This is a genomic window from Enterococcus sp. DIV2385, assembly GCF_051711925.1.
GTDB lineage: Bacteria > Bacillota > Bacilli > Lactobacillales > Enterococcaceae > Enterococcus > Enterococcus faecalis.
Window position 1 is genome coordinate 337843 of record NZ_JBIONV010000001.1, and the last position, 57459, is coordinate 395301.

Annotated in this window: 59 protein-coding genes, 1 tRNA gene and 1 other annotated feature (2 of these 61 cut by a window edge); of the genes, 44 read left to right on the plus strand and 16 right to left on the minus strand. The window is 38.1% G+C overall.

Annotated elements, in window-relative coordinates; translation table 11 throughout:
• Window positions 1-126: the 5' portion of a PaaI family thioesterase gene (locus tag IGM04_RS01705; RefSeq protein ID WP_002355318.1), read on the minus strand. It extends 255 nt beyond the left edge of the window; only the first 126 of its 381 coding nucleotides appear in the window; the start codon lies at window positions 124-126; the stop codon falls past the left edge of the window.
• 110 nt (window positions 127-236) lie between these two features.
• Between IGM04_RS01705 and menB the strand changes: the two genes are divergently transcribed.
• Genes menB through menC form a run of 6 tightly spaced genes read left to right on the plus strand, consistent with a single transcriptional unit; the run spans window position 237 to window position 7581 of the window.
• Window positions 237-1106 carry a 1,4-dihydroxy-2-naphthoyl-CoA synthase gene (menB, locus tag IGM04_RS01710; protein ID WP_002386093.1) on the plus strand — a complete coding sequence of 290 codons (870 nt, stop codon included), beginning with the start codon at window positions 237-239 and terminating at the stop codon, window positions 1104-1106.
• A 4-nt stretch (window positions 1107-1110) separates the two neighbouring features.
• Window positions 1111-2568, plus strand: coding sequence for an o-succinylbenzoate--CoA ligase (locus IGM04_RS01715; RefSeq protein WP_086317760.1), 1458 nt, complete (start codon window positions 1111-1113; stop codon window positions 2566-2568).
• Window positions 2565-3932, plus strand: a complete 1368-nt coding sequence (locus tag IGM04_RS01720; protein ID WP_086317617.1) for an isochorismate synthase — start codon at window positions 2565-2567, stop codon at window positions 3930-3932. The genes IGM04_RS01715 and IGM04_RS01720 overlap by 4 nt, the downstream gene beginning before the upstream one ends.
• Window positions 3932-5665: a 2-succinyl-5-enolpyruvyl-6-hydroxy-3-cyclohexene-1-carboxylic-acid synthase gene (menD, locus tag IGM04_RS01725; protein ID WP_086317618.1), complete on the plus strand. Its 1734-nt coding sequence runs from the start codon at window positions 3932-3934 to the stop codon at window positions 5663-5665. Before IGM04_RS01720 ends, menD begins: the two co-directional genes overlap by 1 nt.
• Window positions 5653-6477 (plus strand): 2-succinyl-6-hydroxy-2,4-cyclohexadiene-1-carboxylate synthase, encoded by an 825-nt coding sequence (gene menH / locus IGM04_RS01730; protein WP_010711979.1) that lies wholly within the window; start codon window positions 5653-5655, stop codon window positions 6475-6477. Before menD ends, menH begins: the two co-directional genes overlap by 13 nt.
• The gene (gene menC / locus IGM04_RS01735) at window positions 6478-7581 is read left to right on the plus strand and encodes an o-succinylbenzoate synthase (protein ID WP_086317619.1); all 1104 of its coding nucleotides are present in this window, start codon (window positions 6478-6480) and stop codon (window positions 7579-7581) included.
• A gap of 56 nt (window positions 7582-7637) precedes the next feature.
• Here menC and IGM04_RS01740 read toward each other — a convergent pair whose 3' ends face one another.
• On the minus strand, window positions 7638-8336 hold the full coding sequence (locus IGM04_RS01740) for a glucosamine-6-phosphate deaminase (RefSeq protein WP_002379076.1): 699 nt from the start codon (window positions 8334-8336) through the stop codon (window positions 7638-7640).
• Window positions 8337-8587: 251 nt separating this feature from the next.
• Complete coding sequence (locus IGM04_RS01745) at window positions 8588-10114, minus strand: AMP-binding protein (protein ID WP_002361196.1); 1527 nt, start codon at window positions 10112-10114, stop codon at window positions 8588-8590.
• Between the two features lie 220 nt (window positions 10115-10334).
• On the opposite strand from IGM04_RS01745, the gene IGM04_RS01750 reads away from it, so the two are divergent.
• Window positions 10335-10736, plus strand: a complete 402-nt coding sequence (locus IGM04_RS01750; protein ID WP_002355332.1) for an organic hydroperoxide resistance protein — start codon at window positions 10335-10337, stop codon at window positions 10734-10736.
• 43 nt (window positions 10737-10779) lie between these two features.
• On the opposite strand, the gene IGM04_RS01755 is transcribed toward IGM04_RS01750, so the two are convergent.
• On the minus strand, window positions 10780-11550 hold the full coding sequence (locus IGM04_RS01755; protein ID WP_225581367.1) for a sulfite exporter TauE/SafE family protein: 771 nt from the start codon (window positions 11548-11550) through the stop codon (window positions 10780-10782).
• A 169-nt stretch (window positions 11551-11719) separates the two neighbouring features.
• Here IGM04_RS01755 and IGM04_RS01760 point away from each other — a divergent pair, with 169 nt between their 5' ends.
• Genes IGM04_RS01760 through IGM04_RS01790 form a run of 7 tightly spaced genes read left to right on the plus strand, consistent with a single transcriptional unit; the run spans window position 11720 to window position 17045 of the window.
• Complete coding sequence (locus IGM04_RS01760) at window positions 11720-12523, plus strand: PTS mannose/fructose/sorbose/N-acetylgalactosamine transporter subunit IIC (RefSeq protein ID WP_086317620.1); 804 nt, start codon at window positions 11720-11722, stop codon at window positions 12521-12523.
• Complete coding sequence (locus tag IGM04_RS01765) at window positions 12516-13334, plus strand: PTS system mannose/fructose/sorbose family transporter subunit IID (protein WP_010777381.1); 819 nt, start codon at window positions 12516-12518, stop codon at window positions 13332-13334. The genes IGM04_RS01760 and IGM04_RS01765 overlap by 8 nt, the downstream gene beginning before the upstream one ends.
• A gap of 30 nt (window positions 13335-13364) precedes the next feature.
• Window positions 13365-13841, plus strand: a complete 477-nt coding sequence (locus IGM04_RS01770; RefSeq protein ID WP_002355337.1) for a PTS system mannose/fructose/N-acetylgalactosamine-transporter subunit IIB — start codon at window positions 13365-13367, stop codon at window positions 13839-13841.
• Window positions 13842-13857: 16 nt separating this feature from the next.
• The gene (locus tag IGM04_RS01775; RefSeq protein WP_086317621.1) at window positions 13858-14709 is read left to right on the plus strand and encodes a MurR/RpiR family transcriptional regulator; all 852 of its coding nucleotides are present in this window, start codon (window positions 13858-13860) and stop codon (window positions 14707-14709) included.
• A gap of 14 nt (window positions 14710-14723) precedes the next feature.
• Entirely contained in the window at window positions 14724-15614 is an 891-nt protein-coding gene (murQ, locus tag IGM04_RS01780; protein ID WP_002355340.1) for an N-acetylmuramic acid 6-phosphate etherase, read from the plus strand.
• A 12-nt stretch (window positions 15615-15626) separates the two neighbouring features.
• Window positions 15627-16616 carry a serine hydrolase domain-containing protein gene (locus IGM04_RS01785; RefSeq protein ID WP_086317622.1) on the plus strand — a complete coding sequence of 330 codons (990 nt, stop codon included), beginning with the start codon at window positions 15627-15629 and terminating at the stop codon, window positions 16614-16616.
• A gap of 9 nt (window positions 16617-16625) precedes the next feature.
• Window positions 16626-17045 carry a PTS sugar transporter subunit IIA gene (locus IGM04_RS01790; RefSeq protein WP_086317623.1) on the plus strand — a complete coding sequence of 140 codons (420 nt, stop codon included), beginning with the start codon at window positions 16626-16628 and terminating at the stop codon, window positions 17043-17045.
• Between the two features lie 178 nt (window positions 17046-17223).
• Here IGM04_RS01790 and IGM04_RS01795 read toward each other — a convergent pair whose 3' ends face one another.
• Window positions 17224-18033, minus strand: coding sequence for a DUF1189 domain-containing protein (locus IGM04_RS01795; protein ID WP_016632876.1), 810 nt, complete (start codon window positions 18031-18033; stop codon window positions 17224-17226).
• Window positions 18034-18226: 193 nt separating this feature from the next.
• Between IGM04_RS01795 and IGM04_RS01800 the strand changes: the two genes are divergently transcribed.
• The 6 genes from IGM04_RS01800 to IGM04_RS01825 all read left to right on the plus strand — a co-directional run bounded on the left by IGM04_RS01800 (window position 18227) and on the right by IGM04_RS01825 (window position 23386).
• A complete protein-coding gene (locus IGM04_RS01800; protein ID WP_002361201.1) occupies window positions 18227-18835 on the plus strand; it encodes a superoxide dismutase in 609 nt (202 codons plus the stop codon).
• Window positions 18836-18982: 147 nt separating this feature from the next.
• Window positions 18983-19963, plus strand: a complete 981-nt coding sequence (gene dapF, locus IGM04_RS01805) for a diaminopimelate epimerase (protein WP_086317624.1) — start codon at window positions 18983-18985, stop codon at window positions 19961-19963.
• A 149-nt stretch (window positions 19964-20112) separates the two neighbouring features.
• Complete coding sequence (locus IGM04_RS01810) at window positions 20113-21321, plus strand: LCP family glycopolymer transferase (protein WP_002390468.1); 1209 nt, start codon at window positions 20113-20115, stop codon at window positions 21319-21321.
• 130 nt (window positions 21322-21451) lie between these two features.
• A complete protein-coding gene (gene nagB, locus IGM04_RS01815) occupies window positions 21452-22153 on the plus strand; it encodes a glucosamine-6-phosphate deaminase (protein WP_002355352.1) in 702 nt (233 codons plus the stop codon).
• Between the two features lie 95 nt (window positions 22154-22248).
• A complete protein-coding gene (locus IGM04_RS01820) occupies window positions 22249-22950 on the plus strand; it encodes an MgtC/SapB family protein (RefSeq protein WP_002355354.1) in 702 nt (233 codons plus the stop codon).
• A 79-nt stretch (window positions 22951-23029) separates the two neighbouring features.
• Window positions 23030-23386 carry a cation:proton antiporter gene (locus IGM04_RS01825; protein ID WP_256924890.1) on the plus strand — a complete coding sequence of 119 codons (357 nt, stop codon included), beginning with the start codon at window positions 23030-23032 and terminating at the stop codon, window positions 23384-23386.
• Window positions 23387-23638: 252 nt separating this feature from the next.
• Here the strand turns inward: IGM04_RS01825 and nrdF are convergent, their stop codons facing one another.
• The 4 genes from nrdF to IGM04_RS01845 form a co-directional block, all read right to left on the minus strand.
• Window positions 23639-24604 carry a class 1b ribonucleoside-diphosphate reductase subunit beta gene (nrdF, locus tag IGM04_RS01830; protein ID WP_002355357.1) on the minus strand — a complete coding sequence of 322 codons (966 nt, stop codon included), beginning with the start codon at window positions 24602-24604 and terminating at the stop codon, window positions 23639-23641.
• 200 nt (window positions 24605-24804) lie between these two features.
• Window positions 24805-26964 carry a class 1b ribonucleoside-diphosphate reductase subunit alpha gene (nrdE, locus tag IGM04_RS01835; protein ID WP_086317626.1) on the minus strand — a complete coding sequence of 720 codons (2160 nt, stop codon included), beginning with the start codon at window positions 26962-26964 and terminating at the stop codon, window positions 24805-24807.
• Complete coding sequence (gene nrdI, locus IGM04_RS01840; protein ID WP_002355359.1) at window positions 26945-27322, minus strand: class Ib ribonucleoside-diphosphate reductase assembly flavoprotein NrdI; 378 nt, start codon at window positions 27320-27322, stop codon at window positions 26945-26947. Before nrdI ends, nrdE begins: the two co-directional genes overlap by 20 nt.
• 1 nt (window position 27323) lies before the next feature.
• A complete protein-coding gene (locus IGM04_RS01845; protein WP_002355360.1) occupies window positions 27324-27548 on the minus strand; it encodes a redoxin NrdH in 225 nt (74 codons plus the stop codon).
• Window positions 27549-28060: 512 nt separating this feature from the next.
• On the opposite strand from IGM04_RS01845, the gene IGM04_RS01850 reads away from it, so the two are divergent.
• The 12 genes from IGM04_RS01850 to IGM04_RS01905 all read left to right on the plus strand — a co-directional run bounded on the left by IGM04_RS01850 (window position 28061) and on the right by IGM04_RS01905 (window position 42791).
• Complete coding sequence (locus IGM04_RS01850) at window positions 28061-28534, plus strand: ferrous iron transport protein A (RefSeq protein WP_002387693.1); 474 nt, start codon at window positions 28061-28063, stop codon at window positions 28532-28534.
• The gene (gene feoB, locus IGM04_RS01855) at window positions 28531-30681 is read left to right on the plus strand and encodes a ferrous iron transport protein B (protein WP_086317627.1); all 2151 of its coding nucleotides are present in this window, start codon (window positions 28531-28533) and stop codon (window positions 30679-30681) included. The genes IGM04_RS01850 and feoB overlap by 4 nt, the downstream gene beginning before the upstream one ends.
• Before the next feature lie 6 nt (window positions 30682-30687).
• The gene (locus IGM04_RS01860; RefSeq protein WP_002355364.1) at window positions 30688-30825 is read left to right on the plus strand and encodes a hypothetical protein; all 138 of its coding nucleotides are present in this window, start codon (window positions 30688-30690) and stop codon (window positions 30823-30825) included.
• 81 nt (window positions 30826-30906) lie between these two features.
• Window positions 30907-30980: transfer RNA gene (locus tag IGM04_RS01865), tRNA-Lys, on the plus strand.
• Between the two features lie 278 nt (window positions 30981-31258).
• Window positions 31259-32134 carry an aldo/keto reductase gene (locus IGM04_RS01870; RefSeq protein ID WP_306297580.1) on the plus strand — a complete coding sequence of 292 codons (876 nt, stop codon included), beginning with the start codon at window positions 31259-31261 and terminating at the stop codon, window positions 32132-32134.
• Between the two features lie 22 nt (window positions 32135-32156).
• Entirely contained in the window at window positions 32157-32639 is a 483-nt protein-coding gene (locus IGM04_RS01875) for a VOC family protein (RefSeq protein ID WP_002355441.1), read from the plus strand.
• Between the two features lie 166 nt (window positions 32640-32805).
• A complete protein-coding gene (gene cls, locus IGM04_RS01880; protein ID WP_086317629.1) occupies window positions 32806-34251 on the plus strand; it encodes a cardiolipin synthase in 1446 nt (481 codons plus the stop codon).
• Between the two features lie 291 nt (window positions 34252-34542).
• Window positions 34543-34757, plus strand: a binding site (T-box leader).
• A gap of 191 nt (window positions 34758-34948) precedes the next feature.
• A complete protein-coding gene (gene tyrS / locus IGM04_RS01885; protein WP_002355444.1) occupies window positions 34949-36205 on the plus strand; it encodes a tyrosine--tRNA ligase in 1257 nt (418 codons plus the stop codon).
• Window positions 36206-36503: 298 nt separating this feature from the next.
• Window positions 36504-38366, plus strand: coding sequence for a tyrosine decarboxylase (gene tdc, locus IGM04_RS01890; protein ID WP_002355450.1), 1863 nt, complete (start codon window positions 36504-36506; stop codon window positions 38364-38366).
• A 202-nt stretch (window positions 38367-38568) separates the two neighbouring features.
• Window positions 38569-39987 carry a tyrosine-tyramine antiporter gene (tyrP, locus tag IGM04_RS01895; RefSeq protein ID WP_002355453.1) on the plus strand — a complete coding sequence of 473 codons (1419 nt, stop codon included), beginning with the start codon at window positions 38569-38571 and terminating at the stop codon, window positions 39985-39987.
• Between the two features lie 124 nt (window positions 39988-40111).
• Window positions 40112-41518 (plus strand): Na+/H+ antiporter NhaC, encoded by a 1407-nt coding sequence (nhaC, locus tag IGM04_RS01900; RefSeq protein WP_002363118.1) that lies wholly within the window; start codon window positions 40112-40114, stop codon window positions 41516-41518.
• Window positions 41519-41873: 355 nt separating this feature from the next.
• A complete protein-coding gene (locus IGM04_RS01905; protein WP_086317630.1) occupies window positions 41874-42791 on the plus strand; it encodes a hypothetical protein in 918 nt (305 codons plus the stop codon).
• Between the two features lie 50 nt (window positions 42792-42841).
• Here the strand turns inward: IGM04_RS01905 and IGM04_RS01910 are convergent, their stop codons facing one another.
• From IGM04_RS01910 to IGM04_RS01920, 3 genes are all read right to left on the minus strand, one after another.
• Complete coding sequence (locus IGM04_RS01910) at window positions 42842-43291, minus strand: YehR family lipoprotein (protein WP_086317631.1); 450 nt, start codon at window positions 43289-43291, stop codon at window positions 42842-42844.
• 138 nt (window positions 43292-43429) lie between these two features.
• Window positions 43430-43936: a phosphatidylglycerophosphatase A family protein gene (locus IGM04_RS01915; protein ID WP_002355457.1), complete on the minus strand. Its 507-nt coding sequence runs from the start codon at window positions 43934-43936 to the stop codon at window positions 43430-43432.
• 131 nt (window positions 43937-44067) lie between these two features.
• Window positions 44068-45021: an L-lactate dehydrogenase gene (locus IGM04_RS01920; RefSeq protein WP_086317632.1), complete on the minus strand. Its 954-nt coding sequence runs from the start codon at window positions 45019-45021 to the stop codon at window positions 44068-44070.
• A 167-nt stretch (window positions 45022-45188) separates the two neighbouring features.
• Between IGM04_RS01920 and IGM04_RS01925 the strand changes: the two genes are divergently transcribed.
• Both IGM04_RS01925 and IGM04_RS01930 read left to right on the plus strand, forming a co-directional pair.
• Complete coding sequence (locus IGM04_RS01925) at window positions 45189-45551, plus strand: DUF4809 family protein (protein ID WP_086317633.1); 363 nt, start codon at window positions 45189-45191, stop codon at window positions 45549-45551.
• Window positions 45552-45566: 15 nt separating this feature from the next.
• Window positions 45567-45977 carry a DUF4809 family protein gene (locus IGM04_RS01930; RefSeq protein ID WP_002370887.1) on the plus strand — a complete coding sequence of 137 codons (411 nt, stop codon included), beginning with the start codon at window positions 45567-45569 and terminating at the stop codon, window positions 45975-45977.
• A 46-nt stretch (window positions 45978-46023) separates the two neighbouring features.
• On the opposite strand, the gene IGM04_RS01935 is transcribed toward IGM04_RS01930, so the two are convergent.
• The gene (locus IGM04_RS01935) at window positions 46024-46851 is read right to left on the minus strand and encodes a LysR family transcriptional regulator (RefSeq protein ID WP_002355461.1); all 828 of its coding nucleotides are present in this window, start codon (window positions 46849-46851) and stop codon (window positions 46024-46026) included.
• Window positions 46852-46992: 141 nt separating this feature from the next.
• Here IGM04_RS01935 and IGM04_RS01940 point away from each other — a divergent pair, with 141 nt between their 5' ends.
• Window positions 46993-47961: a TDT family transporter gene (locus tag IGM04_RS01940; protein ID WP_002355462.1), complete on the plus strand. Its 969-nt coding sequence runs from the start codon at window positions 46993-46995 to the stop codon at window positions 47959-47961.
• 20 nt (window positions 47962-47981) lie between these two features.
• The gene (locus IGM04_RS01945) at window positions 47982-48941 is read left to right on the plus strand and encodes a GDP-mannose 4,6-dehydratase (protein ID WP_086317634.1); all 960 of its coding nucleotides are present in this window, start codon (window positions 47982-47984) and stop codon (window positions 48939-48941) included.
• Between the two features lie 13 nt (window positions 48942-48954).
• On the opposite strand, the gene IGM04_RS01950 is transcribed toward IGM04_RS01945, so the two are convergent.
• Window positions 48955-49302: a winged helix-turn-helix transcriptional regulator gene (locus IGM04_RS01950; RefSeq protein WP_002355464.1), complete on the minus strand. Its 348-nt coding sequence runs from the start codon at window positions 49300-49302 to the stop codon at window positions 48955-48957.
• 111 nt (window positions 49303-49413) lie between these two features.
• Between IGM04_RS01950 and IGM04_RS01955 the strand changes: the two genes are divergently transcribed.
• Window positions 49414-50031 carry a nitroreductase family protein gene (locus IGM04_RS01955; protein WP_002355466.1) on the plus strand — a complete coding sequence of 206 codons (618 nt, stop codon included), beginning with the start codon at window positions 49414-49416 and terminating at the stop codon, window positions 50029-50031.
• Between the two features lie 187 nt (window positions 50032-50218).
• Window positions 50219-51232, plus strand: coding sequence for a lipoate--protein ligase (locus IGM04_RS01960; RefSeq protein ID WP_086317635.1), 1014 nt, complete (start codon window positions 50219-50221; stop codon window positions 51230-51232).
• A 70-nt stretch (window positions 51233-51302) separates the two neighbouring features.
• Here IGM04_RS01960 and IGM04_RS01965 read toward each other — a convergent pair whose 3' ends face one another.
• Complete coding sequence (locus IGM04_RS01965) at window positions 51303-52157, minus strand: M48 family metallopeptidase (RefSeq protein WP_002382951.1); 855 nt, start codon at window positions 52155-52157, stop codon at window positions 51303-51305.
• A gap of 182 nt (window positions 52158-52339) precedes the next feature.
• Window positions 52340-52675 (minus strand): hypothetical protein, encoded by a 336-nt coding sequence (locus IGM04_RS01970; RefSeq protein ID WP_002355470.1) that lies wholly within the window; start codon window positions 52673-52675, stop codon window positions 52340-52342.
• A gap of 114 nt (window positions 52676-52789) precedes the next feature.
• Between IGM04_RS01970 and IGM04_RS01975 the strand changes: the two genes are divergently transcribed.
• The 6 genes from IGM04_RS01975 to IGM04_RS02000 form a co-directional block, all read left to right on the plus strand.
• Window positions 52790-53074, plus strand: a complete 285-nt coding sequence (locus tag IGM04_RS01975; RefSeq protein ID WP_002366136.1) for a hypothetical protein — start codon at window positions 52790-52792, stop codon at window positions 53072-53074.
• A gap of 4 nt (window positions 53075-53078) precedes the next feature.
• Window positions 53079-54014, plus strand: a complete 936-nt coding sequence (locus IGM04_RS01980; RefSeq protein WP_086317636.1) for a LacI family DNA-binding transcriptional regulator — start codon at window positions 53079-53081, stop codon at window positions 54012-54014.
• 170 nt (window positions 54015-54184) lie between these two features.
• Window positions 54185-54781, plus strand: a complete 597-nt coding sequence (locus IGM04_RS01985) for a nitroreductase family protein (protein ID WP_002355475.1) — start codon at window positions 54185-54187, stop codon at window positions 54779-54781.
• A 42-nt stretch (window positions 54782-54823) separates the two neighbouring features.
• On the plus strand, window positions 54824-55669 hold the full coding sequence (locus IGM04_RS01990) for a VOC family protein (RefSeq protein WP_002355476.1): 846 nt from the start codon (window positions 54824-54826) through the stop codon (window positions 55667-55669).
• Between the two features lie 120 nt (window positions 55670-55789).
• The gene (locus IGM04_RS01995; protein ID WP_086317637.1) at window positions 55790-56551 is read left to right on the plus strand and encodes a DeoR/GlpR family DNA-binding transcription regulator; all 762 of its coding nucleotides are present in this window, start codon (window positions 55790-55792) and stop codon (window positions 56549-56551) included.
• 12 nt (window positions 56552-56563) lie between these two features.
• A protein-coding gene (locus tag IGM04_RS02000; protein WP_086317638.1) for a M24 family metallopeptidase crosses the window boundary here: on the plus strand, window positions 56564-57459 show its 5' portion. It continues 505 nt past the right edge of the window; 896 of the gene's 1401 nt are visible here — the first part of the coding sequence; it begins with the start codon at window positions 56564-56566; its stop codon lies beyond the right edge, outside the window.

Below are 57459 nucleotides of genomic sequence, written 5' to 3' on the forward strand. Positions count from 1 at the left end.
GCCCCCGTGGACAAGGCCATAGGGTTGTTTATGCACGTCTTTTACCGTTAAAGTAAGCTGACATTTCTCAGCAGAAACCTGTTGAATCGTGATGCCTAAATACTCTAAAAGATGAATAGTAATCAGTCCTTTCTAATAAAAGAGAGAATAAAAGGTTTTTTATTTATTATACAGGAATGAAGAAAATTTGAAATAGCCATGTTTTTTCTTAAAATTCAAGCGACTTTTTCTCTAAAGTGCCGATTCTTGTGTATAATAGAAAAGATGAGATTAATGAAGGAGGTTTCCTAATGAGAAACTGGACAACAATTAAAGAATATGATGAAATTTTATTTGAGCAAGCAGGCAAAGTAGCAAAAATTACTATCAACCGCCCGCATGTTCACAACGCATTCACACCAAAAACAGTCATGGAAATGATTGATGCATTCAACATTAGTCGTGATAAAGAAGATGTCGGGGTTATTATTTTAACAGGCGCAGGTGACCAAGCATTCTGTTCTGGTGGCGATCAAAAAGTTCGAGGTAATGGTGGGTACGTTGGCGAAGACAACATTCCACGTTTAAATGTGTTAGATTTACAACGGTTAATCCGTGTCATTCCCAAACCAGTAATCGCAATGGTGAAAGGCTGGTCCATTGGCGGCGGCAATGTTTTACAATTAGTTTGTGATTTAACAATTGCGGCTGAAAATGCTAAGTTTGGGCAAACAGGACCAAATGTCGGTAGCTTTGATGGTGGATACGGCTCAGGTTACTTGGCGCGCGTTATCGGCCATAAAAAAGCGAAAGAAGTTTGGTTTATGTGTAAACAGTATTCTGCTCAAGAAGCTTTAGATATGGGCTGGATTAATACAGTTGTTCCATTGGATCAAGTAGAAGATGTGACAATGGGGTGGGCAGAAGAAATGTTAACCAAAAGCCCGATTGCTTTACGGATGATTAAAGCCTCTTTAAATGCCGATACAGATGGCTTGGCTGGTGTGCAACAATTAGCTGGTGATGCGACACTTCTTTACTATACAATGGCTGAAGCACAAGAAGGCCGAGATGCATTTAAAGAAAAACGGACACCAGATTTCGATCAATTCCCTAAATTCCCATAAACCAATGACTTGGTTAAATAAACAAGTACAAAAACGTCCCGATCATCCTGCTTTTTATTTTCAGGATGAATCTTGGACGTTTTTAGAAGTGCAACAAGAAGTCAGCCATTGGGTAGCCACATATCAACAGGTGCTTGCACCAGAAGAAAAACGTGTGGCTTTATTCAGTAAGAACAGCAAAGAGTTGTATTTTTCAATTCTAGCCTTATGGGAATTGGGGAAAGAGTTATTATTTTTAAATACGCATTTGACACTTGCTGAACTGACTTTTCAGTTAAAAGATGCGCAAGTTAAAACGATTATTGGTGCGCCTGAAACGCAGGCTTTGTTAGAGGAGATTTCTTTTGTCGACGTTCAGCCAATGGTTAAAAAACAGCATAGTCTTTCACATCAGGAGTTTCAACAGCCAAGTGACTTAGAGTCGGTGGCTTCTATTATGTATACATCTGGAACTACAGGACAGCCTAAAGGGGTCTTGCAACGGTTTAAAAATCATTTGGCCAGTGCTAGAGGCACTCAAGAAAATATGGGGATTACTGCTGAAGATTGTTGGTTGTGTGCAGTCCCATTATTTCACATTAGCGGATTGTCGATTGTTGTTCGACAACTCGTCTTAGGTTGTAGTATTCGCCTTTACGATAAATTTGATGAACAGCAAGTGACACAAGATTTACAAGAAGGCCGTGGAACCGTCATTTCAGTGGTTGCGACAATGTTGCAACAATTATTGTCTGTCTATCCTGAAGCTGGCTACAGAGCCAGCTTTAAAGGAATGCTATTAGGCGGCGGACCGATTGCTCCGGATAAATTAGCGCAGTGTGAGGAAAAAGGGATTCCAGTCATTCAATCTTACGGGATGACGGAAACGTGTTCGCAAGTTGTTGCCTTGAAATTTGAAGATGCGGCACTGAAAATCGGCTCTGCTGGACAACCGTTAAAAGATATGCAGATCAAAATTGTTGATGAACTAGGACAAGAACAGCCAGAAAAGCAAGTCGGGGAAATTTTACTTAAGGGACCAAACGTTGTTTCAGGTTACCTTAACCAGCGTCAACCTGAAAAATGGACAGCAGATGATTGGTTTAAAACAGGCGACATGGGCTATTTAGATGCACAAGGTTACCTGTATTTGGTTAGTCGTTTAAGTGAACTCATTATCTCTGGTGGTGAAAATATTTACCCCACTGAGGTTGAACAGGTGTTACAGGCGATAACAGGAATTAAAGCAGCGGCAGTTGTAGGAGAACCAGATGCGCAATGGGGAGCCGTCCCAGTTGCATATGTGATTAGTGACCAAGAAATCACCTTAGCGCAAATTCAAGACCAGTGTTCACGAAAACTGGCAAAATATAAACGACCGAAACGCATTTATTTTTGTCATTCTTTCCCGCAAACAGCAAGTGGAAAGATTGCCAAACATCGTTTCATGACAGAAGAAAGAGAGGCGTTTTTAATCAGATGAAATTGCCTGATGAATTACGACAAGCCTATCAGAAGAATGCCCGTCAGTTCAGTTGGGTTTTTCCATTAGAAACAGAACAAACAGCCTTGGCAATTTTTGCCGCTGGTGAAAAGGCATACCAAGGAGAACGTTTTTTTTGGCAAACGCCGAAAAAAGATTTTGCTTTGGTTGGCTTCGGATATGAAACTATCTTAAAAGGCGCAGAAACAGAAACGCAGCAATTGAACAACTTTTTAAAAAAAGAGGCGGCAACTCGTTTTCAAAATATGTCTATTTCTGGTACGGGGGCTCTTCTATTTGGCGGTTTGCCTTTTGATACAGAACAAACGCCTACTGAGGCCTGGGGAGAGTTAGGGGAAGGTTGGTTTTATCTACCAAGTATTCTATTTACTTTTTCAGGTTCACGTATTTATGGAACGCTGAACTTTTCAGGTTCTAGTGAACAAGAAGTCGAGGAACGTTGGTCGACTTTGGTGGCTCAGTTTGATCGCTTGTTAGCTACCTGTGAGGAGTTGCCAGCTGTAGCGGAAACAAAGATTGACAAGGAAGAAGTTGCCGTGACTGAATGGCTACAAGCTGTCAACGAAACCGTAGCAGTCTTAAGAGAAGATGGCCCTTTAAAAAAAGTGGTTTTGGCTCGACAACTTGCTGTGAGCAGTCCTGAAAAAATTCGAAGTAACCAAGTGCTCGTTAATTTAATGGCACAACAACAAAATACGTATTTGTTTGCTTTAGAAGCCAAAGACACAAGCTTCATTGGTGCAACACCAGAACGACTTCTGTTGGGTACTAAAGAAACGTTTGCGACCGCTTGTATTGCAGGAACCATTAAAACGGGTCAAACACCAGAAGAAACGAAAGCTTTAGGAGCACAACTTTTACAAGACCGCAAAAATACCGGAGAACACCAAATTGTGGTGGAACGTTTAGCGAAAGAGTTGGCAAAGATGACGACTTCTGAAAACAGTATTCAAGCACCCATTATTTTGGAAAATCGAGATGTACAACATCTTTATGTGCCAATCTCGGGTCAACGTAAGCCGGGAATTTCGTTCTTGGAAAGTGTGATGCAACTACACCCAACGCCAGCTTTAGGCGGTGAGCCCAAAGAGTTGGCAGTCGAATGGATTCGACAATATGAGCCAGGGAGTCGTGGGTTATATGGTGCGCCAATCGGTTGGATTTCAGGGGATGATGATAGTGGCGAGTTCGCTGTGGCCTTGCGTTCAGGTGTCTTTGCTGGTCAGCAAGGCGTTCTTTATGCAGGTTGTGGTATTGTTGCGGATTCCCAAGCAGAGCTAGAAAGAGAAGAAACGAAAATAAAATTTCAACCGATGTTACGAGGAATTGGAGGGCAGGTTTAATGAATCATCAAGAAACAATGACCGATTATTTAATGGCCTTTATTGAAGGCTTAAAAAATAGTGGGGTTGAACAAGCAGTCATTAGTCCAGGGTCCCGTTCCACACCACTGGCTTTATTATTTCATCGGGAAACCGCAATCCAAACTTTTGTCGATGTCGATGAACGTTCCGCTGCTTTTTTTGCTTTAGGATTAAGTAAAGCGAGTCAAAAACCAGTGGTCTTACTTTGTACCTCTGGAACAGCAGCTGCAAACTATTATCCAGCAATTTGCGAAGCCAATATTAGCCATGTACCCTTAGTTGTTTTAACAACGGATCGGCCGCATGAGTTACGTCAAGTTGGTGCTCCTCAAGCCATGGACCAATTACAAATGTATCAAAATCATGTGAAATTATTTGTTGAAATGGCTTTGCCAGAAGCAACAGAAGAGATGTTGAATTACGCCTATTGGCAAGGCGCTAAAGGAGCAGCATTCGCGCAACAAACGCCTGCAGCACCTGTTCATTTGAATTTTCCTTTGCGGGAACCATTATTACCTGACTTAGAGAGAAAAACAAAGAGTTCTCAACAAACGGCTTTATTCGCTGGTCAATCAATCCTTTCTACAGAACAAGTGCAACAGCTAGCGGATCAATGGTACCAGAAAAACGGCGTCTTGGTTGTCGGTGGCAGTCATACAGAGGAAGAAGCGGCGTTATTTATTCAATTAGCCGAAGCTTTGAAATGGCCGTTACTAGCGGATCCTTTAGCAAACATTGTGACACATGGGCAAAATAGTGAAGTTGTTATTGCACACAGTGATCTGTTTCTAAATGTGGCGACCTTGCCACAAGAACCAGAAGTGGTAGTGCGTTTTGGTTCGCTGCCAATTTCTAAAAACATCATGTTATGGTTGAAACGCTTAGCAACGACAGAGACTGCTTTTTATTTTGTGGACGAAAATGGGCAATGGCAAGAGCAATTGAAAAAATCACAAACAATTATTCAGGCAAAGGAAACCACGTTTGTAGAACAACTGCTAACGGTTGTCAAATCAACAGAAGCGACTTGGTTAGCACAATGGCTCTTGCTAGAAAAAACGGTCTCTGAAGTTCTTCTAGAAACGCTGAACGCGACAGAATTAAATGAAACGACAGCCAGCTTAGCTGTTCACCAAACAATGAAAGAGAACGGTCAGTTATTTGTATCTAATAGTATGGCTATCCGCTACTTAGATCGATTTATGGATAGTCGCCCTTATCGGATGTTTGGAAATCGCGGCATCAACGGGATTGATGGGATTGTTTCAACTGCTTTAGGAATGAGTGCCGTAGCACCGACACAGCAAAACGTTCTACTGATTGGTGATTTAGCGCTATATCATGATATGAATGGTTTATTTTTGGCTAAACGTTATCAGTTGCCGTTAACAATTGTTTTATTAAATAACAATGGTGGCGGGATTTTCTCTTTTCTATCTCAACGAACTTTACGTGAGGACGATTTCGAGCCTTTATTTGGAACACCGCTTGATTTAGATTTTTCGTTAGTTGCTGAACTTTACGGTGCTTCGTATCAAGAAGTCAAAACAATCGCGGAGCTCAAGCAAATTTTACAAGCAGCGGCTGAAGAACCACAATTTCAAGTGATCGAAGTCAAAGGAAATCGCCAAGAAAATGTTCATTTGTACGAATCAATTTTAGCTGAAATTGGTAGACGAGTAGAAAGACAGGGGATTTCATGGAACGGTTAATTCGGGGGATGCAGTACCATTATCAATGGTTAACACCTTTTGATGCAAAGCGAACGACACTAGTCTGTTTACATGGTTTCACAGGAACGTTAGCCACGTTTGCAGCCGTTTTTCCCAGTCAAACACCTTATAACGTTTTAGGAATTGACTTACCTGGTCATGGCGCGACTGCTAGTTTGGTAGCACCAGAGCGTTATACCATGAAACAGGTTTGCCATGATCTTGCTGAACTAACCGAATCGCTAAATTTGCCTTGCTTTTGTTTATTAGGCTATTCAATGGGCGCACGAACAGCTTTAGGTTTTGCATTACATTATCCACAAAAGGTACAGCACCTTTTATTGGAAAGTGGATCACCAGGTTTGGCCACCGCCGCAGAACGTCAGGCTCGTATCTGTCAAGATCATCGTTTGGCGGAACGTCTCTTAGAGGAACCGCTGGTGGATTTTATTGATTTCTGGCAAGAATTACCGTTATTTCAAACGCAAAAAGCCTTGTCTGTGGCACAGCAAATGGCCATTCGTCAGGAACGTTTGAGCCAATCGGCCTTTGGGTTGGCTAGTAGTTTGTGGTATATGGGTACAGGAGCGCAAGAGAGTTACTGGGAACGTCTAGCAGAATTGCAGCCGATTCCTACCGATTTATTGGTAGGCGGCGAAGATCAAAAATTTATTGGGATTGCGAAAAAAATGCAGGCACGTCAACCGTTGTTGAGGCTGACAATTTTTCCTGAAGCAGGACATTGTATCCATTTGGAACAACCAACGATTTTCTATGAAAAGGTGACAGCGTTATTGAAAGGAGCCATCTGAATGAACATTCAATCAATTGAAACCTATCAGGTTCGTTTGCCTTTAAAAACGCCGTTTGTCACGAGCTATGGTCGCTTGGAAGAAAAAGCGTTTGATCTATTTGTAATAACTGATGAGCAAGGAAATCAAGGGTTTGGCGAATTAGTGGCTTTTGAGCAACCTGATTATGTGCAAGAAACGTTGGTAACCGAACGCTTCATCATCCAACAGCATTTAATTCCGTTACTTTTAACAGAAGCGATTGAACAGCCGCAAGAGGTTTCAACAATTTTTGAAGAAGTTAAAGGGCATTGGATGGGAAAAGCTGCGTTAGAAACTGCCATCTGGGATTTATATGCCAAACGGCAACAGAAGAGTTTAACTGAATTTTTTGGACCAACGCGGAGGAAAATTCCTGTAGGGATTAGTTTAGGGATTCAAGAAGACTTACCTCAATTACTTAAACAAGTTCAGTTAGCTGTAGAAAAAGGGTATCAACGAGTGAAGCTGAAAATTCGTCCCGGTTATGATGTGGAACCCGTTGCTTTGATTCGTCAGCATTTTCCTAACTTGCCTTTAATGGTCGATGCCAATTCAGCGTATACATTGGCTGATTTGCCTCAATTGCAACGTTTAGATCACTATCAATTAGCGATGATTGAACAGCCTTTTGCTGCAGATGATTTTTTAGATCACGCACAATTACAAAGAGAACTGAAGACAAGAATTTGTTTGGATGAAAATATTCGTAGTCTCAAAGACTGCCAAGTGGCGTTAGCATTGGGCAGTTGCCGTAGTATCAATTTGAAGATTCCTCGTGTAGGTGGGATTCACGAGGCGTTGAAGATTGCCACATTTTGCCAAGAAAATGATTTATTGGTTTGGTTAGGTGGCATGTTTGAGTCTGGTGTTGGACGCGCATTGAATTTGCAATTTGCGTCACAGCCTACCTTTTCCTTTCCAGGTGATATTTCAGCCACGGAACGCTATTTTTATGAAGATATCATCACGGAACCTTTTGTTTTAGAGCAAGGGACAATGCCCGTGCCTCAGGGACTTGGTATTGGTGTTACACTTTCCCAGACGAATTTGCTAAAATACAGTCAGTATCAAAAAATCATGTAATGATAACAAAATTGCGCCTATGACTATGCAGAGAAGCATAATCTAGGCGCAATTTTTTATTTTTCTAATTGACTCGCTGCGGCTTCATCCAAGAGAACCGTTAAATTTGGATGGAGTTGAAGAATAGAGGCAGGATACGTTTCTGTGACAGGTCCTTGGAGCACTTGTTTGACCATCTGAGCTTTTTGTTCACCATTTACAATTAGGACAAGATGCTTAACTTTCATGATGCTGGCTGGCCCCATCGTAACAAAGGTCATACCAGGCTGCATCATTTCAGGAACAAACCAAGGCTCTGAACCAGTGACGGTCACTTGATAGGTTTCATTTTTAAAATGAGTGGTAGTGGGCATGTTCCCACAAAAATGACCATCTGCTCCTAAGCCAATTAACATCAAATCTAAGCCGCCTGCGTCAGCAATCCGTTGTTCTTGTTGTTGAAAGTTTTCAACAGTTAATGGATGGATGTTTTGCTCGGATATTTCTGCAGGTGTCAAATACAGCGTCCGCAAATCTGTCAGAGTAATGCCTTCCTTTTGATGAGGAACGGGGATTTCATCAAAGTTATAATAATGAACATTATCAAAGTCAGATGAATTTTTCACAATCGAGGCTAATTTTTGGTAAACAAGTGTTGGCGTTTTGCCAGCGGTAATTGATAAATTCACTCGTTTATCTTGGCTCATCGTGCTTAGAAGTAACATTTTTGCCCATTCGCTCATCGCGTCGAAATCTTGTTTAATTAAAATTTTCATACTTGCTCACTCCATTCTTTGAATAAGCTAAGTATAATTTGTGGGAACCATCCCATGTCAAGCTCTTCACAAAAAGGATTTAATTAACGGTAGGCAAAAGAAAGAGGAGCAGCCGTCAAAACGACGACTGCCCCTCTTTTTAAAACTTAAGATAACCTACAACGAGTTAACTTTTTAGCTTTCTGTTCCACTTTCTCCAACGCTGGTCTAAACGTTCTTTTGACCAACATTGTTTAACAAAGAACCTTATTTTATTGTTCTTTTAACCATTTTTCTAGTTGTAAACGTTGCACTTTCATAGTAGCTGTGTGAGGGATTTCATCAAAAGCCATAATGATAGGTTCGTTTAAATGTGGTAAATCGGCTACTTGTGTCCACCAAGCGTCCCAATCCATTTCTTCCCCAGGGACAACCGCTAAAATTGGCTGTGGTTCATTTTCTTTGCCACGGACAATAATCACTTCTTCTAAGAAATCTAATGCATCCAATAAATGATCTTCAATAGCTAAATTACTGTCGATGTTTTCAATTAGATCTACTTGGCGATCTTTCAAGAATAAGTGGCCGCGTTCATCTAACATCCCGTAATCGCCGCTGTCCCACCATTCGCCGTAGACATTTTCTGCAAAGCGGGCATCTTCTTTGTAATATGTTAAGGCCCGTCCTTTGGATAAGAATTGGATATGGCCGTCCGTCATCGCAGGTAAAACTTGTCCTTTTTCATCGGTAATTCGAGCTTGTGTTAAATCCTCTAAACCAACACCCATGTCACGAGCGTCTGAATCTTTTAGGGATTCTAAAGTATGCGCTCGTAAGATCATTGGCCCGCATTCACTTTGTCCATAAACTTGTAGGAAAATTGGTTCATTGGCAGCAGATGCTTTTAAGAAAGCCACCATTGTAGCGTTGTTAATTGCATCAAAAGTAGAATGATAATAATGGACACTAGCGAAGGCTTCAGGTTTTTCTTTGGCCAAACGAACCCATTGAACGAAGTTATTGGGGTGTGTTTCTACAGCGATTGGTTGATAGGTGCTGAACATTTCAGCGACTTTTTCGCTCGAAGCATTTGCTAAAGGCATCATAGGGAAGCCCATGGCCATTAAAGAAGACACGCCAATGTTAAAACGAGAATGAACTGGCGAAATATGAAAGCCAACTAATTTCTTTTCAGCAATTTTTGTAAAAATGGTTTTTTGCCATTTTGTACGCCAACCCATAGAGTGATTGGAATGACAGATAAGTTTAGGAATACCTGTTGTTCCAGAGGTGTGAGTCATGTAGGCAATTTCGTCTTTAGTCAGTTCGTCTTGAGGAACTTCCGTGGCATCAGCTTCTAAAAGAGAAGCAACCGAAAGTTTTTTATTGGCAGAGCTGTTACGAACAGCTTGAACTTTTTCAGCAGTCACATCATCAAATAAAATATAAGGATCTTCTAAACGATCAACGAATACTTCAATTGTTTCAAAAGGTAAATGATATGAAACCATTACAGGAACGGCTGCTAGATATGAGGCTGCAACAGCTAGTAAATACGTGTCGAATTTAGGACTTTTATAAATAATAATTTTGTCGCCTTTTTTTACACCTAAAGCGGCTAATTGATATGCCCGTTTCAAAATTTCTTGATGGCTTTCACCATAAGTTGTTTCTAAGCCAAGTGCAGGAAAAGCAGGCAAAGATTCATCAAAAATAATTGGAACAGTTGGTGTTTTTTCTGCGGCTTCTTGATAGTTTGTGTAGAGGTTTAATGGTTGATAATCAAGTAAGTGTGTCAAGGGAAAGTCTCCTTTGTAAAATAGTTTGTGTACAAATGTACAAGTTCACTTTATCCTATCATAGAATGGGTTCTTTTTCTACGTCAAAAATACAACGTTAAATGTTATTTTTTATTATTCACAAGCACAACGTTTGCTGTATCTGGCAAAGTTTCCTACAATAATTATGTAAGTAACAAGTTCTCAGAAGTGTAAAACTTTACAAAGGAGAGGAATTTACATGAAAAAAATCTATGAAACAACTATCATTAATACGGGTGGACGTGCAGGAGAAGTTCACTCACCGGATAAATCATTTTCTTATGCGGTTGCTTCGCCAGGTGTCAAGAAAGAAAATACAACAAATCCAGAACAATTATTCGCAGCGGCTTACAGTGCTTGCTTTAACGGTGCATTAGAATTAGTGATGGATCAAGAAAAAGTCGAAGGTAAAAGTACAGTAACTGCACGTGTTTCCTTATTCCAAGGAGAAGATGGATTTAGCGTTGGTGCTGAATTAGAAGTTCATATTGATGGGGTAGATCAAGCTAAAGCAGAAGAACTTGTTAAAAAAGCCCACGAAATTTGCCCATATTCTAAAGCAACAAGAAATAATATAGATGTTAAATTAACAGTGATTTAATTAAAAAAGAAGCGCTTTGTCTATACGACAAAGCGCTTCTTTTTTAGATAACAGTCCACAAATTATACATATTTAACAAAATAACTAAAAAAACAACTAAACTATAAATTTGGGCGACCCGTTGTTGAGATAATTTTTTACTGAAAAGACCGCCGACATAACCACCGAATAAAGCGGCAGGAATAATAGCCCAAAGCATTGTCAAATCAAAAACCGCAAACCCTGTGGTCAAGCCGATATTGCCAAGTTTGGCGAGTTGGGAGAAAAAAATAGTAATGATGGAATAAACAGTTGCTGATTTGATATCCATTCCAAAAAAGAGAATAAGGCAAGCTACATTAATGGGACCGCCACCGATGCCTAAAAAGGTTGATAGAATCCCTAAGCCTAATCCGACAATCAGAAAAATGCTCAATCCGTTGAGGTGTAAGTGCCAGTTGGAAAATTGATTGTAGAGAAGAACCAAAACCAAGGTCAGCAACATGATGATATATTGGATTAGTTGTACTTTTTCTTCATTTGGCGCTAGTGCAATCGCCTGATTAAGAAGTAAATCACCTAACATGCCGCCGACTAAGGAACCAAACGAAATACTCGCGGCTTTTTTCCATTCAATTTGGACACCATTTTGATACTGTTTATAAGTCGAAGAAATGGACATGACAAAAACAGCGACACTTGAATAGAACGCAATACTATTTAACGAATGGAACCCAAGAAAATCCAAAACAGGCTTAATAATGACGCCTCCACCCATCCCAGAGAGCGCCCCAACTGTATTGGATAGAAAAATAGTTATGAAATAAATCAGCAAAACCCGCACATAATCACTCCTAAACCGTTTTCTTTTAGTATAGCACAAAAATTATATAAGAAATGTAATTTCATTTAAAAATATTTTTAAAAAGAACTTGAAATGATATTTCTTTAATGGTATTCTACAAATACAAAAAAGAAAACGCATTCAAGGAGGATGAGAAAGCATGACAGTATCGATTGGTATTATTTTGATTTTATGTCTTTACACAGTTGTTGGTGTACTTGACCAAATTTCTATTCAGATTGGTCCATATACACCATTGTTTGCTGCAACGTTTACTGGCCTAGTCTTAGGGGATGTTCAAACAGGTTTGATGATTGGGGCAACGCTTCAATTGATGACATTAGGCGTAGCGACTTATGGAGGAGCAACAGTCCCAGACTTTCTTTCAGGGGCCATTATGGGAACGGCTTATGCAATCATTTCAGGGAAAGGGGCAGAGTATGGTATCGGAGTTGCGGTTCCGATTGGGTTATTATTAACACAACTAGATATTTTAGGCAGAATGGCTAATACGTTTTTCCAACACAAAGCAGATGGCTATGCGGAAGAAGGCAATTATAAAGGGGTCGAGCGTTGCAATGTTTTAGGAATTTTTCCTTGGACGATTTCTCGTGTCATCCCAGTTTTTATTGGCCTAGCTTTTGGTGAACAAGTTGTAAACGCTATCAATAATTGGATTTCTATTTGGGTGATGAATGGGCTAAAAGCAGCAGGCGCTATTTTACCAGCGATGGGGATTGCTATTTTAATGCGTTACTTACCAATTAAAACATACTGGCCCTATTTTATTATTGGGTTCGTGTTACTTGCTTATGGGGCCCAATTCTTCTCAGTTTTAGGTGTCGCACTGGTTGGCTTGGCTTTAGCAGCGATTTATGTGATGAATCATAACAAAGGCGGCGCAGCTACAACAAGTGGCACGGTTATTTACGAAGATGATGAGGAGGTTGAGATTGATGACTAACAAATTAACAAAAAAGGATATTAATAAAGTTTACGTCCGTAATCTTTTTGGCTATCAGTGGGGCTGGAACTATGAAAAAATGCAAGGACTTGGTTACGCTTGGGTGATGATGCCTGCATTAAAGCGACTATACAGTGAAGATCCAGTAGCTATGAAGAAAGCCTTGAAGACACATCTTGGCTTTATGAATACAACGCCAGCCATGTCGCATTTAATTGTCGGAGCTGATATGGCTTTGGAAGAAGAAGTCGGCATTGAAGATGAAACGGCCATTACTGGCTTGAAAACAGGTCTAATGGGTCCGTTTGCTGGTGTTGGTGATACCATTTTTATCGCGATTTATCGTGCGATTGTTTTTTCGATTGCAGCTTACATGGCGCAAGGGGGCCAGGTTGTTGGGTTAATGATCCCGTTAATTGCCGGAGCAGTGGTCCTATGGGTTCGCTATAAATTCACTTGGATTGGTTACCATCAAGGGAAAAAAATTGCGACAGAATTTGCGGATAAAATGAAATTGTTTACGCAAGGTGCAGCCATTTTAGGGTTAACGGTGGTCGGCGGTTTGATTCCTTCGGTAATTACTTACAAATTAGATTTAACTTATAAAATGGGAGACGTAACATTATCTGTTCAAGAAATGTTGGATAAAATTTTACCCGCATTAATTCCTTTAGGGATTGTTCTTTTATCCTATTGGTTACTAGGGAAAAAGAAAATGAATTCAACACGGCTAATCTTTGTTTTAATTTTAATTGGGATGGTTTTAGGCAATTTACAACCAATGTTGGCTTGGGTTGGCGGTTTATTTTAAAAAAATAGTATATAATAGGAGAGATTTATTATGACAATTGTACATGCAAGAGTAGATGAGCGTTTAATTCACGGACAAGTTGCAACCGTTTGGACGAATACGGTTGGAGCACAAAGAATCATGGTAGTAAATGATGCCGCTGTCAAAGATCAATTACAAATTGGTGCCTTAAAAATGGCTAAGCCTGCAGGAGTTAAATTATCCATTTTATCAAAACGTAAAGCGATTGAAAAAATTTTAGCAGGCAATTATGATGAAGAAAAAGTCTTTTTAATTACGAAAGACATTGCAGACATGGCGGCTTTAATTGATGGCGGTGTCCCATTACAGAGCTTCAATGTCGGCAATATTTCTCAAAAAGAAGGCAGTCGAGCAATTAAAAAATCTGTTGCATTAACCGATGAAGATATTCAAACCGTTCGTCGTTTAACAGATAATGGGGTGACTATTACCGCACAGATGATCCCTTCTGAACCAAACGAAGCAATTTTAACTTTCATAAAATAGAAATGGAGATGAGAAGATGGAGCCAATCCGTTCAATCAGACAAAAATATAAGGACTTTTCCAAAGTAAATAAGAGAATCGCAGACTATATACTGAAGGATCCGACCCGTCTTCTCTCATTAACAGCAAACGAAATTGCTAGCAATAGCGAAACTTCTCCGGCGTCAGTTACCCGTTTTTCTAAACAATTAGGGTTTGACAGCTGGGAAGAGTTAAAACTATCCATTGCAGCGGTACAAGCTGCCAGTAACGGTAAAAAAGATATTGATCCAATTGTAGCGGCGGATGATTCGGTGGATACTATTTGTATGAAAGTGGAATCTTTATTAAATGCTACGATTGAGGATTTATTTTATACAGTGGATAAACAAGCCTTGGAACGAGCAATCGCGCATGTTAAAAAAGCGGAAAAAATTCATTTGATTGGAATTGGTGCCTCTTCTTTAACGACTTATAATCTTTATCACAAGTTTAACCGCGCTGGTCGCCAAGCAATTTTTAATTATGATAGTCACATGATGTTGGAGTTTTTAAATTATGCAACGGCACAAGACATTTTGATCACGGTCTCCTATAGTGGTTTGACAAAAGAAGCCTTAATCGCCTGTGAAATTGCCAAAAATAGAGGCGCAACGGTTATTTTTATTACCAGTAACGATGGAGAAAACGTGCGATCATTGAGCGATGAAGTTCTTTTAGTCCCCAATAATGAGCACCTCATTCGAGTTGGGGCTATTTCATCGATTGCTTCGTCAATGGCAATTGGCGATGTTCTGTATTTAGGTTCAATTCAAGATGATTTAGACACAGAAATTGAACGCAATATGATTGAAACGAGTCAACTTGTCAGCCGTCTAAAAGAGAAGTAGGGGTGTGCAAGCAAATGAACTTAGAAGGATTAACGACAGAAGCCAGAAATGAAGCGACTAAAAAGATTGACCAAGTGTCAACATTAGAAATGGTAACTTTAATAAATCAAGAAGACCAAAAGGTAGCACAAGCAATTGAAAAGGTGCTTCCGCAGATTGCTGCAGCAATTGATGCAGCGGCAGAACGATTTAAAAAAGGGGGCCGTTTAATCTATTGTGGTGCAGGAACGTCTGGACGTTTAGGTGCTTTGGATGCGATTGAATTAACGCCCACATATAGTGTGTCGCCAGAACGCGCATTTGGTATTTTAGCTGGTGGTGAAAAAGCAATGTATCAAGCAATTGAAGGCGCTGAAGACTCGAAAGAATTAGCTATCGAAGATTTAACGCAACATCAATTGACTGCCCGAGATGTCGTAATTGCAATTGCTGCTAGTGGTCGGACACCATATGCTGTTTCCGCAATTGAATACGGAAAAAAAGTGGGCGCTCTAACCATTTCAGTTACCTGTAATAATCAAAGTCCGATGAATCAATTGGCGGAAATTGGGATTGCGCCAATTGTAGGACCGGAAGTCATTACAGGGTCAACTAGAATGAAAGCGGGTTCAGCACAGAAAATGGTGTTAAATATGTTTTCAACAGGAATTATGGTTAAAGTAGGGAATATCTATCAAAATTTGATGGTCAATGTACAACCAACGAACGAAAAATTAATTCAACGTGCCACGAATATCATTAAAGAAGCAGCAGAAATCGAGGAATCGCAAGCCAAAGAATACTTGGAGGCAGCACAGCTAGAAGTGGCACCAGCCATTGTAATGGCGAAAGCCCACGTTGATTTTCAAAAAGCCAAACAACTATTAGCAGAACATGACGGACGGATTTCAGAAGTTTTAGCATAGAAGTGGTGAACAATGAATCAAATCGCAATTCAAGAAACAATTCAGAGACTGATTAATCAGCAAGTCGTTCCGGGTGTCGCTTGGGGGACGATCACAGAAGATAGCTTATCAGAACAGTATACGGGCTTTTTAGGTAATACTGGTCCATTTGCAAGACAAAAGATTTCATCAGCTAGCCTGTATGATTTAGCGTCCTTAACGAAAGTTATTGGGACAACAAATCGAATGTTACAATTAATCGATACAAATCAGCTTGCTTTTTCAACCACTGTGGGGGAAATCCTGCCTGATTATCAAGGACTATCTTGTTCGATTGGGGAGCTTCTACTGCATCAGAGCGGACTGCCAGCTGATGTTGTCGATAAGAAAAATGTCACAAAAAAAAGCTTGCAAGAAATCATTTTAACGCATTCGTTATCTGAACGAGGGAAAACCACTTATTCTGATTTAGGGTATTACTTATTGGGAGAAATTATTCAAGTATTGGATCGCTGCTCATTAGAAGAGAGCTTTCAAACATACGTATTTCAACCAATGAACCTACAGCATACAAGTTTTACGGTCAGCGATTTTGCCCAGGCAGTGCCCACAGAGATTACAAAACAACGCGGCGTTATTCAGGGGGTAGTCCACGATTCGAAAGCCTATCAACTAAAAGCGCCAATCGGCAGTGCAGGTTTATTTGCAACTTTACCAGATTTACTCACTTTTGTTCAGTGTTTTATGAACAATCGCTACCCGTCTGGCAAACCATTATTTTCTGAAAAAATGTTCGATGCTCTCTGGTCTATGAACCAAGGGGGACGTACATTTGGTTGGGAAGTTAAAAAGACGCAAGCTGGGGTAGACTATTTGTATCATACTGGCTTTACTGGAACGGCGATTGGTATGAAAAAAGAGACCAAAGAAGCCCTAATTTTGTTAACGAATCGGGTTCATCCCACTCGTGAAGAACGTGGCTTTCTGAAAGCACGAACAAAAATTTATCAGCAGTATTTTTAGGAGGAAATGATGAAACCAAAATTAATTTTAATGAGCCATGGACGGATGGCAGAAGAAACCTTAGCTTCTACTCAAATGATTGTCGGGGAATTAGCAGACGCTGCGATTGTGTCAATGACCGCAGAAGATGGCTTGAGCGGCACGCAAGCAAAACTGGCAGCAATCTTAAAAGAAGCTGGCAATGTCCCGACGCTTGTATTAGCTGATTTAAAAGGAGGAACACCTTGTAATGTGGCTATGATGGCCATGGGCACTTATCCGCATTTGCGAGTAGTCACCGGACTTAATTTAGCAATGGCAATTGAAGCAGCCGTGTCACCTGTGGAAAATGTGGATGAATTAGCTGCATATTTAACGCAAATTGGCCAATCTGCGGTGACCACGATTGACTTACCTGAATTAACAGATGAAGAAGAATTTGAAGAATAGAAAGAGGTCGGGACGGAACCGTTTAGCTCCGAGAAATAAGAAGGAATTTCCGAAAATTGCTTTTTAATTTTTGGAGAATTTCGGCTTATTTCCGAAGGAGTTGGTTCTGTTCCCGCCGTTTATCAGGTTTTGAGCCTGGAACAAAAATCCAAAGTGATTTTTGTCCCAGGCTCTTTTTTTAAGAACCAGGGATATTCCGTGGTTCGTTTTTGGTTGTGACAAAGAAAAAGAACAGACTTAGTAAAATAACTAGGATGCCATCGTTAAACATCGGATTTACGAAGTTTAAAATAGCACTTAAGATGACTGGCACGGTAGCACAATACGTAATAATTTTTAAACAATCAATCAAACGTAAAGAATAAAAACGTAATTTTGAATAGAGAGATGCACCGATAGCGGCAATCAGTAAGTCTAAAACTAAACCGATTAGAACAGGGTAGATAGCCACTAAAAAGACAATGAGTTTTGTCCACCAGGGGATCGCTGCTTCACTTAGCGCAGTCTTGATACTCTGAGCGTTAACGCCATCTAAGGTTCCTTTACTATAGGGGAAGATAAATTGGTCGGTGCCTAGAATTGATTCAGTTGCGCCTGAATTTGGTAAGGCGACTACAAATTCATCTTGTAAAAAAGCCAAACCAAACGCATTACCAATTAAATCTTTTTGGACATCAGCGGCTGTACGCTTTCCATCTGGATCAAACGTAAAAATAATCGAGTCGGTTTGATAAATAAAGCCAGATTCTTTGGCCTTTGTTTGCAACGTGCCATTTTCAATAGAAAAGTTAGGCAACTTTTCTGCAATTTTTTGGCCATCTTGTTGCACCTCTTGTAGCACAGAAAAGACTTGTTTGGTAATAGGTAGTGCTAAAATAGCACTTAAAAAAACAGCATAGAGAATTACTTTCCAAAACGCCATTTTTTTCGCATGCCGTAATTCTGAAACTGAAAAAAAGGCCTGCTTAAATAATTGCAATGTATTCATTTATTTACTCCTCACATCATTCTTCTACAGGTCATTCTAGCGAATTTATGAGGGAAACACAAGGTAATCTCCCTCTTTTGTAAAACTTTTCTTTTGGCAAGCAAACTATTTTGTAGAAAGCGGTTCACTCTGTTATCATAATAGTTGTATGAAAGACGTATGTTACATACTAAAAAATAGGGGGATTTAAAAAATGACTTACACATTACCAGAATTACCATATGCTTATGATGCATTAGAACCTTACATTGACGTGGAAACAATGCACTTACACCATGATAAACACCACAACACTTATGTGACTAACTTAAACGCAGCAATTGAAAAACATCCAGAATTAGGCGAAAAATCTGTAGAAGACCTAATTTCAGATATGAATGCTATTCCTGAAGATATCCGTACTGCCGTTCGTAACAATGGTGGCGGTCACGCAAACCATACATTCTTCTGGGAAATTATGGCACCAAATGCTGGTGGACAACCAACTGGCGCTATTAAAGAAGCAATCGATGAAACATTTGGTAGCTTTGATGAAATGAAAGCTGCTTTCAAAACAGCTGCAACTGGCCGTTTTGGTTCAGGTTGGGCTTGGTTAGTTGTGAATAACGGTAAATTAGAAATCACTTCAACACCAAACCAAGATTCACCATTAATGGATGGTCAAACACCTGTTTTAGGTCTTGACGTTTGGGAACATGCGTATTACTTAAAATATAAAAACGTTCGTCCAGATTACATTGAAGCATTCTGGAACGTTGTTAACTGGGATAAAGTAAACGAACTTTTTGCAGCAGCAAAATAAGTTTGCCAATTGTGAAGGAAAGAGTCAAATGACGGCTGTCATTTGACTCTTTCCTTTTACAAATCCAGGGTCGAAATAGTTGTTCGTTTATGGCATACTAAAGTAAGTAGGGAAAGATAACGGATACATAAAGAAGGAGCTAAAAAAATGAATGTTATGATGCAAAAAGTACACGGGTCAGAAAATGATTTCTTTTTATTGGATGAAACACAGTTTGAGCGTTCTTTAACCGCTGAGGAAATTGAGCAATTGCGCATCCAGTTATGTTCGCGGGAAACAGGATTATTGGCGGGAGCAGATGGGTTACTTTTGGTAGGAGAAGGGACTCACGGCACGTCCAATGCTAGAATGCGAGTGATTAACAGCGATGGTAGTGAAGCAAGCATGTGCGGGAACGGCTTGCGTACGGTTGCCCGTTATTTAGCTGAAAAAAACCAAGAAAAATCATTTACAGTTGAAACAATGTTTGCAGATTTGAAAGTACGTCAAGCCCCCAATTTAGCTGAAGAAGTAGCGACTTACCAAGTGGAAATTTCGCCAGTAAGTTTTGAAGCAGTGACTATCCCAATGCATTTAGGGGTCCAAACATTAATTGATGAAATCGTACCAGCCTTATCTAACACCATTCGCTTTACAGCGGTAGCAGTGCCTAATCCGCACCTTGTAGCATTTGTGGATCATGAAACCTTAAATGGGCCAGAATTTGAACGAATCGCTACCTATGTAAATAATGAAAATCCATATTTTCCAGAAGGGATAAATGTGAGTTTTGTTGAAATTCTTGGCAAAAATCAACTATTTGTTCGAACGTATGAACGTGGTGTAGGTTTTACAAGTGCTTGTGGGACAGCTATGTGCGCAAGTAGTTTACTTTATACATTATTGAAAGATGGTGTTTTTTATGAAGAAATAACCGTCAAAAATGCTGGAGGTATGGTGAAAACAGTCGTCCACGAAACGTCAGATGGCAGTTATTGGATGGAATTAATTGGGAATGCCACGATTACGCATTTGATTGAAGGATCACTGACTGATTTACTAAATGGTGCATTTGAGAAAATAACTATCACTGAAACGAATGAACAGAAATATTATCAAGAATTTCTGCAAACACTTTCTCAAAAATAACAATTGTTCCTTGATAAAGCGCTCTTTTATTTTACAATTGTGTTAAGTTCTTGTTCCAAAAAATAAAAAATATTGCTTGAATAAGCAAACTATGAGAAAATAAAGGGCATGAATTAAGAATTATTCTTAGATAAACGAGGAAGTGTCTTATGAAACTATGGAAAAAAGTAGTACTGGGCTTCTTGAGCGTCTTGCTAGTGGTAGTAGCTGGGGTATGTGCTTACGGGATTAAGATGTATTCAGATGCCAATTCAACAATTAATGGGATCTATCAATCAGTTAACCGTAAGTCCAATAAAGGAGCCACGGCCAATATTGATGCGCAAGAACCATTCTCTGTTCTTTTAATGGGGATTGACACAGGCGATTTAGGCCGAACAGAGCAAGGTCGTTCAGATACTACAATGGTTGTAACCATCAACCCGAAAGAAAACAAGTCCACAATGATCAGTTTGGATAGAGATATTCTAACAGATATTGTTGGAAATGACACACAAGACAAATTGAACCATGCCTATGCATTTGGTGGCGCCGAAATGGCGATTAATACAGTCCAAGAATTACTGGATATTCCCATCCATCACTATGTATCCATCAATATGAAAGGGTTAAAAGACCTGATTGATGCGGTAGGCGGTATTGAAGTAGATAATACGATTGGTGAATTTACGTTGGACGGTATTACTGTTCCAGCAGGTAAAATCAAGTTAGATGGCACGACAGGTTTGGCTTATGCGCGGATGCGTCACGAAGATCCTGAAGGAGATGTGGGTCGTCAACGCCGCCAACGAGAAGTTGTTGAGAAAATTGTGCGCAAAGTCATGAGTTTTGACGGTGTTTCAAAATATCGAAAAATTCTTGATGCTGTTGAAGCCAATGTAAAAACAGACTTAACCTGGGATGACATGATGGACATCCAATCAAAATATTTGTCTGCCTTTAAAACAATTGACTCTGAGCAATTACAAGGATACAGTGCAACCATTGATGATATTTATTATCAAGTCCTAGATCCAAATAGCTTATACAAAACACAAACAACGCTTAGAAAACAACTTGGTTTAAAAGAACATGCTTCTGAACGTGAAAAAGATTTAGCCTTTTATAATCAGTTTAGCTATGCTGTTACAGATACTGCACTGATTGGTGAATCTGGTGATTCAAGTGCCAATAGCTCTACTAGTTCGAGTAGCACAGCGGACACCACAGCCGGACAAACAGAATACAACGGCAATACGCAACAAGCAGCAGAAGGAGCCTACGATCCGAATACGTACGTTGACCCAAATGCGTACACAGATCCAAACGCTTATGCTGATCCAAATACGTATGTGGATCCCAACGCACCACAATATTAATCTGTTAAACAAGCTCGAAAACTTCTATTTCTGATGGGAAATAGAAGTTTTTTTCTTTTATTCTAGAAATTTTTTTCAGAAGGTGTTATAATTGGACTATACCAAAATAAACCGTAAGGAGCGTGTCAAAATGCAAATTATCCGTGTAGCAAATGCAGAAGAAGGCGGCAAAAAAGCGTTTGAATTAATTAAAGAAGGTATGAACAATGGTGCGAAAGTTTTAGGCTTAGCAACAGGTAGTACACCAGAAACATTATATAAAGAAATGACTGCAAGTGATGTCGACTTTACAGAAATGACTTCTGTAAACTTAGATGAATATGTTGGTTTAGGTGGCGAAGATGAGCAAAGTTACCGTTATTTCATGAACAAACACTTATTCGACAAAAAACCATTTAAAGAAACATTTGTACCAAATGGTAAAGCAGAAGATTTAGATGCTGCTTCCGCAGAATATGAAAAAATTATCGATGCACATCCAGTAGATATCCAAATCTTAGGTATTGGTCAAAATGGACACATTGGTTTCAACGAACCAGGCACACCTCTAGATAGCTTAACACATGTCGTTGAGTTGACTGAATCAACAATCAACGCAAACAAACGTTATTTTGACAAAGTAGAAGATGTCCCAACACGTGCTGTTTCTATGGGGATTGGCTCAATCATGAAAGGTAAAAAAATGATTTTAATGGCTTATGGCGAAGCAAAAGCAGAGGCCATTAAAGGAATGATTGACGGACCAGTAACAACAGACATGCCAGCAAGTGCATTACAAAACCATCAAGATGTTGTTGTAATCATTGATGATGCAGCTGCAAGTAAATTATAATCGTTGATGAAAAAGAACTTGAAACATAAGGATTTCCTTATGTTTCAAGTTCTTTTTTTGTTATACTGGAAGTAATAGAAGAAGAGGTGAAAAGGATGTTACAGCTAACAATTCCAGAAATTATTTTACGGTTAGTCCTAGCGATGGTGATGGGTGGCGCAATTGGTTTTGAAAGACAATATAAGAATCGCCCAGCAGGGATGCGCACTCACATTTTAGTTTGTATGGGCGCGGCTATTATTGCGTTAATTCAGTCGCAAATTGCAATCAATGCATTGAAAGATGCGTTAGCTAATCCGGCTTTGACGGGGGTCATTCGTTCAGATCAAGCAAGGTTGATCGCACAAGTTGTAAGTGGAATCGGCTTTTTAGGTGCTGGAACCATCATTGTAACGAAACAAAGTGTCACCGGATTGACCACAGCAGCGTCACTATGGACCGTTGCTGGTTTAGGGATCGCGGTGGGCATGGGCTACTATACGATTGCCTTAACAAGTTTTATCGGTGTATTATTTGCCTTAACCATTGTCAAACGAATTATTCACGTACCAACAATCAAAAAATTAGAAATTCGCTATCAACATAAACAAGAAACCAAAGAATTTATTAATCAGTATTTTGAAGAAAAACATATTGAAATTTATGATGTGAATTTCAATGTTTCTTGGGTAGATGATACAAAAATCTATACGAATATCTATACTATTGATTTGCCTAAAGGCCTAACGTATGCCGATGTTATCGAAGATCTATCTGTTTCAAATAATGTAACAAAATTACGATTGATTAATGTGTAGGAATTAAAAAATATCTCATGAAATGGATGCTTTTAGCGTTTGGTTTTATAGGGATAATGAAAATAGAGAGGGATGTAGGATGAAAAATAATCAAGAAAAAGCTAAGGAGAAAATGAATATCTCTAATTCTTCTTTTGATAAAATGAATACAAAAGTAGATCCTTCGCAAAATGGTTCACCCCTTCCATTTCAAGTGGGAGATTTTGCTTCTACCAGATTTGAAAAAGGAGAAGAAAAATCTAGCCGAGAAATACTTCAATTTTATTTGGTGGGCATTATTTTATCTCTTATTGGGTATCTAGGGTTAATAAAAATTCCCGTATTTAAGAATGTTTTGGAAAATACTATCGGTTCTTTTGTTATTTTAGCCTGCATCATAATTTTTAGCTTTATTTTCTCCAAAATTATCCAGGTTGCTTTTAAAAGAAAAAAGTAAGCCATTTTGCATAAGCTAATTGTTATCCTGTTTATCAGGGGCAATGAGAAAAGAAATTACTTATAAGTTAGAGTAGGGTACATAATAAAATGGTTTCATACTCTAATTTATATATATCTTTTACTTAGGGAGGTGAAAAGTATGTTTGGTTGGATTAGTTCTTGGTTCGGTGGCGGCTCATTCGGCGGTGGCGGTGCCTCAGGAAGTTGGTAAAATAAAAAGCTAGAAACGTTGATCGTTTCTAGCTTTTTGCTATTTATCTAAACCGTAAAGATAGTCATCATCTTTCATGGCTTCAACTGTTCCTAGTAAATAGCCATTTCCTACTTGGGAGAAGAAGTCATGGTTGCTAGTTCCTGTCGAAATACCATTCATTACAATCGGGTTCACATCATTGGCTGTATCCGCAAATAAGGGATCCATACCTAAGTTCATTAAAGCTTTGTTGGCGTTGTAACGTAAAAAGGTTTTTACTTCTTCGGTCCAACCTAAGTCATCATATAATTCTTCTGTATAACGTTCTTCGTTTTCGTACAATTCGTAAAGTAAATTATACATCCAGTCTTTTAGTTTATCTTGCTCATCTTCTGGTAATTCATTAAATCCTAATTGGAATTTATAGCCAATATACGTGCCGTGCACTGATTCATCACGGATAATCAATTTAATAATTTCAGCGACGTTCGCTAGTTTATTGTTTCCTAAATAGTAAAGAGGAGTGTAAAACCCAGAATAGAATAAAAACGTTTCTAAAAATACACTAGCAATTTTTTTCTCTAACGGAGTACCGTTTTTATAAATTTCGTTAATCCGTTCTGCTTTATATTGCAGATGTTTGTTGGTATTTGTCCACTCAAAAATATCATCAATCTCTTTTTTTGTATTTAATGTACTGAAGATAGAAGAATAACTTTTGGCATGGACAGATTCCATGAATTGGATGTTATTTAAGACGGCTTCTTCATGGGGCGTCCGCACATCATTTCTCAGTTGATCCATGCCGCTTTCTGATTGAACAGTATCTAATAAAGTTAAACCGCCGAAAACGTAGCCGACAGTAGTTTTTTCTAAATCGGAAAGAGTCCGCCAATCATCTAAGTCATTGGATAACGGAATCCGTGTATCTAACCAAAATTGTTCGGTTAATTTTTCCCAAGTGGATTTATCAATGACGTCTTCAATGGCGTTCCAGTTAATTGCTTCATAATACGTTGCCATGGTTATTCCTCCTGTATGCTGGGACAGCAGTCTGTTTGACTAGTTGTCTCGTTTCTTCGCTTAAAACGTTCTACAGAGTCCAAATAGGAGCGTGCAGCCGTTCTTCTTTGTCCAGTATATCTGAAAATGTCCTGTTTAAAAAGAGAACATTCCTAAAAAATAAGACGCTCAAGCAGAACGCCTTATTTAAGTGCTTTTCATTAAATCACGCAAGACTCACATTGATTGCTGCCAATTTCTTCAGCATCATCTGTAAATGTACGAATATAGTAAATTGATTTAATCCCTTTGTTGAACGCATAATGACGTAAAATGTTTAAGTCACGGGTTGTTTGTTTTGGTGTTTCTTTCCATTCATACAAGCCTTCAGGGATTTCTGAACGCATAAACAAGGTTAAACTCATTCCTTGATCAACGTGTTGTTGCGCTGTTGCGTAGACATCAATCACTTTGCGCATATCCATGTCGTAAGCAGAAGTATAGTAAGGGATTGTATCATTAGCTAAATAAGGCGCTGGATAGTAAATCTTACCAATTTTCTTCTCTTGACGTTCTTCAATCATACGAGTAATTGGATGAATGCTGGCACTAGTATCATTAATATATGAAATTGAACCATTTGGCGCTACGGCTAAACGATTTTGATGATAAAGACCATCTTTTTTCACAGCATCGCGTAACGCAGCCCAATCTTCAGCTGTTGGAATCTGAATGTCTTTAAAAATTTCTTTCACTTTATCAAATTTTGGTGTAAAGTTGCCTTCAATATATTTATCGAAGTAAGCACCAGAAGCATAATCTGATTTTTCAAAATTATGGAAGACTTGGTTACGTTCTTTCGCAATTTGGTTACTTTCCATTAAAGTCCAGTAATTTAATAACATGAAATAAATGTCTGTAAAGTCTAATGATTCTTCAGAGCCGTATTCCATATGATTTTTAGCGAAGAAGGTGTGTAAGCCCATTGCGCCTAGTCCGATTGTATGGCTTAAACGATTTCCATTTTGGATAGTTGGCACGACATCAATTTCAGAAGCATCTGTTACAAAAGTTAACGCACGCGTCATAGCGCGGACAGATTTTCCAAAGTCAGGACTTTCCATTAAATTAACAATGTTAGTTGAACCTAAGTTACAACTAATATCTGTTCCTAAAACTTCATATTCTTGTTTCCCATTAATAACAGAAGGCGTTTGAACTTGAAGAATTTCAGAACATAAGTTACTCATGATAATCTTGCCATCAATCGGATTGTTTTTGTTAGCAGTATCAATATTGATGATATAAGGATAGCCAGATTCTTGTTGTAATTTAGAAATTTCATTTTCTAAGTCACGGGCTTTAATTTTACGTTTACGTATGTTTGGATTGGCCACTAGGTTATCATATTCTTTGGTAATATCTACATAGGAATAAGGCACACCATATTCACGTTCCACACTATAAGGACTAAATAAATACATATCTTCGTTGTTACGTGTTAATTCGTAAAATTTATCTGGAACAATAACACCAAGAGACAACGTTTTTACACGGATTTTTTCATCAGCGTTTTCTTTTTTAGCAGATAAGAACATTTCAATATCTGGATGGAAGACGTTTAGATAAACCACACCAGCACCTTGACGTTGACCTAATTGGTTAGAGTAGCTAAAGCTATCTTCAAATAATTTCATAACAGGGACAACACCACTTGCTGCGCCATCATAACCTTTGATTGGTGCGCCCGCTTCACGTAAGTTTGAAAGAATAATTCCTACGCCGCCGCCGATTCGTGATAATTGAAGGGCAGAATTAATTGAACGCCCAATGCTGTTCATATCATCTGTTACTTGAACTAAGAAACAAGAAACCAATTCACCTCGACGTTTACGCCCAGCGTTTAAGAAAGAAGGTGTGGCTGGTTGATACCGTTGATGGATCATTTCATCCGCCAATGTTAAAGCCAACTCTTCATCGCCATCCGCAAAATACAAGGCATTAAAGGCAACCCGATCTTCATATGTTTCTAAATACTCTGTTCCGGCGTTGTTCTTTAAAGCGTATTGAGAATAAAATTTATAAGCCGCCATGAAAGACTTGAATTGGAAATGTTGTTCATCTAAGAAAGCATATAATTTTTCAATAAAGTCCATTGAATATTTTTCGATGAATTCAGTTTCAATAAAATCTTCTTTCATTAAAAAGTTGATTTTTTCTTCAGCAGAGCTGAATTTACGTGTATTCGGTTCTACATTTTCTTTAAAGAAGGCTGCGAGTGCTTCTTTATCTTTATTTAAAGGGATTTGACCATCAACAGGACGGTTAATCTCGTTATTCAGTTTGAAATAGCTGACATCTTTAATTTCTTTTAGACTCAATTTCTTCCACTACTTTCTTAAAGGTCTCCACGTCTTCGTCTGTTCCGCTAAACTCAAAGGAGTATAGAAGCGGAACGTGGTAATCGCGGGCAATATCTTTGGCGGTATAGACAAATAATTCAGCAAAATTACGGTTGCCCCCACCAGCTACACCAACTAACAGTTCTTGATTACTTTTATAATCAAGAAAGTCATTCACTACCTCTGTAATTTCTGCATCATAGGTAGGAATGACAAGAATAAAAGGCTCATTTATTTCAAAAAAAGGATTCGCTGGCTCAAGTTCATAAGCAGGCAAATCCAATTTTTTAATAAAGCGCCTTGTTTGACCGGTGACTGAAAAATAAACAAGTTTCATCTTAGCTAGCCAATTGTTTTAATTGGTCTGGACGGAAGCCAACAACGGTTGTTGCTTCAGATGTGATTACCGGTACGCTTTGGAACCCTTGTTCTTTTAACCAGTCGATAGCATCTGGTTGTGCGTCGATATTGATTTCTTCAAAAGCGATGTTATTTTCACTTAGGAAACGTTTCGCCATTTTACATTGGATACAGTTATTTTTTGAAAAGATTTTTACGTTCATTGAAAGTTCCTCCTCTTTTTTTCTACATAGACTAGTATAAATCTATGTAGAAAAAAGTCAACACTTTAACACTATATATTGTGGTGCGTTTTTCTCATAATACTAGTTTTTGTGTTTTTGAAAGAAAAATGAAAACACGTGAATCCTCGTTTTTAGGAGAAAAAACACATTGGTCAGTGTTTGACAAACAAAAAAATTAAAATTTTGAAAGAGAACATTTAGTGAAAAAACACTAAATATTGTGTTGACATTTGAGTTAGGCACAAGAAGAAAAAATAAGCGGATTTGTTATTGAATGAGTGGAATTTTATAGTAGCTAGTAACATAAAAAACAAGAGCTGACTTTTTTCAAAAATAGTAACCTGAAAAAAGTGTCTCTATATAGAAGGAAAATAGAAGAAAACAGGAGATACATCCAGAAATTCATTGACTTTCCGTGTAAGCAAGCGTATTCTTTTAATTGAGAACGATTCTCATTTTCGTTTGAAACTTTTTCACATGGAGGAAAGTAAATGATTACGTTAGCGCAGGCAGAAGTTGGGAAAGTCTATACAGTCGAAAGCGTCCAAGCAGATATTCAGACAAAGAAACATCTGAACAATTTAGGTGTCGTTGCAGGCCAAGCAGTTGTCCTTGTCAATTATCAGAATCAAAATGGTATTGTTTTATTACATAATAGTCGAATTGCGCTGACAGATACGATTTTACAAGCGATTCATGTGGAGGAGCGCTCGGCGAATGAGAAAGTTTGGGTCTCCTTAGATACCTTGAAAGTTGGAGAACGCGCTACAATAGTAGGTATCCACGGACAAGGAGCGGTGAAACGTCGGTTGATGGACATGGGCTTAACAAAAGGAACAGTAATTTTTATTCGTAAAGTAGCTCCTTTAGCTGATCCAATTGAAATCAATGTACGTGGCTACGAACTAACGTTACGAAAAAGTGAAGCGGAACTAATCTTGGTTGAAAAGGAGGAAAGCGAATGACTCAGCAAATTGCACTAGCCGGCAACCCTAATAGCGGTAAAACGACAACGTTCAATATGTTAACAGGAGCCAACCAATATGTTGGAAACTGGCCAGGGGTGACTGTGGAACGCAAAGAGGGGGTGGCAAAGAAAGATAAGACACTCATTATTCAAGATTTGCCAGGGATTTACTCTCTTTCTCCTTATACGCCTGAAGAAATTGTGGCACGAGATTATCTTTTGGAGGACCAACCTTCAGTGATTTTGAATATTCTCGATGTGACCAATTTGGAACGGAATCTTTATTTAACAACACAATTAATTGAAACTGGATTACCGGTTGTTTGTGCGTTAAATATGATGGATTTGTTGGAAAAAAACGGCCAAACATTGAATAGTGAAAAGTTAAGTTATGGCTTAGGCGTGCCTGTCGTTGAGATTAGTGCTTTGAAGAATCGTGGGTTGGATCATGCTTTAAAACAAAGTAAGCAGCGAGCGAATGCCATAGAGACAGAGGTTATTTATCCTTCTTATGATAATCGCTTAGAAGCAGCACTTGCTGAAATTGTTGATATTTTAGGGAATACTGTTCCTGAAACGCAACAGCGTTGGTATAGTTTAAAACTTTTTGAACGAGATGTTCGAACCAAAGAGCAATTATTATTGAGTTCTTTTCAAGAAAAAGAAATTGAAGAAGTCATTCAAATTACTGAAAAAATCTTTCAAGATGAAAGTGAAGCGATTATCATTAATGAACGCTATGCCTTTATTGCTCGATTAATTGCTTTGTGTGCGACGAAAAAAACAGAAATGACATTTACTCACAGTGATAAGATTGACCGAGTGGTAACCAATCGGTGGTTGGCGTTGCCAATCTTTGCGTTTGTGATGTGGTTGGTCTATTACTTATCTATTCAAACGGTTGGTACAATGGGGACAGACTGGTTAAACGATGTCTTTTTCGGGGAATGGGTTCCTCAATTTGTGGGAAATTGGTTGGCGCAATGGCAAGTAGCGCCATGGATGCAAAGTTTAATTTTAGATGGGGTCATTGCAGGTGTTGGGGCTGTGTTAGGCTTTTTACCACAACTGGCCGTCCTGTTTTTATGTTTAGGTTTTTTAGAAGATTGTGGCTATATGGCACGGATTGCCTTTGTCATGGATCGCTTGTTTCGGAAATTCGGCCTATCTGGTAAGTCGTTTATTCCAATGTTAATTGCGACAGGTTGTGGGGTCCCAGGCGTGATGGCTAGTCGAACGATTGAAAACGAACGCGATCGGCGAATGACTATTATGGTCACGACTTTTATGCCATGTTCGGCGAAGTTGCCAATTATCGCTCTGATTGCAGGTGCATTTTTTCCTAACCAAAGTTGGGTCTCGCCCTCTGCTTATTTCTTAGGGGTTGCTTCCATTGTGTTGTCAGGGATTGCTTTAAAAAAGACCAAGCATTTTTCGGGAGATCCAGCACCATTTATTATGGAACTTCCCGCCTATCATTTGCCACAGCTTAGAAGTGTGGTTCGGCATGCCTATGAACGATGTCGCTCATTTGTAAAAAAAGCAGGAACGATTATTTTTGTTTCCAGTATTCTCATTTGGTTCATGTCACATTATTCTGTGACGTTTCAACCCGTTCCAGAAAGTCAAAGTATTCTAGCATTTCTAGGTAAAGGGTTGGCGGTGCTATTTATCCCATTAGGTTGGGGTAATTGGCAAGGGGCAGTTGCCACAATTACAGGATTGATAGCGAAAGAAAATATTATTGGTACCTTAGGCATTTTATTTGGCAATGTGAAAGATGTTTCTGAAAACGGGGTAGAAGTCTGGGGCGCACTGCAACACACCTTTACGCCAGTCGCGGCCTATTCGTTCTTAACTTTTAACTTATTATGTGCACCTTGTTTTGCTGCAATTGGCGCAATTCGTCGTGAAATGGGAGACCTCAAATGGACATTAGGAGCCATTGGTTATCAATGCGGTTTGGCTTATATGGTTAGTTTTGTGATTTATCAATTGGGCCATGTGTTAGTCGAAAAAGGCACACTAACTCTGGGGACTTTTTTAGCGATGGGTGTTGTTTTAGCTGGATTTTATTTCCTTATAAGAAAACCAAAGCCAGGCAAAGAAAGTGTCCAAGCAATCACTTCTTTAGAAAGAGGGTAATAACGGATGGCAACAATTATTTTATCCATTTTAATTTTTGGAACAGCAGGAATCATCACCTATCGACGAATCAAAAAAGGGGAAAGTTGTGAAGATTGTCAAACAGCTTGTCCTGTAAAAAAAGAACAATCTTCACAAGAATAACAACTGAAAAAAATTCCCTCTTGTATAAATAATAGCGGAGTGCTACAATATTGAGGTAGCTGAAAAGCTATTTTATACAACGGGGGCATAGCTCAGTTGGTTAGAGCATCTGACTCTTAATCAGAGGGTCTAGGGTTCGAATCCCTATGCCCCCATTGGGTGCCAAACCCACGAGAACGGTATTCTGTCGGCGTCTTAGGACGTTTCGAAGACGGAGTACGCGTTCTCTTTTTTTACATAAAATGTCGTGTGTCGTGAGAGATACACTAGTTAAATCGTTTAAAGAATGCTACGCTTAGAAGAGCGAGAAAGTACGTTATATAAAAAAAGTTAAAAATTTTTCAGGCTAAAAAAGCGAATTTAACAAAAAGCGCACTTTTTGGTTCCTATGAAACGAAAAAGTACGTACTATACAGCATGTACGGCACGGTATATGATGATATCAGAAAACGTTAAAGGAGCGAATCAAATGATTACATCACTAGCAGATACAGTAACATTAAACAACGGCACTAAAATTCCAGGAATGGGTCTCGGGGTATTCCAAATACCAGATGAAGAGACAGCAAAAGTGGTCGAAGAAGGGATTATCAATGGTTATCGTTTAATCGATACAGCGCAAATCTATGGCAATGAATCTGGCACAGGAGTGGGAATTAAAGCAGGCTTAGCGGCAACTGGTTTGAACCGTGAGGACTTATTTGTTACCTCGAAAGTTTGGAACGCGCATATTTCCTATGATGAAACAATTCAAGCTTTCAATGATAGTTTGGAACGTTTAGGTTTAGATTATTTAGATTTGTATTTAATTCATTGGCCAGGAAATAATTCTTACAAAGAATCATGGCAAGCTTTAGAAACTTTATACGCCGAAGGAAAAGTGAAAGCAATTGGTGTCAGCAACTTCCAAGTTCATCATTTAGAAGATTTACTTTCTTATGCAAAAGTTGTTCCGGTAATTAACCAAGTGGAACTACATCCAAAATTGGATCAAAAAGAAGTGCGTAATTTCTGTGAAAAACATGATATCAAAGTCCAAGCTTGGTCACCATTGATGCAAGGCCAATTATTATCTAATGAAACCATTTTGGCGATTGCTGAGAACCATAATAAATCAGCAGCCCAAGTGATTTTACGTTGGGATATTCAACAAGATATCTTATTAGCCGTGAAATCTGTCCACAAAGAACGGATGATTAGCAATGCAGCGGTCTTTGATTTTGAACTAAGTGCAGAAGAAATGGCACAAATCAACCAATTGAATGAATCGTTACGTGTGGGACCAGATCCAGACACGTTTGATTTCTAAAAATTAACTAGGAGGAGATACAATGAGTGAAGCAGTTAAAGGTTTTTCAGTAGTCAACCACGTGGGGATTACAGTCAGTAATTTGGATGAATCAGTGAAGTTTTATGAAGCATTAACAGGAACAAAAATCGCAAATCGTGATGAAATTGGTGGAAAACGGATGGCCCAAACACAAGGGTTAGATGATACATTAATCAAGTATGCCAATGTGCATCTAGAAAACATCAATATTGATTTATTAGAATATGTTAAACCAAAATCAGAAAAAGCTTCTTATTCCAACGAACAAATTAGTGCAATGCATATGTGTTTCGAAGTGGAAGATATTGATGCAGCTGTTGCACGTTTAAGAGCGATTGGCGTAGAACCTGATGGAGAGCCGATTACATTCCAAGAAGAAGATGGCTTGAAGAGCGGTTTTGGTACAGGGGTTGCTTACTTTACCGATCCAGATGGTACAAATTTAGAATTGATTGCTCCTAAAGGTCCATTTACACGAAATTAAGTTAAAAGACTTTCAAACAAACATCAAAAAGACCCCCTCATTCTAGTTACTGGTACTAGAATGAGGGGGTCTTTTTATTTTTTGAGACAGAAGCAGCTAAAGAAAAGATATTCCAAATCCGTAATTGATGGTATACTAAAACGTAACAAATAAAGGAGGAAGACAATTGATTCTTAGCGTCTTAACAGTTATTTATTTTATTAATGCAATTATTGCGGGAATTACCATTTTGTTAAAACCTCGAGATGTAGCAGCAATTTGGGCATGGCTACTCGTACTGATTGCTCTACCCGTTTTTGGTTTTTTCTTATATTTATTCTTTGGTCGCGGTTTAACCGACAAAAAGAAATTTTATTTGCAACAAAGTGATTTGCGGGAATTAGAGAATTTTCAGAATTTCCAAGAAGAAAGTTTTGAACTTTATAGTCAAAAGATGCCGATGGAGGAGCAACAACAGTTTACAGACTTTTTTTCCTCGTTAAATAGGATGCCCCTGACTAAGAAAAATGATGTTGAAATTTTTACGGATGGTACGGAAAAATTCAATGCGTTGATGGCGGACATAAAAAAAGCTCAGCATTCCATTCATATTGAATATTATGCCTTTGTAACGGATCATATCGGCACCAAAATTTTGAACTTATTAGAAGAAAAGGCGGCTGAAGGGGTTGAAGTGCGGTTGCTTTACGATGCCTTTGGCTCAAAGGGCACCAAGGTTCATCATTTGAATGAATTGAAAAAAAACGGTGGTTTTGTCCAAACGTTTATTACTTCTCAAAAAGCACTTTTGAAGTTTCGTTTGAATTATCATGATCACCGGAAAATTGTTGTTATTGACGGAAAAGTAGGCTACATTGGCGGCTTTAATGTTGCCGATCAATATGCCGGAACGACTAAAAAGTTTGGCTATTGGCGGGATACACATTTACGGATTCAAGGGCCAGCAGCCTCATTACTGCAAATGCGTTTTTTAATGGATTGGAACGTCTCTTCCCCCGAGAAAAATCGTGTGGCGTATCAATTGGATTATTTCTTTAAACTTGAAGCGTTGGTGCCAGAGGCAAATACATCCATTCAGATGATTGCCAGTGGTCCTAATAGTGACCGTGAACAAATTAAATTGGCCTTTATTAAATTGATTACTTCTGCCAAGAAAAGAGTCTGGATTCAAACGCCGTATTTAGTTCCTGATGATAGTGTCTTGGCTGCTTTAAAGGTTGCTGCGGCTTCAGGAGTAGATGTTAAAATTATGATTCCAGATAAGCCCGACCATCCGTTTATTTATCGAGCAACACAGTATTACGGCCGCTTATTGATGAAAGAAAATATTGAAATTTTAATTTATAACGGTGGTTTCTTACATGCGAAAACAATGATTATGGATGATGAAGTCTGCACAGTTGGTTCAGCCAATCAAGATATCCGAAGTTACAAATTAAACTTTGAAGCAAATGCTGTGTTATATGATAAAAAAATCATTGATCAATTAGAAGCAATTTTCTTAGAAGATCGAAAAAAATGTACAACAATGACTCCAGAAGTTGTTCGCGACATGTCAAAATGGTTGATTTTTAAACAGCAAATTTCACGATTATTTTCACCAATTCTTTAAAACTGTTTTTCACAAAATGACGAACTTCTGATCCGAAGTTCGTCATTTTTCTTCGGGAATTTTATAAAAGTATAGAAAATCACAAAAAAAGTCAAAAAAATTTAAAAGAATATTTTTTAATTTTATTCGTTATTTTTTTATCTGTAGTTGCTGTTAAAACAAATAAATATTATTGTTAATTTGTTATTTTATTTTTGCGAAAAAGGGACATCTTTTGTAAAAGTAAAAAAAATTAAGCAAAGAGTGTTGACAAAAAAAACGAAAAGGAATATGCTACATGTACAAGTTAAATACAAAGCAATGACAGAAAAGCAGTAGAGAAATAACCACTGTTACAGAAAGCTAGTGGCGCTGGAAACTAGTACACGTTATTTATCGAATTACATTCTTGAGCTTCTGCCTACAGGGCACGGGTAACAGCGTTATTTGTTAAGAGGTATATAGTATTTTAAATAAACTAAACTATGTATAAATTTGGGTGGTACCACGAGAAATTCGTCCCTAAGTCGTTTCGACGGCTTAGGGATTTTTTGTATTCTTTTTTTGAATACGTGGCAGACCAAAGAAAATTTCGTGAACACGTGTATACATAGAAATAAACACGGGATATCGTGTAAAAACAAGTGTGTTAATCGTTTATTTCTTTAAATGAACGATTTCCTATAAAGAGATAATTATAAATATGGAGGGTGATAACATGAATATCATTGACGAGCTAGCATGGCGTGATGCAATCAATCAACAAACAAACGAAGAAGGACTAAGAGAACTTACAGAAAATACGAGCATTTCGCTATATTGCGGTGTCGATCCAACTGGAGATAGCATGCATATTGGACATTTAATTCCTTTTATGATGATGAAACGATTCCAATTAGCAGGTCATCACCCATACATTTTAATTGGTGGCGGAACTGGAACAATTGGTGACCCAAGTGGACGAACAACCGAACGTGTCTTACAAACGATGGAAGCTGTGCAACATAATGTGGACAGTCTTTCAAACCAAATGAAAAAATTATTTGGTAAAGATGCTGAGGTAACAATGGTGAACAACTACGATTGGTTATCAGAACTATCTTTATTAGATTTTTTAAGAGATTACGGGAAAAACTTTAATGTCAACACGATGTTGGCAAAAGACATTGTCGCTAGTCGTTTAGAAAGTGGCATTTCCTTTACAGAATTCACATACCAAATTCTTCAATCAATTGACTTTTACACATTGCATAAAAAACATAATATTCAATTGCAAATTGGTGGTGCTGATCAATGGGGCAATATCACTGCAGGATTAGATTTGATTCGTAAAAAAGAAGGACCAGAAGCCAAAGTATTCGGGTTAACCATTCCTTTAATGCTAAAAGCAGATGGTACAAAATTTGGGAAAACAGCGGGTGGCGCTATCTGGTTAGATCCTAAGAAAACTTCACCATTTGAATTCTACCAATTCTGGTTAAACCAAGATGATCGTGATGTCATCAAATACTTGAAATTCTTTACTTTCTTAGATAAAGAAGAAATCGATGCGTTAGCTGAAAAAGTTGAAAAAGAACCAGGTAAACGTGAAGCACAAAGACGCTTAGCTGAAGAAGTGACACGATTTGTTCACGATGATGCAGCATTAGAAGAAGCGCAAAAAATTTCAGAAGCTCTTTTCTCAGGCAATATTAAAGACTTAACGATTGAGGAAATCGAGCAAGGGTTAGAACATGTGCCAACTGTTGAAATTACCAAAGATGCTAAAAACATCGTAGATTGGTTAGTTGACACAGAAATCGAACCATCAAAACGTCAAGCTCGCGAAGATGTGAGCGGAGGAGCTATAAGTATTAACGGTGACCGAGTTACCGATTTAGATTTTGCAGTCGATCCAACACAACATTTCGATGGAAAATTCGTTGTTGTACGGAAAGGGAAGAAAAATTACTTTTTAGCAAAAGTAATGGATTAGAAATTGATAATAATTTCACGAAGAGAAGACGTGTGATTATTTGATCAAAGTTAAAATTCTATTTCTCCTTACAGGTAGTGGTGAAACCGTTAATACACCTAATAAGAGTGGGATTGTACACACAATCCCACTCTTATTTTTTTATATAATGGTTCTGACAAGACACCTTGTGAAAAAATTATAAAATTAAAGAGCTATGATAACCATTGTTATTTTTCTTCTTTACACTTTAGCCGTTTGGGTGTAAGTTGTGAATGCAAAATCTAATTCATTAAAATTTGTAAGGAGGAATTTTCGTATGAAAAACGAAAAATTAGCAAAAGGCGAAATGAACCTTAATGCACTATTCATTGGGGACAAAGCCGAAAACGGACAATTATATAAAGACTTGTTGATCGACTTAGTAGATGAACATTTAGGATGGCGTCAAAACTACATGCCACAAGACATGCCAGTTATCTCTTCTCAAGAACGCACATCTGAAAGCTACGAAAAAACTGTCAACCATATGAAAGATGTATTGAATGAAATCTCTTCTCGCATGCGTACACATTCAGTTCCATGGCATACAGCAGGTAGATATTGGGGACATATGAACTCAGAAACATTAATGCCTTCTCTATTAGCTTACAACTTTGCAATGCTATGGAACGGGAACAACGTTGCCTATGAATCTTCTCCAGCAACTTCTCAAATGGAAGAAGAAGTAGGACATGAATTTGCTCACTTAATGAGCTACAAAAATGGTTGGGGACACATCGTTGCTGATGGTTCTTTAGCTAACTTAGAAGGCTTATGGTATGCCCGTAACATTAAATCATTACCATTTGCTATGAAAGAAGTAAAACCAGAATTAGTTGCTGGCAAATCAGATTGGGAACTATTGAACATGCCAACAAAAGAAATTATGGACTTATTAGAATCAGCTGAAGATGAAATTGATGAAATCAAAGCTCATTCAGCTCGTTCAGGTAAACATTTACAAGCAATCGGTAAATGGTTAGTCCCACAAACTAAACACTATTCTTGGTTAAAAGCTGCTGATATTATCGGTATCGGTTTAGATCAAGTTATCCCAGTACCAGTTGACCATAACTACCGTATGGATATCAACGAATTAGAAAAAATCGTTCGTGGCTTAGCAGAAGAACAAATTCCAGTGCTAGGTGTTGTCGGTGTAGTTGGTTCTACTGAAGAAGGTGCCGTTGACTCAATCGATAAAATTATTGCTTTACGCGATGAATTAATGAAAGACGGTATTTACTATTATGTACACGTTGATGCTGCTTATGGTGGTTATGGACGTGCCATCTTCTTAGACGAAGACAACAACTTCATCCCTTACGAAGATTTACAAGATGTTCACGAAGAATACGGTGTCTTCAAAGAGAAAAAAGAACACATTTCAAGAGAAGTGTATGATGCATATAAAGCAATCGAATTAGCAGAATCAGTAACAATTGACCCTCATAAAATGGGTTATATCCCTTATTCAGCTGGTGGTATCGTTATCCAAGATATCCGTATGCGCGACGTTATTTCTTACTTCGCAACTTACGTATTTGAAAAAGGTGCCGATATTCCTGCGTTACTAGGAGCTTATATCCTGGAAGGTTCAAAAGCTGGTGCAACAGCTGCTTCTGTATGGGCTGCACATCACGTTTTACCTTTAAACGTTGCAGGTTATGGTAAATTAATTGGTGCTTCAATTGAAGGATCACATCATTTCTATAACTTCTTGAATGATTTAACATTCAAAGTTGGCGACAAAGAAATTGAAGTCCACACATTAACTCATCCAGACTTCAACATGGTTGACTATGTGTTTAAAGAAAAAGGCAACGATGATTTAGTAGCAATGAACAAATTAAACCATGATGTATATGACTATGCATCATACGTTAAAGGAAATATTTACAACAACGAATTCATTACTTCACATACTGACTTTGCTATTCCAGATTATGGCAACAGCCCATTAAAATTTGTAAACAGCTTAGGATTTAGTGACGAAGAATGGAACCGTGCAGGTAAAGTAACTGTGTTACGTGCTGCTGTAATGACTCCATACATGAACGATAAAGAAGAATTTGATGTTTACGCTCCTAAGATTCAAGCTGCTTTACAAGAAAAATTAGAACAAATTTACGACGTAAAATAATTGAATCTTAAACGGAAAAAAGAAATGGTAACCGAATGAGGGAACGTTCGTCTGATTGATTTATTTAAGAGATAAATCAATCAGACGGCTAACCTCTTAACCAATTCTTTGTCTGGGTAAGAGGCAGTCGAATGACTGTTTTACTCAGCGTATAACAGTCATTCATGCTCCTTATCCAAAATCTTATAAGGAGTGTACAAAATTGGATAAACAACAAGTTAAAAAAATTGAATTAGGTACTTTTATCGGTTTAACAATGGCATTGTGTGCAACTGTACGTAGTATCCCAACACTTGCTGCTGTTGGTTGGACATTAATTTCTTACACAATTTTCGCGGTCTTATTCTTTGCTGGTCCAATCGCATTGATATCTGGTGAATTATCTACGATGCTTCCTCAAGAAGGTGGCCCTCAACTTTGGGTTAAAACTGCCTTAGGTAGCAAATGGGGTTTTGTTGTCGCTTGGTTACTATGGGTGCAAATGTTCCCAGGAATGGTAATGGTTGCTTCTACATTAGGCCCTTTGCTAGGTAATACATTTGGTAATGTTCACTTAGGTGAAAATCATTGGTTCGTATTAGGTTGTATCTTAGTGATTTACTGGATTATTACAATCTTGAACTTGAAATTTGACATGGCGAAAGTTGGCGGAAATATTGGTGTTTGGCTAGGTGTTTACATCCCAGTATTAGTTATGTTTGTTTTAGGTCTTCTTTCAATGATTAAAGTAGGCTTAACACCTGGCGGCTATTTAGGTGCCTTCTCTTGGTCAAAAGTTTTACCAAACTTAGAAAATATGGACACATTTAAATATCTAGCAGGGATTGCGTTTATCTTTGTTGGGATTGAAATGTCTTCTGTTTATATTCCTCGTTTGAAAGATGCAACAAAGAATTATACAAAAGGCGTTTTCATTTCATTAATTGGTTTAGTTTTATTAAACGTTATTAATGCAATGTTTGTTGCTAATATTGTTCCGAATGGCAAAATGGAATTGTCTAACATTACACAACCAATTTTGCTTTATTGTGACGTTTTAGGTTTACCAACAATTATTGGTAATATCTTTAGTTTCATGGTCTTCTTAGGTGTGTTATTACAATTATCTGCTTGGGTTACTGGACCATCAAAAACAATTATTCAAGTTGCTCGTGATGGCTTATTGCCACCAAAATTTGGCTTCCATCGCGAAAATAAATATGGCGTTTCTCGTAACGTTGTGTTAACACAATCTGTGGTTATCTCATTATTCGCATTACTTTATGGGGTAATGGATGATGTCAACGCTGTATTCTTAACTTTAACAAATGCAACAACAATTATTTATAGTATTGTGTATGTATTGATTGCGATTTCCCTAATTAAATTACGTAAATCTCAACCAGATACACTACGTCCTTACCGAATTGGTAAAAAAGGTAATGGCTTAGCTTATTTAGTGGCAGCAATGTTAATTTTTAGTGTTATCATTGTTATTTTCGCCACATTAGGTACAACAACCGTGACTGATGCAGTCTTAGTTGCATTAATCACTATTGTTATGTTTGTGATTCCGTTAATCATTAATCGCTTTAAAAAAGCAAGTTGGGCAACGGAAGTAAAAGAAGATTTAGGTGAATAAAAAGGCTAGCAATTATTTTGCTGAGTGCCTCTTCACCTGATGACTATAGTAAATTGTCGTTTGGAAACTGAAGCAAGTTCGATTATTGCTTCAGTTTTCGCTTTCCATAAAAGGAGGTTTTCATATGAAATCAACGAAACCCACTGTTTCGTTCGCTGAAAGTTTAGGCATTTTGATTGCCTTGTTAGCGATTCTCGGGTACTTAATTATTGGTCAAAAATTAACCCCTCACATACCGATTCTTTTTGTATTCATGTTGTTGTTGCTTTATGGCAAATGGAAAGGATTTTCTTGGGATGAGATCCACGAAGGCATTGTGGAAGGGATTAAACCAGGGATCATTCCGATTATTATTTTCTTGTTGATAGGTGTCTTAGTTGCTACTTGGATCTTGTCTGGGACGATTCCAACAATTATGGTCTATGGTTTTAAAATTATCTCAGTGAAGTTCTTCTTGCCAACCGTTTTTGTGGTCTGTGCACTAGTTGGTGTGACGGTAGGGAGCTCCTTTACAACTGTTTCAACTATGGGGATTGCCTTTCTAGGTATTGGACATATTCTTGGATTTGACAATGCGATGACAGCTGGCGCAGTTGTTTCAGGTGCCTTTTTAGGGAACAACATTTCACCGTTATCTGATACAACAAACTTAGCTGCTGGAATTGGTGGCGTGAACCTTTTTGAACATATACTAAACATGATGTACACTGTTATTCCGGCGTTTATTATTTCGATTGTCGGCTATATCTTCTTGGGGCATCAATCTGGTTCAGCGGATTTACAATCGGTTGATGCAATGGTCCAAACGTTACATCAAGGATTCTGGATTTCACCGATTACATTGTTGCCAGTAGCGGTTTTATTCTTATTCGCCTGGAAAAAGGTACCGGCTATTCCAACGTTACTAGTCGGCTCTACAGTGGCGGTCATCTTAGCTTTTATAAATGATCATCACCTAAGTTTAGCGAAAGTTTCTACCATCTTAATGAGTGGTTATGTGGCAGATACAGGGGATCAAAGTATTGATACACTTTTATCTCGTGGTGGGATTGAAAGCATGTTAGGTTCTGCTGCGTTGATTATTTTGGCATTAGGTTTGGGCGGCTTGTTGATTAAGTTTAACATCGTGGCTACTTTAATTGATAAAATTAAAGGCTATGTGAATAATCCAGCCAAATTAATCGCTTTAACTGCCTTAAGTTCTGTGGGAATTAACTTACTAGTTGGCGAACAATATTTGTCAATTATTTTACCAGGGGAAACATTTAAATCCTCATTTACTCGTTTAGGTATTGATAAAAAATATTTGACTCGTACTTTGGCAGATGCTGGGGCGGCAGTCAACTCGTTAATTCCTTGGGGAGTTAGTGGTACCTTCATTATGGGAACGTTAAAAGTTGGTGCACTAGAATACTTACCATATGCCTTTTTCCCATTGCTTTGTCCCATTATCACCGTCATTTTGGGGATATTCTTAAAAAAACAACAAGGGGAAAACAAAAAAGCACCAGGGACTAACGTTGAATTGTGAGTTTTTTCAGATAATTAAACAATTGGTTACGATTGAACCTCAGTGTATCTACTGATTGGTTCAATCGTTTTTTCGTCACAGATTTTTTACAATTCTTCATATAATCTTTGAAGCTCCTTAAAGGCAATTTAATTATTCTAAGTTATGATACAAAGGATCAATCAAATAGGTGGATGAACGTGGTGTTAAACTCATAGAGACTAACAGTAGTTTATTCTTGCTCAATGTTGAGGTGTAGGTTCGAATCCTACCGTCCACTTTCTGTTATTTAAACCAACTAGAACGAAACACAAACAAGTGACGGATACAAATGATTAAGGTACAATAAGGGTAGGGAAAACAAGGAGGAATTCTTATGAAAAAGATAGGGCTTATTTCTAGTGCTTTTCTTTTAACCCTTGCTTTAGCAGCATGTGGCGGCGGAAAAAGTACAGAAAATACGGATAGTCGTTCCAGTGTTGCGGAAAGTACCACAGTCGAGAGTACAAAAGCATCTGCTACAAAAGAATCAAGTAGCAAAGCAGCAACGAAATCTAGTGATGCGAAACCGTCAGGAACAACGACAGCTGATTCGAAAGCAACAGCTTCTTCTACGAAGGAAGCGGCAAATAATGGCTCAGCAGAGAAGCAATCATCAGCGAAAAATGCGAATCCAGATGACCAAGCCAACCAAGTGCTTAACCAGCTAGCAAACATGTTTCCTGGTCAAGGCTTACCGCAGGCAATTTTAACGAGTCAAACGAATAACTTTTTAACTGCAGCGACAACATCACAAGCGGATCAAAACAATTTCCGTGTTTTATATTATGCAGAAAAAGAAGCGATTCCAGTGAATGATGCACGTGTTAATCAGTTAACGCCAATTAGTTCTTTTGAGAAAAAAACATATGGCTCTGATGCCGAAGCAAAAAATGCAGTGAACCAAATCATTGACAATGGCGGTCAACCAGTAGATTTAGGTTACAATATTACTGGGTATAAACAAGGGGCGGCAGGTTCTAGTTACTTATCTTGGCAAGAAGGCAATTGGAGTTTAGTCGTACGGGCCTCAAATATCAATGGTGAATCGCCTGATGATTTAGCGAAAAATGTTGTCAACATTTTGGAACAAGAAACATTACCAGCACCGAATACCGTTGGTCAAATCACACTGAACGTGGCAGGAACCACTGACTATAATCGCAACTCAGTAGTTTGGCAAGCCGGTACAGTCGTTTACTCTGTCCATCATTTTGACCCAATTCAAGCAGTGAAGATGGCAACATCAATGTAATTAATAAAAAGAAAGCGTGCGACAATGCCATTGTCGCACGCTTTCTTTTATTATTTTTGTTCTGTATAACCTTGTGACTCCACCAATTCTTGGCTTTTCTTCATGCTGATTCCCTTAGAAGAATCTCCATCAATCTGGAGACCATCCACTTTTTTGGCTTTATCATAATCAAGTTTTTCATAATTAATCGTCAATTTTTCGATGGCTTGTTTGTCCTCATAGGTCAGTTTGTAATCAAGCCCTTTGATGTCCTCATATTGTTTAGAAACGGGTTCCAACGCTGTTTTTGCCTCTTCTTTTGTAATCCCCAATTTGTCATAAGAAACAATGTTTTTAGCCGTTTGCGTTAAGACTTTATCTCCTTGGTACGTATAGGTTAAGGTGGAATCAATCCCATCTTGTGGCGAACCTACAAAGGTTTTTGTCTCTATTTTTGAACCGCAACTTGCAAGAAAGAATATCCCAATAAAAATTAAAAATACGCGTAAAAACTTTTTCATTTCTAGATAACCTCCTTTAGCTGTTTATTCTTGACTGTAACATAACACGGCAAATAATTACTGTTAAGTAGAAAGCTTGTGAGAAGTCCAGCAAATAAAAAACTTGCCTCTTCTCATAAAAATGAAGAGGCAAGTTTTTTATTTAGTAATATCACTTAAATCTGGTTGTGAGTGAGCCAACCGACTGGCAGCTGCAGCCGCAATTGCGCCCACGATATCATCCAAGAATGTGTGGACATGTTCGCCATCATGCGCATTTAACTCTTTTAAAATGCCTGGTTTTACCTTGTCGATATACCCATAGTTCGTAAAACCGATAGATCCATAAACATTTACAATGGAGAGCGCCATAATTTCATCAATGCCATAAAGCCCTTCATCTTCCGTTAAAATTTCTTGTAACGGTGAAAGTAGCTTGTTTTCTTCCGCCAGAATATCCAGTTGGACACCTGTAATAATCGCGTTGTGTACTTCACGCTTTGTTAACACGGCATCAACACTTTCTAAACAAGTATCTAATGTTAAATTGTCAATATAATCTTTTTGTAAAAATAACACAAGTTCAGCTAAATCATTCATTGTTACGCCACGTTCTTGCAATAAACGACGTGCGCTATTTTCTAACGTATCTCCTTGGATTACCATTTTTTGTCCTCCTAATTTCTGCTTTAGTTGAAGTTCTTCTTTCATGGTACCAAAAAGAACGATGAAGGGGAATTAGAATCTATTTTGGTAGAGAATAATTTAGTTGAAGTGTTATTTTTAGTTAAAAATTACTAAGCGTTCGGTTGTAACGATGCCATCACTTGTTTTAATTGTGTCACTGATTTTTGGAAGAGTTCTTTTTCAGCGGCATTCAAATTCAATTCAATAATGTCAGTCACACCTTGATTGCCAACGATTGCAGGAATCCCTGTAAATACATCTTGTTGCCCATATTGCCCATCTAAGTAAGCTGAGACAGGTAAAATAGCTTGTTCATTATTTAAAATGGCTTTAACAATGCGTGCAGTACTCATACCAATCCCATAATAGGTCGCTTGTTTGCGATCGATAATTTCATAAGCTGTATTTTTCACTTTATCAGAAATGATTGGTAAATCGTCACTAGTTAAGCGCTCTGTCGTATCCACAATTTCTAAAATAGGTTTGGTACCAATCATGGTATGAGACCAGACAGCCACTTCAGAATCCCCGTGTTCGCCAATAATATAGCCGTGAACATTGCGTGGATCAATCGCTAAACGTTGAGACAGTTCTTTGCGGAAACGAGTTGTGTCCAAAGTTGTACCAGTTCCAATTACTCTTGAAACAGGTAAACCAGAAGCTTGCCAAGCCACATAAGTCAGTACATCGACAGGATTTGAGGCAATCACTAAAATTCCATCAAAACCAGATTTCATGATATTGTTAACAATTGTTTTCATAATTTCTGCATTGATTGAAACCAAATCTAGACGACTTTGCCCAGGTTTTTGATTAGCGCCAGCTGTAATCACGACGATATCGGCATCTTGGCAGTCTTGATAGTCGCCAGCCCAGACGTTTACATTTTCTTGACCCCAAGACACACCATCTAATAAGTCAATTGCTTCGCCTTCAGATTTGGCTTTGTCAATATCAACTAAGATTAATTCATTCGCAATCCCTTGGTTGATCATGGAATAGGCAATACTTGTGCCAACAAAACCAGTACCAATAATTGCGACTTTTTTGTTAAATACTTTCATCGTTCATCTCTTCTTTCTGTAATATTTCTTTCTTAGTGAATTATATCACGAACTTTTCAGGTGTGGTTATACCAATCTGTAATAGTCTTTATTAACAATTTAAATAAGGGAAGCGTGCTTTTTTTGTTATGATAAGAGTAGGAAAATAGAGGAGATAAGGAGGCAAAATGACAACGACAACAGTGTATTATGCAAGCAATAATGAAAAACAGCCGAACTGTTTTCAACTAGTTATCGGTAGCTGTAGCTATGAACTTCCAAAAATAGAAATCTACGAAATCCTGGAATGTGTCGCTTCAGCATATGGCTATCAAAAAGAACCATGCATTGAAGAACAAACAGAATGTTTTGTTAAAGGCAACCGTTGTATACATGTTTCCCAACAAGCGACGACGTTGACTTTTGTTGTGAATGATCTGCGTTTAGTAATGGAAAAACAATGCCGGAATCACGAAGAAGTCTTTCAAGAAGTCAATCATATTTTATTGAATATTTTTGAGGAGACCCCTTGTGTTTTTCTCGAAAAGTAGGAAAGAAGGATTAAGATGAAACAGGTGAAAATAACAACTACCTCAGACTTGATTAATGGCGGCTGCAATGCCTGTCCGAATGTGAAGTGTACGAATTATCTTGTTCATGTAGAAGATGAAACAATTGCGTTAGAAACGCTAACTGTTGCAGATTTAGTAACTTTATTAGCACTCAAAGAAGGGTTTCGTCAAAAATTAGTTATGGAAATGTTCGAAGAATATACGATGTTTGAAAGGGAAACTCATCAAGTTGTATTTAAGGAAGAGGAAACGAGAATTCTTTTTCAATCAAAAAAACAGACCATTCAAAGCACTCTTTTGTCTAAAGAGCCACAACAAGTGTTCCAAGAAACCCAGCAAATTTTACACCAACTATTTGAGTTAGAACCTTTTGAATTTGAATTGGTAGAGGAAACTGATGAATAAAAAACAGGAAAACGATTTAGCGAAAGCTAAGTCGTTTTCCTGTTTTTTAGGCTTGTCGTTCACGAATTTTTTCAACGATTCGGTTATAAACTTCAGAGAAGGAAGTATTGGCATGGTGATCGGTCTGGACAATGAAAATTTTTCGAGAAGCAAAGGACTGATCAATTGGTTGCCAAGGGATCTCATCGGAAATAGATAATCGAGAAACAATTGATTGCCCAATGTTATTTTTTAGCAATTGTAATAGGACTTCGTTGTTGTTTAATTCGATAATTGGTAAGTTGATGCTGTGTTCATTGAGATAAAGCTCATTGAAAAAACGTAAGCCAGAGTTTTTTTCTCTTAAGAGCCAAAATTTTGAAGCGGCATCTCCTGCTAGAACTAGTTGATCTTCATAAACAATTTCTTTGTGTAGATTTTTGGTTTCAATGGGTTTTTCAATTAGTCCAATGTGGGCATGATTATTTTGAACCATATCCACGACTTCGTTTGAATTCATCAGTTGAATCGAAAAGTTGATGAGTGGAAAAGCGGTAACCAAACTCTCCATAATATCTGGCAGTAAATAAATAGCAACTGTATTTGAAGAGGCTATAATGCAGTCTTCTTTAAAATTCTCTTTTTCTGCAGCTTGCGCAAAAGAAGTAGTTAAGCTTTCAATAATAGAGAGCATTTTTGGATATAAAAAATCAGCTTCTTTGGTAGGAATAACCGATTGTTTTCCATTACGATAGAACAGCTTGATCGAAAAGTGTTGCTCTAATTTCTTGATTTGCAAAGAAACAGTTGGCTGAGAAATATACAATTGTTTGGCCGCCGCACTAAAATTTTTGGTTTCATACACAGCAATAAATGTTTTGATCCATTCGAACATAAAATCGCCTCTTTCTATTTACTATCTTAATAGTTGGTATTGCAAATATTTATTTTACAAATATAAATATTTCATTTAGTATAATAACATACTTTTGATTAATATCAATAATAATAAATAAAGACGGAGTGTGACTACATAATGGTAGAAAGTGCGAAAAAATTCTTGCGGAAAGTCCCGATTCCCATTTGCGGACTAATTTTAGGGATGGTTTCTTTGGGGAATTTACTTTATTCCTTGGGATATGCAACAATTGGGACCATTTATTGTGTACTTGGCAGTCTCTTAATGATTTTAGTTATTTTAAAAATTATTTTTACAATGAAACATGCATTAAGCACCTTAGATGATCCAATTATTGCTTCGGTATCACCAACATTTACAATGGCTTTAATGGTTATCTGTGTTTTCTTAGATCGGATATTTACCAATGCTGCTTGGATTAACGTGTTGTGGATTGGCGCAGTGATTTTACATTTTATTTTAATGATTTATTTTGTAGCGGTGCATATTTTTCCAACAAAAATCGAACTGGAACATATTTATCCAAGCTGGTTTATTACGTTTGTCGGCATTGGCGTTATTCCTAATACTTCTCAATTGTTTATCAATGAGTTGGGAAAAATTGTTTTTTGGGTAGCGTTGTTCTTTTATTTACTCTTGTTACCAATTTTAATCAAGAGAATTACGAAGTCGAAAGAAATGCCTGAATCGACCATTCCTTTATTGACGATTATGACAGCACCAGGTTCGTTATGTTTAGCTGGCTATATTTCAATGGGTGGTCATTTGTATATGCCATTAGTTGTTTTCTTGCTAATTTTATCTCAATGTATTTATGGGATTGTAGTAGTGAATCTATATAAAATTATGCAAGTGACATTCTATCCAAGTTATGCTGCCTTTACATTCCCATTAGTGATTTCTGCGACAGCATTAGTCAAAGTTAAACCTTTATTTGCAGAAAAGGTAGGCCTAACGAGTCTGTTAAATATTTTGTCTACTTTTGAACTCTTATTAGCTGTGGCTATTGTAAGTTATGTGTTCATTCGATATTGCATTTTTTTATTCCAAAGAGAAAATAACACGAAAAAAGTGGAATTAAATTAAAAAAGAGAGGAAGCAAAGAGGTGAAGAAACTATTAATTACTGGAGGAGCTGGCTTTATTGGTTCTAATTTGGCTAATTTTTATAGTCAACAGTATCAAGTTTTTGTGATTGATGATTTGTCCATGGGGCGAGTGTCAAATTTGCAACAAACTGAGCAGTTGGTTTTTATTAAAGGAAGTGTGACGGATCAGCAATTATTGGACGAAGTACTTTCAAAGCATTCGTTTGAGTATATCTTTCATCTTGCGGCCGTGGCAAGCGTGGCAAGTTCTGTGGCACAGCCTCTAGAGACACATGAGGTCAATTTTTTAAGTGTATTGAAAATACTGGAGTCAATAAAAAAATATCAAAAAAAGCTCAAACGTTTTGTTTTTGCTTCGTCGGCAGCCGTTTACGGTGCAGAGCCAACGTTGCCTAAAAGAGAAACTTCGGTGATTTGCCCTTTGAGTCCCTATGCTATTGATAAGTTTGCTGCTGAACGTTATGTTCTCAATGAATACCATTTACACGGGGTACCCACGAGCGCAGTTCGCTTCTTTAACGTCTATGGTCCCAATCAAAATCCTGCTTCACCCTATTCTGGTGTCCTGTCCATTTTGATGGATCGTTATATCCAGTTAGAACAAGGGCAAGCGAGCCAATTTCAAATATTTGGAGATGGTCAGCAAACACGTGACTTTATCTACATTGAGGATGTCCTAACTGCATTAGATTTAGTAGCAACCAAAAGTGAAGCGTTGGGACACGTTTATAATGTGGGTACCGAAGTTGCCATTTCCCTTAATCAATTAATTGAAGAAATGAACCAATTAGTGGGACTTTCTTTGCCAGTTTCTTATCAAAAGGAACGAGATGGCGATATAAAATATTCTCTTTCAGATAGTTCTGCTTTGAAAGGCTTAGGTTTTTCACCCGTTTATTCAATTCAAGAAGGACTTCAAAAATATCTTAAGTTTACCCATAATACCCAAAATAGATAAAAAAAGACGAGACTTATTTGTTAAGTCTCGCCTTTTTTTGTGCAAATGTTTCGCCCCAATGGCAAAGTGAAGAGAGGGCATCGTAAAGAGCATATCCTTCCGGAGTGAGCGTATATTCCACACGCGGGGGTAGTTCGTTAAAGGATTCTCGATGGACTAGGCCATCTTTTTCCATTTCTCTCAAGCGATCTGTCAGGACGCGCTGAGTGATTCCGTCGAGCGCACGCATCAATTCACCGTTGCGCTTGGTTCCTTGGAATAATTCATCCATTAATGATAATTTCCATTTGCCGTTAATGGTGGAAAGGGCTAAGTTGATACTGGTTTGTTTATCAGTTGTCATAGTTTCTCCTTGTGACACGTAATGGTTACTTTTTTCTTCCTAGGTGAATAAAAAGTGCGTACTTTTTTTCTCCATCATAGTGAGTAATAATAACTATGTCAAGTAAGGCAAGAGGAAGGAAGAAGAAATATGATGTATCAAGATGTTGTTCGCAGCCGCCGCTCAGTTCGGGATTTTATGCCAGATGTTGAGATTCCTAAAGAGGAATTAATGGCCATAATTGAGGAAGCGATGTTCGCGCCAAATAGTACCAATTTAAATTCATGGCGTTTTTTAATTGTCACAGAAAAAGAACAAAAAGAGGCCCTTTACGAAGTTTCGATGCAACAACCAGCAGTTAAAGGGGCAGCGGCGGTGATTATTTTATTAGGCGATTTGACTGCTTATACAGTGGCAAATGCAGATGAAATCAGTGCTAAAGCTGTCGCACAAGGAACGATGACGGAAGAAATTCGTCAAGGAATTAATGAAAATGTTTCTTGGTACTATGATGTTAGCGAAGAACAAAAAAGAGAGTGGCTAATGTTAGACCAAGGCTTAGTTGCGATGCAGCTGATGCTTTCTGCAAAAGATCGAGGCTATGATACGGTGGCGATGTCTGGGTTTGAAACAGAAGCGGTTCGCAAGTTATTTAATATTGAGGACCATTTAGTGAACGGACTGATTATTCCGATTGGCAAAGCTCAAACACCCGGCTTTGAAACAGTCCGACGAGATGTTTCAGAAGTAGTAACTTGGTTAGATTAAAAAGCTAAACAGTTCTGCAATTGCTGTTTATTAGATTTTGAGCGTGGAACAAACATCCAAAGTGATTGTTGTCCCACGTTCGTTTTTTTGTTGATCATCCGCTTTTGAGAATGGCCAGAGAAGACGTTTAGTGAACCAATTTTGAAAGAAAGTGATACACTAGAAGAAAAAGAAGTGGGGCGACCTTATGCGTTATGTCATAATGCAGTCACGAGATATTCGTGAAAATTTAGCAACGGAAGATTATCTATTAAACACTCTCTCTTTTGAAGAGCCCTTAGTGTTGTTCTATATTCAGGAACCCTGTGTTATTTTAGGCCGAAATCAAAATGCTTATGAAGAAATTGACTTAGCTTATGCTAGAGAGAAGGGAATCGTTATTACTCGCCGTTTATCGGGCGGTGGTGCTGTTTATGATGATCTCGGGAATGTCAGCTTTAGTTTTGTTGTTCAGGAAGGACATCAAGCTTTTGGGGATTTTAAAGCGTTCACTAAACCCATTATTGAAGCATTACATAAAATGGGCGCAACGGGGGCCGAGATTAGCGGTCGCAATGATTTATTAATTGATGGGAAAAAATTTTCTGGCAATGCCATGTATACAAAAAAGGGGAAGATGTATACTCATGGTACCTTGATGTATGATGTTGATTTGGCAGAAGTTCAACGTGTTTTAACTGTTTCTAAGAAAAAAATTGAATCAAAAGGGACAAAATCTGTTCGGGGACGCGTAACCAATTTACGGCCGTACTTAGACGAAAAATATCAACAATTAACCATCGAGGAATTTCGCAATCGTTTACTGATGGAGCTCTTTGATGTCGAATCTCTAACTGAAATTGCGGAGAAAGAATATGTCCTAACCAAAGCAGATCAACAGGAAATTAGGAAATTGGTCGCTGAAGTGTATAGCAATGAAGCTTGGATTTTTGGTGAAGCGCCTAAATTTACGATCAAAAAAGAAGAAAAGTTTAAAGGCGGCATTGTGGATGCACGTTTGACTGTTGAAAAAGGTAAAATAATTGAGTTAACGATTTATGGTGATTACTTTGCCAAAAAAGAAACAGCGGAAATCGTTGCGGCTTTATTAGGTGTGGACTATCAGTATTCATCAATTTGGCAAGCATTAGCAGCGTTTAACTTTGAAGACTACTTTGTAAATATCACCAAAGAAGAATTTGTTCATTTATTGGTGGATTAATAAACGTGCTGGGACAAAAGTTAAAGAATCTTTTGTCCCAGCACGTTTATTTAATGATGGTTGGCTCTTGCTAGAAAAATTTCCCATGAACGTCCCAATTGCCAGTATCTTTGGCTTTTTTCAATGTTTGCATTCGACGGAAGCCAACAGGATGATCGGATAAGAAGTTACTCAATTTAAGCCAGATGGTATCATCATGTAAATCAATACTGTGAAAGTATTCTTCTAAATCCACACGACTGCCCATGTATTTTCCTGAAAATAAATAAATCATGCTTAAAGCACCTTCTTCTGCGTAGTATAAACCTGCGCGATCAGCGGTATATTCTTGCGTTCTTGTAAAACTTTTATCTAACGCAACTGGTTTCAAAATAATGGATAACATTAGTCGCCATAAATTAGTGTGCCCACATTTATGGTGTCCTAGCTCGTGTGCCAAAATAAAGCGAATCAGCGAAAAATCGCCTGTATTGTACGCGATATCCAACAAATCACTGTGAATGACAACATAGCGTCTGTGTAAAGAGCATTTTGCCGCAAAAGCGTTTAAGACACCATTCCCGTTGATTAAATAAAGACGTGGCATCCTTAATTTTTTAGTGCCAAAGCCCATTTCTTTTGCCAAATCAATATACAAGGAATAAATTTCTGGTAACTGATTTTCTGTAATTTCCACTCCGTTAGAAGCAGTATCCATGTACATATAACGAATGGTAAAAAAAGCAATGACTGGCGCAATTGGTGCAATTAAGACAATTAATAACCAGTCAGGAATCGGCAAATCACTCAATATCAATAAAGCAACTAATCCCAATGCGAAAAACAATAAAACAAAACCAATGATAATCATTGGTACTTCAAAACGATAACGTAACTTAGCAACAGAAATTTCTTTCTTTTTTTCCTGCGGTTGACACATAAACATTCCTCCCCAAACATTTCCCAAACACTTTTTCAAATAAAATGACTTATCTGTTACTTCTAATATACCATTGGTTAATCGATAATGACAATGGTGGGAACTTGAATAAAGGTAATTATATCAAGTGATTAATGAAAGGGACTCGTTGTACGCAGGGAATTGGTCTATCTTGATTAAATAAAATTTTAATAATCTAACTGTTTTAGACGTAATAAAGTAGTTTCTGGAGTTAATTTTTTAATAACATACAAACGCAAAATCGCATGTTCAATTTTTTGTTCTTCTGGCGATAGCTCCGAATTTATATAGGATAACTTCTCGATTAAATAGGTTAAAAATGAGCCAGCGCCTTGGCTACCCACTAAAAAGCCCATTTCTTCCGTTTCGGTTAATTGTTGTTTTTTTAAGTGGTATATTTCTTGTGCAAGTGCCCCCGAGATAATGATTTCATCTGTTTGCTTGTTCAAATTTGTTAGTAAGTCGCTTTTTGTTGCTACTGTAACAGTTTCCATTGCACTCATCCTTTGCTTTTATATGATACATCTAGTATAACATGGCCTCACTTTTTTTATTTTTCCTCTTGCTCTGGTACGCGTTTCATAAGGTAAGCTAGGTGTATCAAAATATTGGAGGGCATGAAAATGAATGTTATAGTGGAGATAAGCGATAGACTTGGTATGGATTACTATTTTGTCTCGGTGACTACGACGGCCAAAAGTCTGCAGTTAAATAGTCCCAAAAAATACTATAAGATTTGGCATCAAGAAATTCCGTACCATCAGATAACGGAGTGGCACTTGACACAGCAGGAGGATATTCAGGAAATTTCTTTTGCTTGGCAGGAGACCTTTTATCGTTTTGTTGATTACGGGACAGGGATTGTGCCTTATTTAACTCAATTTTGTAAAGTAATGAGGTGAAAGTATGACAACAATTCGAGAAATTGCGCGCCTTTCAGGATCTTCAGTTACGACTGTTTCGCGTGTGATTAATCATCATCCTTATGTTTCTGAGGAAAAACGACTGAAAATCCAAGCAATTATCGATGAGTTGGGCTATAAGCCCAATATATTAGCGAGAAATCTTAGCTTTGGGAAAAGTAACACATTAGGTGTCATGGTTCCTTATACGAATCAACCTTATTTTGATGCTATTTTAAGTGGGATTATCCACCAAGCATTTCAGCAAGGGATGATGGTCAGTTTATTACCAACGGATTATGATAAAGAAGTTGAAAAAAGTTACTTGGGAAAAATGGCGACGGGTGCGTTTGATGGCATGATTGTTTTGTCAAAGGCAAATCCTTTAAGTGTGTTTGCTCCGTATAAAGAGCAAGTTGTTTTTTGTGAAAAAATAGAAGACCCTAGTTATGCTAGTATCTATATCGATCGTTTAACCGTTTATCGGCGGGTCTTCCAAGCGTTGAAACAACAAGGATGTAGTGAAGTGGCAATTACGATTAACCGTGCACCAGAAAAAAGTACAAGCGCACGCTATTTAGTTGACGCATATCAGGAAATTTATGGAGCGATTCCTGAAAATCGGTTATTTAAGGACTGTTTAACCTATGAAGATGGGTGTGAAGTAGGACGACACTGCGGGCAAGATCCAACGCTCCAGGCGGTTGTGACCAACGGTGATGAAATTGCCGCAGGGATTCAAGCCGTTATTGAAAGACCACTCTTTTTAGTGGGACAGGAACAAACTTTATTAAGTGAAATTTTAAATTTTTCAACAATCTGTCATCCATTAATGGAGTTAGGGGAAAAAGCCACACACTTATTTCAAGAAAAACGGCCGAAAACGATTCAATTGACTTCTACATTTATTAATCGACAACCAGATTTTTCTTTTTCTTAGAAAAAAGCTGGTTGTTTTTTCTTTGGTAGAATAAGGTTTTTCACTAAAAAATAAAAAAACTTACAAAAAGTAAGACAAAAAGCTTTACTTACTTTTAGTAAGGTAGTATAGTAAGCATGTAAACAAAATTAAATGAATTTACTGAGGAAATTTGAAAGGATGAACATATTATGTCAAAATTTACTGAAATGATGAAAAACCGTCGTTCAATCTATGCTTTAGGAGAAAACTTACCAATTTCAAAAGAAGAAGTAACTGCTTTAGTAAAAGAAGTTGTTAGAGAAAGTCCAACAGCTTTTAACTCTCAAACACAACGTGTTGTGTTCTTATTCGGCGATGCTCACAAAAAATTATGGGCAATGACTGAAGATGCCTTAAAACCATTAACTCCAGCAGAAGCATTTCCAAACACACAAGCTAAATTACAAGGTTTTGCAGCTGGTGCGGGCACAATTTTATTCTTTGAAGATACAGATATCGTGAAAAACTTACAAGATAGCTTCCCATTATATGCGGATAACTTCCCTGTTTGGTCTGAACAAGCAACTGGTTTAACACAAGCGAACGTTTGGACTGCCTTAGCGCAAGAAAATATCGGCGCAAACTTACAACACTACAACCCAGTCATTGACGAAGCGGTTGCTGCAGAATGGTCAATTCCTGCAAACTGGAATTTACGTGCACAAATGGTCATTGGTTCCATTGAAGCGCCAGCTGGCGAAAAAGAATACATGGAAGATAGTGCTCGTTTTAAAGAATTCAACTAAATCATTGCTTTAGTAAAACGAAGAGGAAAGGAGTGAAAGCAAATGGTTCAAGCATTACCAAGTAATATTGGGATTCAACAAGTCACTTTGAAAGTGGCTGATTTAGATAAAATGGTAAACTTTTATACGAAAACAATTGGCTTAAAACTTTTAAAACAAGGAGAGGGACGTGCTTGGCTAGCGCCACAAGGCACCAACGATGCAATTCTTGTCTTAAAAGAACTAACAGCTGGGGAAGAAAATCAGGGTACCACTGGCTTGTACCATATTGCTTTCCTGCTACCAACCCGCAAAGATTTAGGCAATATGTTGCTGTGGCTTTTGCAGGAAAATGTGCAAATTGGCGCAGCAGATCATGGCTATAGTGAAGCCCTTTACTTAAGTGATCCAGAAAATAATGGCATCGAAATTTATTGGGATAAACCAGAAGAAGTCTGGGATATTCGTCCAAATGGTGAAATTATCGGTGTGACAGAAGAATTAGACGGTGATAGTTTAGCTGCAGAAGCTGACGGTCACTGGCTAGGAATTTCCGAAGGTTCTAAAATTGGGCACATTCATTTGAAAGTGGCCGATTTAGATACCACTGAAACGTTCTATAAAAATTTAGGGTTTGGCTTAAAGTCTAACTTTGGTCAACAAGCGAAGTTTTTTGCAGCGGGTCAGTACCATCATCATATTGGGACAAATACATGGAGCGGCAAACAGCTGCCAACGATTCAAGAAAATCAATTTGGCTTAGAAAATTACACCTTCCGTTTACCAACTGCGGCAGATTTAGAGATAGTCCAAGCCAATGCGGAAGAAGCAAAGTTACATTTTATTGCCAAAGATCATTTACTTGCGTTAGAAGATCCTAGCGGCATGATTATTCAATTTACCTATTAAAACCACTCTCAAACTAGCCCTTCGTTAGAAAATGAAGGACTAGTTTTTTTTGCATTGTTTTGCATTTGTTTGCAAAATAATGCAAAAGATGCTATCTTTACTTAGAAGAGGTGAGGAAGCATGTTGATTGAAGAACGTTTAGCCAAGATTCAAAAAATAGTGAATGAACAAAAAAGTATTTCCATGGAAGCGTTAGCGGAGCAAGTCTCCGTTTCAAAAGATACTATTCGGCGAGATTTAATTCGTTTAGAAAAGGAAGGACATTTAAAGAGAACGCATGGTGGCGCTATCTCAGTGCAGTCTGAAGCAACTATTTACGATTATGCTCAACGAATAGTGAAGCATCCAGAGAAAAAACAAGCGATTGCCCAAAAAGTTTGGGCAAATATTCCCAAACAAGCGTCCATTTTTTTTGATTCATCAACCACGGTGGAAGCAGCTATTCGAGCGATGGAAAATAGTCCGATTCACGCGATCACGAACTCTCTCAGTCATGCGCTACTTCTAGCGCAAATGGATCAAACAAAAATTACAGCATTACCTGGGCAACTGCATAAACAACAACTCTTTTTGTTTGGGGCAGAAACAGTCGCTAAGGTTGGGGAATTTGCCCCCGACTATACATTATTAGGTGTGTTTGCGTTATCTGAACAAGGATTATTTATTCACACAGAAGAAGAAGGTCAAGTCAAACGGCGAATGATTCAACAAGGCAAACAAGTCATTGCCTTAGCAGACCAAACGAAATTAAACAAAACGGGTTTATTTAAAATTTGTGAATTAACAGAAATTGATTGTTTAGTGACAGATACACGACCTGATGAAAAATTTTGCGAGCAGTTAGCGCAAGCAGGCGTAACGTTGATTGTCGCAGATGAATAATGGAGGATAATAATGAAGCGAAAAATTAATTATACACATATTGCTGAACCTACTGTTTTTGAGAATGTTTTTCCAACGTATTTGACGAATGAAACGATGATGGCGCGTAAGCAGAAAGTATTACAACGAATGGAAACAGAAAAATTCGATCAATTGGTCTTCTATGCAGACAAAGAGCATGGCAGTAATTTTGAATACTTAACTGGCTTTATTCCAAGGTTTGAAGAAGGACTTCTTGTGTTAAATAAGGATGGTATGGCGACACTTATTTTAGGCAATGAAAATTTAAAACTGTGCCAACATGCACGCATCTCAGCTGATTTAATTCATTATCCAGCTTTTTCACTACCTAATCAACCAATGGCTGGGGAACAAAAGTTGTCGCAGATTTTTGAAACGCTTCTCGATGAAACTGCTCAAAAAATAGGTATCGTTGGTTGGAAAATGTTTACAACACAACAGCAAGAACCTGCTACTATGTTTGATGTGCCACATTTTATTGTCGAAGCACTGAAAAAAGCGCTGCCGAAAGAAGCTCGTTTACTAAATGGGACCCACTTATTGATTGGAGCAAAGGGGGCCCGCACAACAAATAATGCCAACGAATTGGCGCACTATGAATATGGGGCGAATTTGGCTTCTCGCAGTATGTTAAAGGCTTTAAATGCAATTGAAGTAGGACAGCGTGAAACGGACATTGGGGCTTTGTTAAATGATGAAGGTCAAACGCCGACGGTAGTAACCATTGCGGCAACTGGTCAACGTTTTGAATATGCAAACATGTATCCGACTGCCAAAGAAATTCAGTTAGGTGATGCCTTATCATTAACTACAGGCTACAAAGGCGGCTTGTCTAGCCGAACAGGTTTTGTTATTGAAAACGAGCAGCAATTGCCAGAAGCGCAACG

Excerpts from the sequence above, each read along its gene's own strand:
- IGM04_RS01845 (WP_002355360.1), bottom strand. The coding sequence starts at position 27,548 with ATGAACGTAAAAATCTTTTCAAAAAATAACTGTATCCAATGTAAAATG.
- tyrS (WP_002355444.1), top strand. The coding sequence starts at position 34,949 with ATGAATATCATTGACGAGCTAGCATGGCGTGATGCAATCAATCAACAA.
- IGM04_RS01760 (WP_086317620.1), top strand. The coding sequence starts at position 11,720 with ATGACAGTATCGATTGGTATTATTTTGATTTTATGTCTTTACACAGTT.
- IGM04_RS01915 (WP_002355457.1), bottom strand. The coding sequence starts at position 43,936 with ATGGTAATCCAAGGAGATACGTTAGAAAATAGCGCACGTCGTTTATTG.
- IGM04_RS01715 (WP_086317760.1), top strand. The coding sequence starts at position 1,111 with ATGACTTGGTTAAATAAACAAGTACAAAAACGTCCCGATCATCCTGCT.
- IGM04_RS01970 (WP_002355470.1), bottom strand. The coding sequence starts at position 52,675 with ATGAGTGCAATGGAAACTGTTACAGTAGCAACAAAAAGCGACTTACTA.
- menC (WP_086317619.1), top strand. The coding sequence starts at position 6,478 with ATGAACATTCAATCAATTGAAACCTATCAGGTTCGTTTGCCTTTAAAA.
- IGM04_RS01960 (WP_086317635.1), top strand. The coding sequence starts at position 50,219 with ATGCGTTATGTCATAATGCAGTCACGAGATATTCGTGAAAATTTAGCA.
- IGM04_RS01995 (WP_086317637.1), top strand. The coding sequence starts at position 55,790 with ATGTTGATTGAAGAACGTTTAGCCAAGATTCAAAAAATAGTGAATGAA.
- IGM04_RS01990 (WP_002355476.1), top strand. The coding sequence starts at position 54,824 with ATGGTTCAAGCATTACCAAGTAATATTGGGATTCAACAAGTCACTTTG.
- IGM04_RS01720 (WP_086317617.1), top strand. The coding sequence starts at position 2,565 with ATGAAATTGCCTGATGAATTACGACAAGCCTATCAGAAGAATGCCCGT.
- IGM04_RS01965 (WP_002382951.1), bottom strand. The coding sequence starts at position 52,157 with ATGTTTATGTGTCAACCGCAGGAAAAAAAGAAAGAAATTTCTGTTGCT.
- IGM04_RS01930 (WP_002370887.1), top strand. The coding sequence starts at position 45,567 with ATGAAACAGGTGAAAATAACAACTACCTCAGACTTGATTAATGGCGGC.
- murQ (WP_002355340.1), top strand. The coding sequence starts at position 14,724 with ATGAACTTAGAAGGATTAACGACAGAAGCCAGAAATGAAGCGACTAAA.
- IGM04_RS01870 (WP_306297580.1), top strand. The coding sequence starts at position 31,259 with ATGATGATATCAGAAAACGTTAAAGGAGCGAATCAAATGATTACATCA.
- IGM04_RS01980 (WP_086317636.1), top strand. The coding sequence starts at position 53,079 with ATGACAACAATTCGAGAAATTGCGCGCCTTTCAGGATCTTCAGTTACG.
- IGM04_RS01850 (WP_002387693.1), top strand. The coding sequence starts at position 28,061 with ATGATTACGTTAGCGCAGGCAGAAGTTGGGAAAGTCTATACAGTCGAA.
- IGM04_RS01935 (WP_002355461.1), bottom strand. The coding sequence starts at position 46,851 with ATGTTCGAATGGATCAAAACATTTATTGCTGTGTATGAAACCAAAAAT.
- nhaC (WP_002363118.1), top strand. The coding sequence starts at position 40,112 with ATGAAATCAACGAAACCCACTGTTTCGTTCGCTGAAAGTTTAGGCATT.
- IGM04_RS01860 (WP_002355364.1), top strand. The coding sequence starts at position 30,688 with ATGGCAACAATTATTTTATCCATTTTAATTTTTGGAACAGCAGGAATC.
- IGM04_RS01740 (WP_002379076.1), bottom strand. The coding sequence starts at position 8,336 with ATGAAAATTTTAATTAAACAAGATTTCGACGCGATGAGCGAATGGGCA.
- IGM04_RS01825 (WP_256924890.1), top strand. The coding sequence starts at position 23,030 with ATGAAAAATAATCAAGAAAAAGCTAAGGAGAAAATGAATATCTCTAAT.
- IGM04_RS01750 (WP_002355332.1), top strand. The coding sequence starts at position 10,335 with ATGAAAAAAATCTATGAAACAACTATCATTAATACGGGTGGACGTGCA.
- IGM04_RS01910 (WP_086317631.1), bottom strand. The coding sequence starts at position 43,291 with ATGAAAAAGTTTTTACGCGTATTTTTAATTTTTATTGGGATATTCTTT.
- IGM04_RS01940 (WP_002355462.1), top strand. The coding sequence starts at position 46,993 with ATGGTAGAAAGTGCGAAAAAATTCTTGCGGAAAGTCCCGATTCCCATT.
- dapF (WP_086317624.1), top strand. The coding sequence starts at position 18,983 with ATGAATGTTATGATGCAAAAAGTACACGGGTCAGAAAATGATTTCTTT.
- IGM04_RS01770 (WP_002355337.1), top strand. The coding sequence starts at position 13,365 with ATGACAATTGTACATGCAAGAGTAGATGAGCGTTTAATTCACGGACAA.
- menH (WP_010711979.1), top strand. The coding sequence starts at position 5,653 with ATGGAACGGTTAATTCGGGGGATGCAGTACCATTATCAATGGTTAACA.
- tdc (WP_002355450.1), top strand. The coding sequence starts at position 36,504 with ATGAAAAACGAAAAATTAGCAAAAGGCGAAATGAACCTTAATGCACTA.
- IGM04_RS01905 (WP_086317630.1), top strand. The coding sequence starts at position 41,874 with ATGAAAAAGATAGGGCTTATTTCTAGTGCTTTTCTTTTAACCCTTGCT.
- IGM04_RS01800 (WP_002361201.1), top strand. The coding sequence starts at position 18,227 with ATGACTTACACATTACCAGAATTACCATATGCTTATGATGCATTAGAA.
- IGM04_RS01955 (WP_002355466.1), top strand. The coding sequence starts at position 49,414 with ATGATGTATCAAGATGTTGTTCGCAGCCGCCGCTCAGTTCGGGATTTT.
- IGM04_RS01765 (WP_010777381.1), top strand. The coding sequence starts at position 12,516 with ATGACTAACAAATTAACAAAAAAGGATATTAATAAAGTTTACGTCCGT.
- nagB (WP_002355352.1), top strand. The coding sequence starts at position 21,452 with ATGCAAATTATCCGTGTAGCAAATGCAGAAGAAGGCGGCAAAAAAGCG.
- menD (WP_086317618.1), top strand. The coding sequence starts at position 3,932 with ATGAATCATCAAGAAACAATGACCGATTATTTAATGGCCTTTATTGAA.
- IGM04_RS01920 (WP_086317632.1), bottom strand. The coding sequence starts at position 45,021 with ATGAAAGTATTTAACAAAAAAGTCGCAATTATTGGTACTGGTTTTGTT.
- IGM04_RS01925 (WP_086317633.1), top strand. The coding sequence starts at position 45,189 with ATGACAACGACAACAGTGTATTATGCAAGCAATAATGAAAAACAGCCG.
- nrdF (WP_002355357.1), bottom strand. The coding sequence starts at position 24,604 with ATGGCAACGTATTATGAAGCAATTAACTGGAACGCCATTGAAGACGTC.
- IGM04_RS01820 (WP_002355354.1), top strand. The coding sequence starts at position 22,249 with ATGTTACAGCTAACAATTCCAGAAATTATTTTACGGTTAGTCCTAGCG.
- nrdI (WP_002355359.1), bottom strand. The coding sequence starts at position 27,322 with ATGAAACTTGTTTATTTTTCAGTCACCGGTCAAACAAGGCGCTTTATT.
- IGM04_RS01985 (WP_002355475.1), top strand. The coding sequence starts at position 54,185 with ATGTCAAAATTTACTGAAATGATGAAAAACCGTCGTTCAATCTATGCT.
- IGM04_RS01875 (WP_002355441.1), top strand. The coding sequence starts at position 32,157 with ATGAGTGAAGCAGTTAAAGGTTTTTCAGTAGTCAACCACGTGGGGATT.
- feoB (WP_086317627.1), top strand. The coding sequence starts at position 28,531 with ATGACTCAGCAAATTGCACTAGCCGGCAACCCTAATAGCGGTAAAACG.
- IGM04_RS01795 (WP_016632876.1), bottom strand. The coding sequence starts at position 18,033 with ATGAATACATTGCAATTATTTAAGCAGGCCTTTTTTTCAGTTTCAGAA.
- IGM04_RS01775 (WP_086317621.1), top strand. The coding sequence starts at position 13,858 with ATGGAGCCAATCCGTTCAATCAGACAAAAATATAAGGACTTTTCCAAA.
- IGM04_RS01975 (WP_002366136.1), top strand. The coding sequence starts at position 52,790 with ATGAAAATGAATGTTATAGTGGAGATAAGCGATAGACTTGGTATGGAT.
- IGM04_RS01810 (WP_002390468.1), top strand. The coding sequence starts at position 20,113 with ATGAAACTATGGAAAAAAGTAGTACTGGGCTTCTTGAGCGTCTTGCTA.
- IGM04_RS01790 (WP_086317623.1), top strand. The coding sequence starts at position 16,626 with ATGAAACCAAAATTAATTTTAATGAGCCATGGACGGATGGCAGAAGAA.
- IGM04_RS01785 (WP_086317622.1), top strand. The coding sequence starts at position 15,627 with ATGAATCAAATCGCAATTCAAGAAACAATTCAGAGACTGATTAATCAG.